This is a genomic window from Mesorhizobium sp. AR02, from assembly GCF_024746835.1.
GTDB lineage: Bacteria > Pseudomonadota > Alphaproteobacteria > Rhizobiales > Rhizobiaceae > Mesorhizobium.
Map to the genome: position 1 here is coordinate 4,187,953 of NZ_CP080531.1, position 56,552 is coordinate 4,244,504.

Sequence of the window (56,552 nt, forward strand, 5' to 3'; positions counted from 1 at the left end):
AAGCCGGCTTCGGCGCTTCTCCATCTGCCGGCCGAGCCATCTCGCCGCCGCGATGCATTGGGCGTGCAAGAATTGCAGGATGGCCGTGGTGCGGGCTGGCGGCGCCGGGACCTGGCCGGCCAGGCGTTGTGCCGCTGCGTGATCGGGGCGCATGGCTCAATCCTCGCTCACGCCGGCCGCCGAGGCGCCGGCCTCGTTCAGCGCCTGGGCGCATTCCTCGCAGCAGACCTCAACGGTCTTGCCGCCGACCTTGACGCGGATCGGGTTGGCATCGAGCTGGCAATCGCAGGCGGCGCAGGTTTTCTCGGTCATGATCTCATCTCCATGGCGTTCAATTCGACGCATGCAGATGAGCATTCCGGGACGGGCGCGGGCTGTCAGAATCTTTAGCAGTTTGCGTGCCGCGGGGCGCGGTCGGTCGATCATCCTGACAACGGTGTGTCAGCTATGCCGGCCCGGTGGAAGAGCTGCGCTACCAGTCAGGCCGTCGGGTCGTCGGAGCCGGGAATGAAGGCGTCGAAGGCGGCGAGGAATTGTTCGCGGTAGAGGTCGACTTCCTGCAGGATTTCGTGCTTGGAGCCGTCGATCATCAGCAGCGAACCGAGCCTCAGACTTCTGGCGTAGGCCTCGACCGCCCTGGTCGAGACGACCTGGTCGGCGCCGGCGGCGATGATCAGCAGAGGCACCTGAATCCGCGCCATGAAGTCCGGATCGCTGATCGCTTCCGACGCCTTCGCCGCTGCCTGCAGCCAGCGGATCGTCGGCCCGCCAAGCGCCAGTTGCGGATACTCTTCATAGATGCGGGTGTTGCGGCGGTAGCGCAGTGGATCCGACGTCACCTTGTTGGCTAGGAAAGGCAGCGTGTGTCTCGGCCGTGGCCCCCAGGCGGCATAGAGCCGGCCAAGGCCCAAAACACAGAAAAACGAACAGACGCGGCGGACCGTTCGGATCGAGACCGGCAGGTCGGGCAGCGTCAGGAACGGCGCGATCAGCACCATGCGCCGCACGCGGTTGACCATGGACGGCGCGGCAAGCAGCGCAATCACCGCCCCGGCGGAATGGGCGAGGATATAGTACGGTCCGCGGCAGTCGGGCAGCACGATCTCCTCGAAGAACTGCTCCAGATCAGCCGTGTAGTCGCGGAAGGACCTGACATAGCCGCGCTGGCGATCGCGGATCAGCCGGTCGGAATCGCCCTGGCCGCGCCAGTCAAGCGTGGCGACGCCAAAGCCCCGGGCGGCAAGGTCGCGGATGGTTTCGAAATATTTCTCGATGCACTCGTTGCGGCCGGACAGCAGCACCACGGTGCCTTTCATCGGACGCGCCACCGCAGCGAACAGGCCGTAGCGGATCTTCTTGCGATCGCGTGTGACGAAGAAGCCGCCGGTGGCGTTTTCCGGCCGCGGATTGCCCTGAGTTTCGTGAAAAAGGGGCGTGTCGTGGAAAGTATCCGTCATTCGGCGCTTCGTGCTCGGCGTCTTCACGTGCCTGCCTGATATGGCTGGCCCCGCCAAAGGTGATAGACGCCAATACGCCAAAAGCAAAGGAATTCCGGGTTATGGGACTCCAATGAGGGAAGGCCGGAAGCCGCTCGAGAGCGTGCTTCCGGCCTCTGTCGATCCGGGAGGAAGGGACGTTAACACCCGGTTCGGCCTCGTTGCGGCACCTCTGCAAAATCCGGTGCTGCCAATCCTTGATCTTGGGGACACTTTAGCCGTGCCTGTCTGAACGCGCGCCGAAGCGCCGGTTCATCTGCCGTTCATCAAGGGCAGGGCGCTTCGTTTTTTTGCCATCCGGAGAAATCTTGAAATGCATTCGCGTGCTCCCCAGATGTGGGTTGCGGTCGCCAATGTCGGGGCCGCTGGTCCTCCCGAAACGCCGCTCACGGGTTTCGCACCGGCCATACGCAAACCATGTTGCTCGACAGGAGAACACCTCATGCGTCACGTTGATTTTTCCCCGCTTTACCGTTCGACCGTCGGCTTCGACCGTCTTTTCACCATGCTCGATTCGCTTGCGCAGCCCGATGGCGCGCAGACCTATCCGCCCTACAACATCGAGCGCACCGGCGAGGATTCCTACCGGATTTCGATGGCGGTCGCCGGCTTCTCGGACGAGGAAATCTCGATCGAAGCCCACCGCAACGTGCTGACCGTGAAGGGTGAGCGCAAGGACGAGGGCACCGGCGAAGGCTCCGAGCTGCTCTATCGCGGCATCGCCTCCAGGGCGTTCGAGCGCCGCTTCCAGCTTGCCGATCACGTTGAAGTCGTCGGTGCCGCGCTGAAGAACGGCCTGCTCTTCGTCGACCTCAAGCGCAACATTCCCGAGGAACTGAAGCCGCGCAAGATCGCGATCACCTCGGCTCCGGCCAAGGCTAAGCAGATCGAAGCCAAGACCGCTGCGTAATATCTAAAGTCTCCTCCCGAGACGGAAGCGGCGCCGAAAGGCGCCGCTTTTTTGTTGTCCGGGAGATGGATTTCTATCCGGCGATCAACTGGCCAAAGCGGTCGACTTCCTCGGTGGTGGTCGCAAAGCTGGTGACGAAGCGGTAGAGCAGCTCGTCCTCGCCGATATGGCCGTCGAAGCCGTGCGGCTTGTGCCAGTCGTAGAAGGCCGCGCCGGCCGCCTGCAGCCTGTCGGCCTCGGTCTTCTTGATCACCGCGAACACCTCGTTGGCCTGCGGCAGCCAGGCCAGCTTGGCGTGGGCCGAATCCTCGATCGCAGCCGCGAGGCGGGCGGCCATGGCGTTGGCGTGGCGCGCGGTGTCGAGCCATTGGCCGTCCTTGAAATAGGCTTCGAACTGCGCCGCGACGAAACGCGACTTCGAAAACAGCTGGGCGGCACGCTTGCGCAGGAAGGCCAATTCCTTGGCGCGGTCGAGGTCGAACAGCACGATCGCCTCGGCGCACCAGCAGCCATTCTTGGTGCCGCCGAAGGACAGGATGTCGACACCGCGTTTCCAGGTCATTTCGGCCGGCGTCGTGTCGAGCGCGACCAGCGCATTGGCAAAGCGGGCGCCATCCATGTGCAGCGGCACGGAATGCTGTTTGGCGATGGCCGAAATCGTCTCGATCTCATTCAGACCGTAAATGGTGCCAACCTCGGTCGACTGGGTGATCGAAACCGCCATTGGCCGTCCCCAGTGGACGATTTCGGGCGCGAAACGGCCAATGGTCCGCTCCAGATTGTGCGGGTCGATCTTGCCCAGTGCGCCGTCGACGGCATGCAGCCGTGAGCCGCCGGAAAAATACTCCGGCGCGCCGCATTCGTCTTCGATGACATGCGATTCGCGATGGGCAAAGGAAATACCGCCGGGCTTGTTGAAGGTGGTCAACGACAGCGAATTGGCGGCGGTGCCGGTCGCCACGAAGAACACCGCGACCTCGCGTTCGAAAATCTCGCTGAAGCGCTGGTAGACCGCCTGGTCGAGTGCGCTGTCGCCATAGGCGGTGGCAAAGCCGCCGGCCGCGGCCGACAGGCCGACAACAATATTGGGATGGGCGCCTGCCCAATTGTCGGAAGCGAAGAACATGCATCTGCCTGTGTTTGGGGGAAATCGGGGTTTGGGGGAAATCGGTGGGGAGTTGACCGGTTTCGCAAGCCGATCGCAAGGGCCACACGCCGGAAAACCGTTAAAGCCAGCCAAGCCGACAGGGCCGGGATCGGCGACTGAAGCTTACGTTTTCCCTCAACTTCACGTAATTTTATGTCGCGGGAAGCTCAAGTTTTTTGTGAATCGGTCTTGTGTGCGTCCGGGAATTCTGCCATAAAAATTTAGGACAGTAGTGCTGTCTTATTTTGTCGCACAAAACAGGCTGGATTGGCGTAACATATTGGCCTCTCCGGCTGTTGCTGCGAGCGACAGGTGGACGGCCAGACGCTGGCCTGTACGATACCAGACGCGAACCATGCGGAAAGCCGCTTGGTTCGGCAAGGATTTCGCAAGACGTGCCGCAAGGATCAGGGTGAGCCAAGCGCTTGCCGAGGCAAACCAGCGCCTGAAGGGCTGGAATGGAGGACAGGACAATGACGGACATGACGCTCTCTGCGACGAACGGCCAGGCCGCGCAGACGAAAGCGGCTGCCGTCAAAAATACGTCCCGAACCGACATTGGCCGAACCGCCATCGGCCGAACAGACATTGGCCAAACCGGTTTTGCCCCTCGGGGCCTCTACGATCCGCGCAACGAGCATGACGCCTGCGGCGTCGGCTTCATCGTCAACATGAAGGGCGTGAAGTCGCATCAGATCGTCAAGGACGGCCTTGCCGTGCTTGAAAACCTGACGCATCGCGGCGCTGTCGGCGCCGACCCGCTGGTCGGCGATGGCGCCGGCGTGCTGGTGCAGCTTCCCGACCAGTTCTTCCGCGAGGAGATGGCAGCCCAGGGCATCGAACTGCCGCCGGCGGGCCAGTACGGTGTCGGACACTGGTTCATGCCGCAGGACGCGGCGCTGCGCGCCCATATCGAGGACATCATCGCCGAATCGGCGCAGTCCGAAGGACTGCCGCTGCTCGGCTTCCGCGATGTGCCCGTCGACAATTCGTCGCTGTCGAAGGCGCCCGACATCGTCGCGTCCGAGCCGTTCCATCGCCAGGTGTTCATCGGCCGCACGGCGGATATTCCCGATGACGAGGAATACGAGGCCCGGCTCTATCTGCTGCGCAAGGTCATCTCCGGCCGCATCTATGCCGAGAACGACAACAAGGACATCGGCGCCTATTGCGTGTCGCTGTCGGCGCGCACCATCGTCTACAAGGGCATGTTCCTGGCCTACCAGGTCGGCGCCTACTACAAGGACCTCAAGGACCCGCGCTTCGAGACCGCGCTGATCCTTGTCCATCAGCGTTTCTCGACCAACACCTTCCCGTCGTGGAAGCTGGCGCATCCCTATCGCATGGTCGCGCACAATGGCGAGATCAACACCGTGCGCGGCAACAACAACTGGATGGCGGCGCGCCAGGCCTCGGTCGATTCCGAGCTGTTCGGCAACAACATCTCGAAGCTGTGGCCGATCTCCTATGACGGCCAGTCGGACACCGCCTGCTTCGACAATGCGCTCGAATTCCTGTTCCAGGGCGGCTACAGCCTCAGCCACGCCATGATGATGCTGATCCCGGAAGCCTGGGCCGGCAACAAGCTCATGGATGCCGATCGCAAGGCTTTCTATGAATATCATGCCGCGTTGATGGAGCCGTGGGACGGGCCGGCGGCGGTCGCCTTCACCGACGGCCGCCAGATCGGCGCCACGCTCGACCGCAACGGCCTGCGCCCGGCACGCTACATCGTCACCGACGATGACCGCGTCATCATGGCTTCCGAGGCCGGCGTGCTGCCGGTGCCGGAAGAGAGGATCGTCAAGAAGTGGCGGCTGCAGCCCGGCCGCATGCTTCTGATCGACCTTGCCAAGGGCCGCATCGTGCCCGACGAGGAGATCAAGTCGGAGATCGCGACCAAGCACCCCTACAAGACCTGGCTCGCCAACACGCAGCTCATCCTGGAGGATCTGAAGCCGGTCGAACCGCGCGCGCTGCGCAAGGATGTCAGCCTGCTCGATCGCCAGCAGGCCTTCGGCTACACCCAGGAAGACACCAAGCTGTTGATGTCGCCGATGGCGACCACCGGCCAGGAAGCGGTGGGCTCGATGGGCACCGACACGCCGATCTCGGCGATGTCGGACAAGTCGAAGCTGCTCTACACCTATTTCAAGCAGAACTTCGCCCAGGTCACCAATCCGCCGATCGACCCGATCCGCGAGGAGCTGGTGATGAGCCTGGTGTCCTTCATCGGGCCGCGGCCGAACATTTTCGACCTGGTCGGCAATTCGCGCCGCAAGCGGCTCGAAGTGCGCCAGCCGATCCTGACCAATGGCGATCTCGAAAAGATCCGTTCCATCGGCCACACCGAGGACCGTTTCGACACCAAGACGATCGACATCACCTATGGCTCGAATGAAGGCGCTGCCGGCATGCAGGGCGCCATCGACCGCTTGTGCGAGCGCGCGGAAGCGGCGGTCGCCGGCGGCTACAACATCATCATCCTGTCCGACCGCCAGCTCGGCCCGGACCGTATCGCCATTCCGGCGCTGCTGGCGACGGCCGCGGTGCATCATCACCTGATCCGCAAGGGGCTGCGTACCTCGGTCGGCCTCGTCGTGGAATCCGGCGAGCCGCGCGAAGTGCATCATTTCTGCTGCCTTGCCGGTTATGGCGCCGAGGCGATCAATCCCTACCTCGCCTTCGATACGCTCACCGACATGCACAAGCGCGGCGAGTTGCCGGAAGAGGTCGACGCCTACGAGGTCGTCTCGCGCTACATCAAGTCGATCGGCAAGGGCATCCTCAAGGTGATGTCGAAGATGGGCATCTCGACCTATCAGTCCTATTGCGGCGCGCAGATCTTCGACGCCATCGGGCTGAAGACCGATTTCGTGCAGCAGTATTTCACCGGCACCGCGACGCTGATCGAAGGCGTCGGGCTGGATGAGGTCGCGGGCGAAACCGTCAGCCGCCACACGGACGGTTTCGGCAGCGATCCGGTGCTGCGCAACAGCCTGGATGTCGGTGGCGAATATTTGTTCCGCATGCGCGGCGAGGCGCATATGTGGTCGCCCGACGCGGTCGCCACCTTGCAGCACGCTGTGCGCCAGGGTTCGTGGGAGACGTTCAAGGAGTATTCGGCGCAGATCGACAGCGAGACCGCGCGCGCGCAGACCATCCGTGGCCTGTTCAAGATCAAGCTGGCAGAGGAGAGCGGGCGCAAGAAGGTCGCGCTCGACGACGTCATGTCGGCAGCCGACATCGTCAAGCGCTTCTCGACCGGGGCAATGTCGTTCGGCTCGATCTCGCGTGAGGCGCACACCACGCTGGCGCGCGCCATGAACGCCATAGGCGGCAAGTCGAACACCGGCGAGGGCGGTGAAGAGGCCGACCGTTACCTGCCGCTGCCCGGCGGCGGCAAGAACCCGGAACGCTCGGCGATCAAGCAGGTCGCCTCGGGTCGCTTCGGCGTGACGGCTGAGTATCTGGTCAATTCCGATGTCATGCAGATCAAGGTCGCGCAGGGCGCCAAGCCCGGCGAGGGCGGCCAATTGCCCGGCCACAAGGTCGACGCGACCATCGCCAAGGTGCGGCATTCGACGCCCGGCGTCGGCCTGATTTCGCCGCCGCCGCATCACGACATCTATTCGATCGAGGATCTGGCGCAGCTGATCTACGATCTGAAGAACGTCAATCCGGCGGCCGACGTTTCGGTCAAGCTGGTGTCGGAAGTCGGTGTCGGCACGGTCGCGGCCGGTGTCGCCAAGGCGCGCGCCGACCACATCACCATTTCGGGCTATGATGGCGGCACGGGTGCCTCGCCGCTGACCTCGCTCAAGCATGCCGGCAGCCCATGGGAAATGGGTCTTGCCGAAACGCACCAGACCTTGGTGCTGAACGGCTTGCGTTCACGCGTGGCGTTGCAGGTCGATGGTGGCCTGCGCACCGGCCGCGACGTCATCATCGGCGCGCTGCTTGGCGCCGACGAGTTCGGCTTCTCGACCGCGCCTTTGATCGCGGCCGGCTGCATCATGATGCGCAAGTGCCACTTGAACACCTGTCCGGTTGGCGTCGCCACCCAGGACCCGGTACTGCGCAAGCGCTTCAAGGGCACGCCCGAGCATGTCATCAACTTCTTCTTCTACGTCGCGGAAGAGGTGAGGGCGCTGCTCGCCGAAATGGGCTTCACCCATATCGACCAGATCATCGGCGACGCCGATCTTCTGGAGAAGCGCGACGTGATCCAGCACTGGAAGGCGCGCGGTCTCGACTTCTCGAAGATGTTCTACAAGCCCGATGCGCCGCACGAAGCGGTGCACTGGACAGAGCGCCAAAAGCATCCGATCGACGATGTGCTCGACCGCAAGCTGATCGAACTGGCCAAGCCCGCGCTGGAGGCCAAGCAGCCGGTCAAGATTGAGGTGGACATCCGCAATGTCGACCGTTCGACGGGCGCCATGCTGTCGGGTGAAGTCGCCAAGCGCTTCAAGCACAAGGGCCTGCGCGAGGACACGATCCAGGTCAAGCTGACCGGCACCGCCGGCCAGTCCTTCGGTGCCTTCCTGGCGCGCGGCGTCTCGTTCGAGCTTGTCGGCGCCGGCAATGACTATGTCGGCAAGGGCCTGTCGGGCGGGCGCATCGTCATCCGGCCGCCGGAAGAGGCCAGGATCGTCGCGGCGGACTCCATCATCGTCGGCAATACGGTGCTTTACGGCGCGACCGAGGGCGAGGCCTATTTCGCCGGCGTTGCCGGCGAGCGTTTCGCGGTGCGCAATTCGGGCGTCGCCGCCGTCGTCGAAGGCGTTGGCGACCATGGCTGCGAATACATGACCGGCGGTGTCGTCGTCGTCATCGGCAAGACCGGACGCAACTTCGCCGCCGGCATGTCGGGCGGCGTCGCCTATGTGCTGGACGAGGCCGGCGATTTCGCCGAGCGCTGCAACATGGCCATGGTCGAGCTGGAGCCGGTGCCGGAAGAAGACGACCTTATGGAAAGGCTGCTGCACCATGGCGGCGACCTCGACCACAAGGGCCGCGTCGACGTGTCGGGCGACATGACCAGCCATGACGAGGAAAGGCTCTATCAGCTGATCTCGAACCACGTGCACTATACGGGTTCGGTGCGCGGCCGCGAGATCCTCGACGACTGGACGATTTTCCGGCCGAAATTCCGCAAGATCATGCCGGTCGAATACCGCCGCGCGCTGATCGAGATGGAACGCATGCGCATGGGCGTCGCGGCCGAATAGACTTATGAGAATTGCCGGGGAGCCCAGGTTTCCCGGCCCACCTTCATCGACAGTTTGACCTCGGGCGCAAGCTTGCCATGGCTGCCTCAAGAGGTTAACGGGTGCGGCGAAAACCGCACCATCTGGACAGCAGGAACTGGACTATGGGCAAGGTAACAGGCTTTCTCGAAATCGACCGGCAGGTGCACAAGTATCAGCCGGCCTCCGACCGCATCCGGCATTTCCGTGAGTTCACGCTGCCGATGTCGGACAAGGAGGTCGAGAAACAGGCCGCGCGCTGCATGGATTGCGGCATTCCGTTCTGTCACGGGCCGACGGGCTGTCCGATCCACAACCAGATCCCCGACTGGAACGACCTCGTCTACAACAGGGACTGGGACAACGCGATCCGCAACCTGCACTCGACCAACAATTTCCCGGAGTTCACCGGCCGCATCTGCCCCGCACCTTGCGAGGAAGCCTGCACGCTGAACCTCGAGGACATTCCGGTCGCCATCAAGACGGTCGAGCAGGCGATCGCCGACAAGGCCTATGAGACCGGCCATATCAGGCCCTATCCGCCGGAGAAGAAGACCGGCAAGCGGGTCGCCATCATCGGCTCCGGCCCGGCCGGCATGGCGGCCGCCCAGCAGCTCGGCCGCGCCGGTCATGACGTCCATGTCTATGAGCGCGAGAGCCGCCCGGGCGGGCTGATGCGCTACGGCATTCCCGACTTCAAGATCGAGAAGCACTATATCGACCGGCGCATCGAGCAGATGCAGGGCGAGGGCGTGACCTTCCATTGCGGCGTCAATGTCGGTGTCGACAAGCCCGTCGCCGAACTGCTCGCGGAGCATGATGCCGTGCTCTATTGCGGCGGGTCGGAAACGCCGCGTGCCGCCGGCATTCCAGGCGACGATCTCGGCGGCGTGCATGACGCGATGCCCTATCTGGTGCAGCAGAACCGCCGCGTCGGCGGCGAGCCGATCCAGTCGGTGGCTTGGCCGTCGCATCCGATCATCGCCGGCGGACAGCATGTCGTCGTCGTCGGCGGCGGCGATACCGCGTCCGACTGCGTCGGCACTGCCTTCCGTCAGGGCGCGGTGCGCGTCACCCAGCTCGATATCCGCCCGCAGCCGCCCGAGAAGGAAGACAAGCTCGCCGTCTGGCCCTACTGGGCAACCAAGATGCGCACCTCGTCCTCGCAGGCCGAGGGCGCCGAGCGCGAATTCCAGGTGGCGACGCTCGAATTCATCGGCGAAGAGGGCCAGCTGACCGGCGTCAAATGCTGCGAGGTCGACGACAAGCGCAAGCCGATCCCTGGCACCGAATTCGTCATCCGTGCCGACCTTGCTTTCATCGCCATTGGCTTTGCCGGACCGGCGGCGGTGGGCGTGGCGAAGGAACTCGAGGGTGACATGAAGATCACCACCGACAACCGCCGCTCCCGGAATGTCGAGGCCAATGACCGCGACTATCGCACCAGCGTCGACCGGCTCTATGCGGCGGGCGACGTGCGCCGTGGCCAGTCGCTGGTCGTGTGGGCGATCCGCGAAGGCCGCCAGGCAGCGCGCTCGATCGATGAGGCGCTGATGGGGTCGACTGTGCTACCGCGTTAAGGAGTAATCGCCGTCGTCGTGTCGGCCGCCGCGGCTGTCGCCGGCGGCTCCGCCTTCGGTGGCCAGGAGAAATCGTCGGCGCGTCCGGGCGACGCCTCCGGCGCCTTGCCTTCGATCACCAGTCTTTCCCCGGGAAGAGCCGGATTGGCTTTTGCCGGCGGGGCGGCGCCGAGCAGTTCGGTGCCACCGTCGAGTGCCGGATCGCTGAGCAGCATCGGTACGGTGCGGTCGATGACAATGGGTGCGGCTGCCGGCGCCGGTGCTTCGACCGGCGCGCCTGCTGGTGCCGTGGCCGGGGCCACGCTTCCAGGCGCGGCCAGGCCCAGTATCTTCATCAGCGGCTTTTCGGTGTAGAAGGCGAGTTTGCGCTTGCCGGCCTTGGAGACGTTGATGCCGTCATCGGCGCGCAGCCGCACCGGCTGGCCGTTCATGTCGGGGCCGGTGGTGATGAAGGCACCATTCTCGTCGACGAAGCCGTCCCAGACATCGACGAATTCGCCGCCATGGCCTTCGGCGGCCTTGTGGTAGATGTCGTTGAAGGCCAGCATGTCGGACGTCATCTTCGGCACCCGGAATGCTGGCATGCCGACCCACAGGAAAGGCACCTTGGCCGTGGCGATGGCCTTGCCGAGTTCGTCGGTGCGGCGCTCATATTCCTTGGTCCAATTCTCCGACCGGGGCTGCTCGCGCACATCGCCCACTTTCATCTGCTGGCGATCGTTGGAGCCCAGCATGACGACCACCGCGGCCGGTTTCTCGGTCTCGATCAGCGATTTGATCTGTTCTGGCCAGTTGTAGAAATCATCGCGCACAAAGCCGGATGAACCATTTGAGCGGACGACGATCCTGATGGCTGGGTTGTCGGCAAAGGCGGTGTCCAGGCCTTCGGCGAGACCGGACGCCATGAAGTCGCCGACCACCAGGACAGTGCGGGCGTCTGGCGCCTTCTCAACTATTGGCACTTGTGGTTCGACCGGCGCACGTGGCACCCGGGGTTTGCGAGGCTTCGGCTTTGCCTTCTGAATGTCGAGCGGCGGCTCGACGCGTTCGCTGCGGCGCGGGAATAGAAGATCGCGCAACGACCAGCCACGATTTTGCTGCGGCTGCTCCTGCGCCATGGCCGGCGCATGGAAGGCACCGGCGGCGCCAATCGCCAGCAGGACGATCGCCAGAAAAAGGATCGGCGTGCGACGAACAAGCAACGCGATACGCGCGGCCGAAACCAATCACTCCTCCATCCCCTTGTGCCTGGTCCCGCAAACCGGAGCCGGTTTTGCGGCCGGGCGCAAGTTCAAAGTGCCATGGCGCCCGCCGAGTGCGCTGGAAACGCGCGTGGCGCCCTGGTCAGCTCTATTTTTGTCTGAGCCATTTGAGCACTTCCATGCTCGGATAGCCGTCCTGGGTCAAGCCGACCTTTGCCTGATAGGTCATGATGGCTGTTTTCGTGCCGTCACCGATCTTGCCGTCGAACTTGCCGTCATAGAGCCCGTGCTGCGAAAGCCGCTTCTGCAACTCCTGCCTTTCCTCGAAGGTGAGCTTGGTGAAGGGCCGTTTCCAATCCTGGACCAGGCCGCTCCCGCCGGCGATCTCATCGGCGAGCAAGCCAACAGCCAGCGCATATTTGTCGGCGTTGTTGTAGGCCTTGATGACCGAGAAATTCCTGACCATCAGGAAGGCCGGTCCGCCACGGCCATCTGGCACCTTCAGCGTCGCCTTGTCGGTGAGGTTCTTGAACGGCTTGCCGCTGGCCCTGACGACGCCAAGCGCCTGCCATTGCGCCAGCGTCTTCGAGCCGCCTGGCAGTTTTCCGGCCGGGATGGCGACTTCGTAGCCCCAGGTCTTGCCGGCCTGCCAGCCATTCTTCTTCAACAGATTGGCTGATGTCGCCAGCGCATCGGGGATGGAATTCCAGATGTCGCGCTTGCCGTTGCCATCCATATCGACGGCATAATGCTGGTAGCTGGTAGGGATGAACTGCGTCTGCCCCATGGCGCCGGCCCAGGAGCCCATCAGGTGGCTTTCATCGATGTCGCCGGTCTGCAGGATCTTCAGCGCCGCGACCAGCTGGGTGCGGGCATATTTCGACCGCTTCGGGTCGCCATAGCCCAAAGTCGCCAGCGAACGCACGACGTTGCGCATGATGTCGTCGCGCTTGAGGATCTCGCCATAGTTCGATTCCATCGACCAGATGGCGAGCAGAATGTAGCGGTCGACGCCGAACCGCGCCTCGATCCTGTCCAACCACGGCTTCCACTTTTTCGCCATCTGCTGGCCAACGGCGACCGACTGGTCATGGACGCGGTTGTCGAAATAGTCCCAGGCGGGCGCGGTGAATTCCGGCTGGGTGCGCGCCTTTTCCAGCACCACCGGATCGGGCTCTTTGATATCCCGGAAAGCCTGGTCGTAGACAGCGCCGGAAACCCCACCCGCCACGGCGGTGGCGCGGAAACCGGCGACCCACTGCCGGAAACCGGCGTCGGCGAAGGCTGGGCCGGCAGGCATCAGCAGAGCGAGCGAGAGGCTGGCGGCCGTCATGACGCTGGTGAAACGTTTTGCGGCATTGCGAACGGACATGTTTTCCTCCTTCTCTGTCTCAGGAAAGACCATTCATCGCCGAACCGGGTTAGGAATTAGTTTACCATAGGTGTCGCCTGGAACGAAAAGACACCCTCGATGCTTTAACCGGTGGAAGTTTCCCTCACCCGCCCCAGTAATCTTCAATTCCGGCGTGAAAATGTCGCGAAACAGGGATTGCGGAGCCGGCCAGCAAACGGATAATTGAAAGCATGAAGAGAGTTCGCAAGGCAGTTTTCCCGGTCGCCGGTCTCGGCACGCGGTTCCTCCCGGCCACCAAGGCTGTTCCCAAAGAGATGCTGACCGTCGTCGATCGGCCGGTCATCCAGTATGTGGTGGATGAGGCGCGCGAAGCCGGCATCGAGCATTTCATCTTCGTGACGGGCCGAAACAAGGCGGTCATCGAAGACCATTTCGATATCCAGTTCGAGCTCTATGACACGCTGGCCCAGCGCGGCAAGGACGAGCAGCTTGCCCGGTTGCAGCGGCTGCAGCCGGCGCCGGGGCAGACCAGCTTCACCCGCCAGCAGGTGCCGATGGGTCTCGGCCATGCCGTCTGGTGCGCGCGCGAGCTGGTCGGTGACGAGCCGTTCGCGCTGTTGTTGCCCGACATGATCATGCAGTCGGAAAAGAGCTGCATGAAGTCGATGGTCGAGCTCTACGAGGAAACCGGCAACAACATCATTGCCGTGCAGGAATGCGACCCGGCAGAGGCGCACAAATATGGCATCGTCGGCCGCGGCGAGGACACGCATCATGGCTTCCGCATCACCGAGATGGTGGAGAAGCCGAAGACCGGCACGGCACCCTCCAATCTCTACATCAACGGCCGCTACATCCTGCAGCCCGAGATCTTCAAGATCCTCGAAGGCCAGGAAAAGGGCGCCGGCAACGAGATCCAGCTCACCGACGCGATGCTGAAGCTGGAAAAGCAGCAGGCCTTCTACGGCTACCACTATCAGGGCCGCACCTTCGATTGCGGTTCGCCGGAAGGCTTCGTCGAGGCCAATGTCGCCTTCGCGCTGTGGCGCAGCGACATGAACGAGAACATGGCCGGGGTGATCCGCACGCTGCTCGACGAGATGAAGCCGTCGGAGCGCCGCGGGGCGGCTTTTTAGGCCCCACACCGTCGTCATCCACGGGCGGAGCAGGAGCGAAGCTCCGTCGCGGAGACCCGAGGATCCATTCTGTTACATGAGACCCAGAGTGTTAGCGGTCCGGAACGATGTCTCCAGGCCCACCACCGCAGAGGCGCTCATAAGTCGCGGCATGGATCCTGGGGTCTGCGCCGCGTCGCTTCGCTCCTTGCTTCGCCCCAGGATTGTTTGAGCAGGATTGGGTAGTGTGGCGGCCGGGACTGCGGCCCATCACAACCGGCAGTCCCGGCGGCAGGCGACCGTCCCTGGGATCGGGCAACACCCGACGTCATCATGGTCCCTGCCGTCTTTGTCCGCCATCGCTTGGAGAGTTGATTGGCCGCTGGCTTGCGCCACGCCCGCAAACAATCCGAAGCCTTAGAAGGATACCACCAGCATGGCCTTCTTGCATCAACAACCGAGCCTGTGCCTCGGCCTCGATATCGCCAAGGACACCATCACCGCCGCCGACGGCACCACCACCCAAGTCATCGACAACCAGCGACGCACGATCCGCGCCTTCCTCAAGAGCCACAAACAGGCCGATCTCGTGGTCTGCGAACCGACCGGTGGCCATGAGAGCCTGCTGCTCGAAGAGTGCCTGCGCGCCGGCATCGCCTGCCATCGCGCCGACACGCTCAAGGTCAAGAGCTTCATCCGCTCCTACGGCACGCACGGTAAGAGCGATGCCATCGATGCCGCCATGTTGAGAGCCTACGGTCGCGAACGCTGGGAAAAGCTGACCCTTTGGCAAGCCCCGGACCCCGACGAGACCCGCTTGCGCGCCCTGGTGCGCCGCCGCCAGGAACTCATCGCCATCAAGATCGCAGAGAAGAACCGCGCCAAGGCACCTGGTGGCCGCGAGCTCGCTGCCTCCTTCGAGGCCGTGATCAAAGTCGTCGAGCGTCAGATCCAAGCCATCGATGCAGCCATGCGCGAGCTGATCGCCGGTAGCAGCGCCCTCAAGCATCGAGCCGCCATCTGCACGGCCATGGACAGTCTCGGCCCGATCGTGACCGCCAAGCTGCTGGCCATCTTGCCCGAGCTCGGCACCATGACACGCCGAAAGGCTGCAGCCCTTGCAGGGCTCGCGCCTCATCCAAACGACAGCGGACAAAAGCAAGGCTACCGCAAAATCCGCGGCGGACGACCGGAAATCAGGAGCATCCTCTACATGCCCGCATTGCACGCCGCTGCCGGAAGGGGCGAGTTCGCCACCTTCTACAAACGCCTCATCACCAACGGCAAAAAGCCAATGGTGGCCATCGCTGCCGTCATGCGAAAAATCGTCGTCACCCTAAACGCCAGGCTCAGAGACGCCACCATTCCTCAGAGTTGATGACGAAGCTCGGACGTTCTCAACGCTGCACTTTCAGGCCGAGATAGATGCTGTTGGCGGTGTAGTCGCGGCCAGGCAGGTTGCTGGTCAGCTTCTCGGTCCTCACCCTTGTGGTGAGGCCGGCATAGCGGTTCAGCCACCAGGTCAGCCCTGTCTCGGCGCTCAGGATCCTGTCATGGCCATCGATGCCGACATAGTGGCGCCAGTCGAGGCCCAGAGCCGCATTTGCGGTAAGATTGGCGCGGATCTGGCGTTCACCGGTCAGGCGGCCGGAGTAAAGGATATCGCCGCTTTCACCTGATGTGGTCGTGGTCTCGACGGTGGTCTTGCCGGTCAAGCCGATCGTGGTGCCGCGCTCCGGCGACCATTTGAGGTCGGCGTTGACGGTGGCGCCCGAAATCGCCTCCAGGCTCTTGTCATCGATCGCTTCCCGCAGCCAGCCGGCCGAGAATTCACCCGACAGTTTCTCGCCCATGTCGAGTTGCAGGCCGGCGCGGGCGCCGAGGCGCGTCGAGGAACGCTCGAAGCCTTCATTGTCGATGCGCTGATCATAGGCCCGGCGGCCGACCTCGATCTCGGTGAACGGGGTGAGGGCAGGGGAGATTTCGTAACCGGTGCGCAAGGTCGCCGTGTAGAGCGTGTTGTCCTGATCCTTCTGCGACAGCGTTGTGCCGTCCGAAAGCTTGGCGTCACCATAGAAGTCGTGCGAGACCGCGCCAGTCAGCGTGTACTGCATCTTGCCGATGTGCTTTTCGACGCCGAGGCTGCCGTCGATCGTCTGCCGCAGCGGCTGGGTGCTGACGCCGGCAATGGCATTCGGTGATGACGCCGTCTCCGGTACCGCTTCATAGCCGAGCTTGGCGATGGCGCGCAGTTCGTTGTCGAGGTCGACATTGAGCTGGCCTTCGATGCGGCCTTGCGCATCGTGAACCCGGTAGCCCGAAACGGTCTCGCGAAACAGGCCATAGCCGTCGATGGTGGCGGCGTTTTCGCGCCAGTCGGAAACGGCGGTAAAGCGCAACGCCGTCTCCGACAGCAGCGCCGAGGTGCCGGCACTGCTCGAATCACCATTCGTGGTGGCGGTCAGCCCTTGTTCGATCGACGGCCGGATGACGAAGGAGCCCCATTTGACGCCGGTGGGCGCGAACGGATCCTCTTCGGCTTTCTTGTTCTGGCCTTCAATGGCGGCGGTGCGCTCGGCGCCGGGGTCGAGCTTCTGCCTGTCGGCGCTGTCGACGGTGAGGGCACGGCGGTTGGCCGTCTCCTCATCGGTGTCGGTCGTACCGGCAGCGTCCGTCGTGGAGGCCGTTGTTGAAGCGGTGGTGTCGGTGGTTGCAGCCGTCGTTTTTTTCTTCTTTTTCGACTTGTCGGCCGTCTTGGTGCCCGCTTTGGTCTTGTCCTGATCCGCCGCGTTCTGCCTGGCAGTCGATGGGCGGCGGCGAGGCTTGGGCGGCGTCGGATTGTCGGTGGACGTGTCGTCGGTCGCCTGCGGTGGATCGAAAACGCTGCCGGTGGCGGCATCGGTGTTCGTGTCGTCGGGGACAGCGCCGACGCTGGCCGGCAGATAGGTGCGCGGCGGCGTATCGTCCTGCGCGGCGTTGGCCGGCGCCTGCTGGCCCTTGGCGGCAAGGGCGAGCTGCCTTGCCTTGCGCTGCTGGTCGGACAGGATCGCCGATTCGGAAACCTCGCCGCGCAGCTCGGTCTCCTGGGCATGAAGCTGCCCTGGGCGCAGCAAGGCAAGCATGCTGGTCGCCAGCAGCAGGGCGCATACCGCCTTGCCCTGTCGTCCTCTTGATTTTTCTGGCTGGGCCCCGGACATCGCCACCACTGCTTGCGCGGCGCTGTGCGCGCCATACTTACCGAACCGTAAATGGGGATGGTTAACGGAGGGTTGAGGTGGCGATCGTTCGTCCGGTTAAAGTGCCGCTGTTTGCGGGATCGAGCACCGCGTCCGAGGTCTCTGCCCCCAAGGCGCCACAGCCATTTCTGTTGGACAGGCGGGCGGCAAAGCGCTAATCGCATCACCCATGCATGCGAAATCCCTGGATAAGAAGCCCCTGGACAGGCAAGCGTCGATTGATTCGGCACTGAGAACGGTGGCAACCGAGCAGGCCGGGATCGCCGCCCTGGCCGAAGCGCTCGAGAACGGACTGGCCGCGCCTTTCGCGCAGGCCGTCGACATGATCTCGAAGATCGAAGGCCGGCTGATCGTCACCGGGGTCGGCAAAAGCGGCCATATTGGCTCGAAGATCGCGGCGACGCTGGCCTCTACAGGCACGCCAGCCTTCTTCGTCCATCCCGTCGAGGCCAATCACGGCGATCTCGGCATGATCGCCAAGGACGATGCTATCATCGCCATGTCGTGGTCGGGCGAAAGCCTCGAGCTCAAGGGCATCATCGCCTATTCCAGGCGCTTCTCCATTCCGCTTATCGCCATAACCGCTGGGGAGACATCGGCGCTGGCGCGTGCGGCCGACGTGGTGCTGCTTTTGCCGCGCACCCCGGAGGCCTGCCCGCACGGCCTGGCGCCGACGACATCGACGCTGCTGCAACTGGTCATCGGCGATGCGCTGGCGATCGCGCTGCTCGAGGCGCGCGGCTTCACGCCGGATCATTTCCGCACCTTCCACCCCGGCGGCCAGCTCGGCGCCAACCTGACCATGGTCTCCGAGATCATGCGGGTCGGCGACCAGATGCCGCTGGCCGTGCTCGGCACCAAGATGCCGGAAGCGGTGATGACGCTGTCGCAGAAGAAGGTCGGCTGCGTCCTGATCGTCGACGCCAATGGCGAATTGGCCGGGATCATCACTGACGGCGATGTCGCGCGCAACCTGCACCGCCACCTGGCCGACGTCATCGTCGACGAGGTGATGACCCGCACGCCCAAGACGGTCGACCCGCAGACGCTTGCCGGCACCGCGATCGCGCTGCTCAACGAGCACAATATCGGCGCGCTGGTGGTGACCAAAAATAATATGCCGCTGGGCGTGGTGCATTTCCATGACCTGCTGCGCATCGGCGCAGCCTGAGGTGCATTGATATTCAGGTGAGGCCGGCCTGCGAACGGCGGCTTTCTGCGCTTCCGGTGCTCACGTACTTAAGTACGCTCCGCTCCGGTTCTCGAAAGCCATCGTTCTCGGCTCGGCCTGACCTGAATCTCAATACACCTCGCCGCCGCGCGGTGTGTGCTGTGAAAATTCAGACGCGTTCCACCGTCAGTTCCAGGTCCGTATCCGCGGCGCTCGTCACGCGCACCTGCGTGCCGGCTGGCAGGTCGGGGCCGGACACACGCCACAGCGTGTCGCCGAGTTTGATGCGGCCGCGGCCGTTGGCGATCGGCTCGGCGAGCGTCGCCATGCGACCGACCATCTGCGCGCCACGCCGGTTGAGCAGTGGCTGGTCGGTCGGGTCATGGCGCCCGCCGACCAGTCTCTTGCCGACATAGGCCGAGACCAGCGACAGCGCCAGGAAAGCGAGAACCTGGACCTGCCAGGTCCAGATCGCCGCATCCCAGATCAGCAGCGACACCGCGCCGATGATGAGCGCGGCGATGCCGATCCACAGCATGAAGATGCCGGGCGCGATGATTTCCATCACCAGCAGGACGAAGCCCAGAACCATCCAGCTCCACGGGCCGAGTTCGGAAATGACACGATCGATCATGGTGTTCTCCTCTGTTGGAGACTTTAATTATCGGTCGGACGCACGACCGGCGGGCGGGCGGACTGGCGCTGTGCGCCGGTCGTGCCTTCGCTGCGGAAGACTTCCTTGGCGATTTCGCCGATGCCGCCGAGCGAGCCGATTAGCGATGACGCCTCGAAGGGCATCAGCACGATCTTGCTGTTGGTGGCGGTGCCGATCCTGCCAAGTGCTTCGGTGTATTTCAGCGCGACGAAGTAATTCAGCGCCTGGACGTCGCCCTTGGAAATCGCTTCCGACACCACCTGGGTGGCGCGGGCTTCGGCCTCGGCCGAGCGCTCGCGCGCCTCGGCGTCACGGAAGGCCGCTTCCTTGCGGCCCTCGGCTTCGAGGATCTGCGACTGCTTGAGGCCTTCGGCGGCGAGGATCTGCGCGCGCTTGTTACGCTCGGCGGTCATCTGGCGGCCCATCGATTCGATGAGGTTGGCCGGCGGGTTGATGTCCTTGATCTCGACGCGGGTGATCTTGATGCCCCACGGATGCGCCGCCTCGTCGACGACGCGCAGCAGGCGCTCGTTGATGGCGTCGCGGTTCGACAGGAGCTCGTCGAGGTCCATCGAGCCCATGACGGTACGGATGTTGGTCATCGTCAGGTTGAGAATGGCATTCTGCAGGCCGGCAACCTGATAGGCAGCCTGGGCCGCATTGAGGATCTGGTAGAAAGCGATGCCGTCGACACCGACGATGGCGTTGTCGCGGGTGATGATCTCCTGGCTCGGAACGTCGAGCACCTGTTCCATCATGTTCATCTTGGCGCCGATGCGGTCGACGAAGGGCGTGATGATGTTGAGGCCGGGGCTCAGTGTCCTGGTGTAACGACCAAAGCGTTCGACGGTATAATTGTAGCCTTGCGGAACTGTCTTGATGCCTTTGAACAGCACCAGCACGACAAGCGCGACAAGAACAATGACCGCAATATCGAAACCACTGAAATCCATTTGGCTCTCCCTCAGAAGCAGGCTGCGAGAGCCATTCCCGCGCAGCCGACTTCACCAAAGACTTAAGTGTGTTTCAGGTGCGTTACAATCAGGTGATGATGGATTGTTTGTCGGTTTGCACTCACTGGTTGAAGGCGAAGAGCTCTGCGTCAGTGTCGGCGAGTCCTTTGATCGAAGCCGAAATAATTTCGGAAGCGATGCGCGAGAAGGTGATGCCATTGCCACCGTAACCCATGACCGCATGGATGCGTGGGTGCCTCGGGATGGCGCCGATATAGGGCAAGCCGGTGGACGTGGTGCCGAAGGAACCGGTCCAGGCGAACTCAGGCTTGACGTCGAGATGGGGGAATAACCGGCCGAGTTTTTCGGCAATACGGGCACTCTTGTCGGCGATCAGTTCATCGCGCCTTGTCTCGTCGACAAAATCCTCGTCCTCGCCGCCGCAGATGACGCGGCCATCCGCCGTCGCGCGCATGTAGAGGTAGGGATCGGACGCTTCCCAGATGAACGCTGCACCCGGCCAGAGCTTTCGCGGTTGCGGGCGCGTCGCGATCGCCCAGGTCGAGATGATCTGGTGGGCCGCGGCAGGCACGATGTCGACCAGTTCGTAGCCGGTGGCCAGGACCACATACCGTGCCGTGATGGTCGGGCCATCCTTTGTTGTCACGACCACCTCGTCGGCATTGTCCTCGATCGCCGTCGCTTCGACGGGCGCATGGAAACGCGCCTTGCGCCCCAGCGCCTTGAGCAGCAGCCCGGCCGTCAGTCTGCGCGGGTCGAGCGCGATGTTGCCGTGGCTGAGGATGGCGCCGCCGCGGTCGATGCCGAATGTCTCCGTCAGCGGCTGCGGCGTCAGATAGGTCGCGGCAATGCCCGCTTGCCGCCGCGCTTCGGCTTCATCCCGCAGTTCCGACGGGCCGAGCACCGTGCCGGCCAGATAAAGCGACTGGGTGCGGCGCAGGCGACAGTCGATTGCGAGATCCTCGATGCGGCCAGCTAGGTTGGAAACGGCGAGCCGCGAGCGTCGCCAGGCCTGCTGTGCGCTGGCCTTGCCGATCATCTTCGAGAGCGTTGAAAGCGGCTGGTCGATTTCGAATTGGACCAGCGCCGTCGTTGCCGCGGTCGAGCCTTTCAACGGCCCGCGCCGGTCGATGCAGATCACCGCATGACCGTCTGCCGTCAGCGCCTCGGCCATCATGGCGCCGCTGATGCCCATGCCGATGATCAGCACGTCGGTCTTGGCGTCGCGGGTCAGCGCCGATGTCGGCACGGCAGGGGCGCGATAGGCCGACCAGACGGGCCGGCCAGTTCTGAGGTCGAGTTTGCGGGGCATCGAGTTCTCCGGAAGGTGCGCCTCAACGCTCCGGAGTGGCCGTTGTTCCGGGTGCTAGATCCAGCCGGAAAGTTCGCGCCGCACCATCGCCTCGATCACCGCCATGCCCTCGGCGCTGTCGTTGAGGCAAGGGATATGGGCGAAATTCTTGCCGCCGGCGTGATGAAAAGTCTCGGCCGCCTCGCGGCCGATCTCGTCCAGCGTCTCGATGCAGTCGACCGAAAAGCCGGGATTGACGATGGCGATCGACTTCACGCCGTCCTTGCCCAGCTTTTCAACCGTCTTGTCGGTGTAGGGTTGCAGCCATTCCTGCGCGCCGAAGCGCGACTGGAAGGTGGTGATCAGCCTCTTCTCGTCCCAGCCGAGCCTGTCGCGCAACAGCCGCGTCGTCTTCTGGCAGTGGCAATGATAGGGATCACCCTTCTCGAAATAGGGTTTTGGGATGCCATGATAGGAGGCGAGGACCACTTCTGGCTCGAAATCCAGCGTTGCGAGGTTCTGCTCGATCGAACGCGCCAGCGCCTCGATGTAGACAGGCTCGTCATAGTAGGGCGGCACACTGCGGATGGCGGGGGCTGCGCGCATCTTCATCAGCGCGCGAAACAGCTGGTCGTTGGCGGTCGCCGTCGTGGTCGCCGAATACTGGGGATAGAGCGGGAACGAAACGATACGGTCGCAGCCTTGCGCGACCAGCCTTTCGGCGACGCTTACCGTTGAAGGGTTGCCGTAGCGCATCGCCCAGTCGACGACGACGTCGGGCAGGTCGCGCAACGCTTCGGCCAGCTTTTCGCTCTGCGCGCGCGTGTAGGTGCGCAGCGGCGACTCGTTCCTCTCCCGGTTCCAGATCCGGGCGTAATTGGCGCCCGACTTCTTCGGTCGCGTGGTGAGCACCAGGCCGTAGAGGATCGGATACCAGATCGCCCTGTTGAGCTCGATGACACGCGGATCGGACAGGAATTCCCGGAGATACCGCCACATCGGCTTGAAGTCGGTGCCATCAGGCGTGCCGAGGTTGACCAGCATGACGCCGACCTTGCCGGTCTTGACCGGCGGATGCCCGGCCGGCCGTGGGGCGAGGGCCTTCGCGGCTTTGGGATCGACAGGGGTGGAAAGCGTCATAAGGGTTCTCCGGACACGGCGTGAAACTAGCGATGGTGCGCCGGTTTTCAATGCAGCGTCTGGCCGCACCTTAGCCTGAAAACGCAAAACCCGCCCGGTTTCCCGGACGGGCTTGTCATTGCAGAACCCGAAGCGGCGTTACTTCGCCGGGATGGTCAGCGTCGCGCTAGGCATAAGCCGATGCGGCCGTTGACCCTTGTTGGCTTCATAGATCAGCTTCCACTTGGTCGCGTCGCCATAGGCCTTCTTGGCCAGATCCCAATAGGTATCGCCGGCGACGATGACATGGCTGCCTGTTGCTGGCGCTGCCTCAGCGGGTTTTGCCGGTTCTGCTGGCGTTGGTGCCGCCGGTGCAGGGGCAGCTTCGGCCGGTTTTGCCGGTTCGGTTGGTGCAGGTGCTGGAGCAGCGGGAGCCGGCGGGGCCGGTGGCGGAGGCGCTGCATCCGTCGATATGGCCGGTGGTGTGTTGGCGATATCGCCTGAATTGGCGGGCAATTCGGGCATTGCCGGTGCCGTATCCGCGGGCTTTGCGGCCTCAGCGGGTTTGGCAGGCTCTGCTGGCGCGGGGGCAGGGGTTGCCTCGGCAGGCTTTGCCGGTTCGGCAGCCTTGGCCGGTTCCGCTGCCGGTGCCGCCGCGACAGTCGCGGCGATCTCGGTGATGCGGCCGTCGAGTTTGGGTGTGTAAGGCCGGTGGGCGCCGAGATAGTCGGCCACGACCTGCTCGAGGCCCGGACCGTAATCATAGGCGTTCTTGGCTTTTTCGGCGAAGACCTTGTAGCCGTCGCCGCCCTGGCGGACATAGTTGTTGGTGGCGACGAGATAATCCTTGTCGGGGTTGATCGGCGTCCAGGCGCCGTTCTCCATCACCTCCACCGACTTGACGCGGCCGGCATTGGGCGCGACCGACTTGTCGAAGGAATATTTGAGACCCGCGACCTGCGGGAAGCGGCCGGCGCCGTCCTCGATCTGGCTGAGGCCGCCTTCGAGACCGGCCACCAGGTCCTTGCCGGAAATCTGGAAGGTCGCCAGCGTGTTCTGGAACGGCAGCACGGTCAGCACCTCGCCCATGGTGACGGTGCCCTTGTCGATCGAAGCACGCAGGCCGCCGCCATTGGAAATGACGATCTCGACGCCCTGTCCCTTGACGCGGTCGAGGATCGCGTCGGAGACGAGGTTGCCCATCGCGCATTCCCTAGCGCGGCAATTCTCGCGGCTGCCGTCGATGACGTCGGTGGTCTCCGCCACTTCCTTGTTCTTCAGGGCCTCGATCGGCGCGCCAAGCTCCTTGATGCGGGCGAGCACGGCGGGATCGGGCGTGATCGACTTGTCGAGATAGATAGGATCGCCGCTGGCGGATTTGACGACGCCATTGTCGTCGAAGACGATCTTGAACTCGCCGAGATATTTTGAGTAGGAAGCCGCCTGCACCACCGGCACCTTGTAGCCGCCGGGATTGTCGACCATCGTCGGATAGGGGCCTGCCGCCTTCGGATCGGTGTTCGACAAAAGCGTATGGCTGTGGCCGCCGACGACGACGTCGATGCCGGGGATCTTGGCGATGACATCGCGCTCCCTGTTATAGCCGATATGGGTCACGGCGATGATCTTGTTGACACCTTGTGCCTTCAGCTTCTCGACCTCCGCCGTGATCGACTTGACGTCGTCCGCGATGGTGATGTTGGGGCCGGGGGAAGCGAGTTCGGGCGTGTCGTTGGTGACGGCGCCGACAATGCCGATCTTCTGCCCGCCGACTTCGACGACGATCGACGGCTTGATCTTGCCGGCTGCGCCGGACTTGTCGTTGGGCACGACATTGGCACTGACGATCGGGAACTTCGCCTTGTCGAGGTAAGGCACCAGCGCGCTCTCGCCGTCGTCGAACTCGTGGTTGCCGAGCGTCACCGCGTCGGGTTTTATCTGATTGAGGAATTCCTCTTCCACGGCGCCCTTGTAGGTGGTGTAGAACAGCGATCCCTGGAAGCTGTCACCTGCATTGAGCAGCAGCACGTTCTGGCCTTCGAGCTTCTTGCGTTCCTGGGCGATCGCCGTGATCAACCGGCCCGCGCCGCCGATGCATTCGCCCTTGGTCTCCTCGTCGGCCGAACAGGTCGATTCGTATTTGTTGTTGCCTTCGATGCGGCTGTGCCAATCATTGAAATGCAAAATGTTCAATGTGTAGTCGGCAAAGGATGCGCCGGCCGACAGGCCAAGCGTCGACACGGACAGGGCGGCAATGGCGGCAAGCTTCTTCATCTTCGTCTCCCGGTAGGCTGATCAGAGGCGTTTAGCGCCCTTGCTTGACTGGGGTATAACAGCCAGCGTTTTGACCATGTTCCCATCGCGTTCCGGCTGACGCAAGCGGAAATGCCGAGGTTGTTTGCAGCCGCAAAACCCGGGGTATTTTCTGGCGAAAAACCCGGGGTATTTTCTGGCGAAAAACCCGGGGTATTTTCTGGCGAAAAACCCGGGGTATTTGCAAATGCAAAAAAGGACGGCGGCCACAGGGCCGCCGTCCTTTTAGCTCGGTCAGTGTTGGTTCAAGTACGACGCGTAAACACGAAGTTCTTGCCAGCCGAGTCTGTGCAGTTGAGCTGGTTGATGGAGACCATCAGGCAGTTGGTGTTGATCTGCGTGTGGCGGATCAGCGAGGTGCCGGTGATCTCGAGGGACGTGGCGCCGGTCATGGTGTAGGAACCCTCGGCGAATGGCTCTCCAGTCTCGGCGGAAACAGTCTTGTATTTTCCGCCGTTGAATGTCGAAAGTGCCTTGCCCGTGCCGTCGATCCACGAACCTTCGACGCCTTTCGGTGCTGCCGCCATTGGCGGCTGGTCAGGACCGGTGGTGGTGCAGGCAGCGAGCATCAGGGCAACCGAACCCGCCACGCCCATCGAAAGAACTTTGCGCGCAATAGTCATCTGAAATCCTCTCCAAACGCATCGGCCCAAGAATCGGTTTTCGATTTTGGCAGGCGCGATGCGAACGTCCAAAGTACTGAAGCGGCGTGCGTCCGACGGGACGCGCGCTGCTCCAGGCCGCATCTCTTCAATCGCCCGATTTCCGGGCGATTGCAAGGCAATGGCGCATGGTGCGCGCGACGCTATCGGACGAGGATGTTGCGGAATTGCCACGGATCGCTGCGGTCGAGGTCCTCCGGGAACAGCCCCGGGCGTCTGTCGAGCGGCGTCCAGTCGGTATAATGGCCTTCGACCGGTCCGAGATAGGGCGACTGCACTTCCAGGCAGCGCTTGTAGTCCATCTCGTCGGCCTCGACGATGCCGGCATCCGGGTTTTCCAGCGCCCAGACCATGCCGGCCAGAACCGCAGAGGTGACCTGCATGCCGGTGGCGTTCTGATAGGGCGCCAGCTTGCGCGCCTCGGCGAGCGAGAGGTGCGAGCCATACCAGTAGGCATTCTTGTCGTGGCCGTAGAGCAGGACGCCGAGCTCGTCGACACCGTCGACCAGCTCGTTCTCGTCAAGCACGTGGTGCACCGGCTGAGGCTTGCCGGCGGCGCCGAACATCTCGTCCAGCGACAGCATCGCATCGTTGCAGGGATGGTAGGCGTAATGGCAGGTCGGCCGGTATTGGACCTTGCCTTTCTTGGAGCGCACGGTGAAGAAATCGGCGATCGAGATCGCCTCGTTGTGCGTCACAAGCAGGCCGTATTGCGGGCCTGGCGTCGGGCACCAGGAGCGCACGCGCGTGTTGGCGCCGGGCTGCTCCAGATAGATCGCGGCCTTGGAGCCGTGCTTGTGCTTCTTGCCGTTCTTCGGCATCCATTTCTCATGCGTGCCCCAGCCGAGTTCGGCCGGCTGCAGGCCCTCGGAGATGAAGCCCTCGACCGACCAGGTGTTCCAGAACACATCCATCGGCTTCGGCTTCTTGGCGCGCTGGGTGTCGCGCTCGGCGATATGGATGCCCTTCACGCCGGCCTTCTTCATCAGCTTGGCCCAGCCCTCGCGGTCTTCCTGCGCGGGCTCCGAGAACTCCAGGCCAAGATCGGTGGCGAGGTTGACCAGCGCCTGCTTGACGAACCACGAAACCATGCCGGGGTTGGCACCGCAGGTCGACACGGCGGTGGCGCCGCCCGGTCTGTCGTGCTTTTCCTTGATCAGCGCTTCGCGCAGCGCATAGTTGGTGCGGCTGGCATTGTCGGCCTTGGCGTCGAAATAGAAGCCGGGCCACGGCTCGACGACGGTGTCGATGTAGAGCACGCCGAGCTTGCGGCAGAGCCGCATCAGGTCTACCGAGCCGGTATCGACCGACAAATTGACGCAAAAGCCCTGGCCGCCGCCATTAGTCAGCAGCGGCGTCAGAAGCTTCTTGTAGTTCTTCTCGGTCACCGCTTCCTGGACGAAGGCGATGCCGCGCTCGTCGAGCAGCTTGCGGTCGGTATCGCGTGGGTCGAGGACCGTCATGCGCGACTTGTCGAACTTGAAATGGCGTTCGATGAGCGGCAGCGTTCCCCGTCCGATCGAGCCGAAGCCGATCATCACCACGGGGCCGGTGATCTCACCGTAAACGGGCCAGTTTTCATTCGCCATTTTATCGAGCACTCCTTCGGACACGTGCAAAAACCCGGGCATTTTCGCCCAACGGTCATGCGCTACATCACAGATCATTGTCATAAACCAGCGAAAAGCGCCAACCTGAGGCTAGCCGTCCCTGGCCATGTGGTTAAGGACCGACATCAGCCGGGCGCGGTCTGATGTCAGGCCCTTATAGTCGAGCTGGTCGAGATCGAGCGCTTCCAATTGAGCGGCAAAAGACACTGCGAGCGTTGCCCGGTCGGGATGCCGCGCCAGTACGGCGAGCGGGTCGAGATGGATGCGGATGGTGAACAGGATGTCGCGTGAGGACGGCAGCTTGCGCAGCGTCTGACGCTCGACGCGGATGAAGGCGTGCGCCTTGACGTCACCGTCAGGGAAGCGTGTCGGCCGGTTGGTGGCGCGGTCGATGCGCTCGACATTCGATAGCGGATGGTAGAGCGCATTGTCGGCCTGGATCGACCAGTTGAAGCGCTCGACCGCCTGGCCCTGCAGACCGTCGAACATGCGGTTGATCAATGCGGCGGGGCGCGTGCCCGGGCCGAAGCCCGGCACAGGCTCATGGATCTGCTGCAGCGGCTTGCCGAACTTTTCGAGCAGCGACCAGGACGAGGGAAAGCACAGCGAACCCGCCGCGAGCCGCCAGCCGCTGTCGTCGCGGCGCATCAGGATCAGGTCTTCCTGGACCAGCAGCGAGGCTGCGACCAGCGGCGCGCCGGCAAGACCCGAAGGCAGGGCAGGGTGGTTCGCGGCGTCGACCACCTCGACGCCCGCATCGGTGCGGCGATGGGTGTTTGGAAATCTCTCCGGCAGGTACGCGCCGAGCAAGTCGAGCACTTCGCCCTGGGCGTCCCGTGTACCGTCCTCCTCGACGAAAACCCGTTCGGGGATTTCAGCATAAAGCCGGCGCTTCTCGGCGAGATAGGGCAGGAGATGGCTGTCGACCTCGATCCAGCTTGCGGGGTCGAGCGGCTTCAGGCCGATGTTGAACAGCTTCGACGAGCCATCATAAGGGGTGTGGGTAGGCAGGGCCTCGACCAAGCTCATGCTTCCTTGAAAGCGTCGAGACCGCCGGCGGTCATCCTGGCCAGGAATTCGGTGACGTCGTAGTCCGCGGCACCCGCCTTGGCGAAGGGGTCGGCAGCCAGCCTGGCGTCGAGGATTTCGCGCGGGCCTTGCGCGATGATCATGCCTCCGGTCCGCGGTTTCTTCGGCCCGGAGGCGATGAAGATGCCCTCCGCATAGCAGGCCCTCAGCCATTCGATATGCGCCGCCTGCAAGCGGTCGATCTCGGTCAACGGCACCTTGTAGTTCAGCGAAACGACGAACATGGCATTCTCCTGGTCACACCAGCTTTGCGGGAATCAGGCCGCGCAGCGAATTGCCGACAAAGAGAGCCTTGGCCGACTTCAGATCATCGTAGGTGTAGATCGCTTCCGCCGCCCGGCCTTCATCCAGAAGCTCGGCGCGCAATACGCCAGGCAGCAGGCCGCAATCGAGCCGGGGCGTTGCCAGCACGCCGTCGCCGAAATCGGCGAAGACATTGGTGATGGTGCCTTCGCAGATTTCGCCGCGCTCATTGGCCAGGATCACCTCGTCGGCCTGGGTGACGAGATATTCGGAACGGGCATGGGTGTAGAGTTGCCGCCGGCTGGTCTTGTGGCGCAGCAGCGTGTTGCTTGAATCGAGCCGCGTCCGCGCCAGCCGCAGCACCCAGACCTTGTCGGCGGCCAGCGGTTCGTAGGGTTGCGCCGAGGCGGTGGCTTCGCCGTTGCGCGCCAAAGCGAGCCGCGTGCGCATGGCGGTCTGGGAGCCGTCGATCGCGTTGCCTAGCACGGCGCCTATTCCCTGCGGATCGCAGGCAAAGCCGAGCTCCGCCGCCGAGCCATAGAGGCGTGCAAGGTGGCGATCGAAGCGCAGGAAGCCCGTCCCGGTCTGCCAGCGCATGGTCTCGATCAGCTCGAAATCGGCGGTGTCCCCGTCGCGAAGCGGGCTTTGAGCAGACACTCCTGATACTCCTCCTCAGGCGTCGAATCGAAGACAATGCCGCCGCCGACATTGTAGACGGCCTCGCCACTGGCAAAGAGCGAGATGGTGCGGATCGCCACGGAAAAGCGCATCGTGCCGCCGGGCGCGATCCAGCCGATGGCGCCGCAGTAGACGTCGCGCGGCGTGCCCTCCAGATCGTGCAGGATCTCCATGGCACGGATTTTGGGCGCGCCGGTGATCGAGCCACAGGGAAAGAGTGCTGCGAAGATCTGGCGGATCGAGAGCCCCGGCAGCAGCTTCGCCCTGACGTCGCTCACCATCTGGTGGACGGTCGGGTAGCTCTCGATGCGGAACAGTTCCGGCACCTCCAAGGTGCCGACCTCGCTGATCAGCGAGATGTCGTTGCGCAGGAGGTCGACGATCATCCGGTTCTCGGCCTGGTTCTTTTCGTCATTGCGCAGGAAGGTCTTCTGCCGCTCGTCTTCGGCCTTGGTCGCGCCACGCGGGGCCGTGCCTTTCATCGGATGCGTCTCGATCATCCCGGCGGCATTGATCTCGAAGAACAGTTCAGGCGAGCGCGACAGCACGATCGGGTCACCCAGCGCCACCAGCGCGCCATACTTCACCGGCTGGCGCTCGGTCAGGGCGTTGAAGGCGGCAAGCGGGTCGCCAGACCATTGCGCCTGCACCGGAAAGGTCAGATTGCCCTGGTAGCAATCGCCTTGCCTGATGTGTTGATGCAGCCGCGAGAAGCGTTTCTCATAATCCTCGAACGACCAGGCCGCCCTTGCATCGAAGATCGGGCCGTTGGTCGCTGCTGCGTTGCGCGGCGGCACCGCTTCTTCGGCCGGAGTGTCGAAGACGCCGAGGCAGACCAACGGTGCGCGACGTCCCTTCGGCAGCAAGGGAACGAGTTTCGGTTCGAGCAGGTAGCCAGCCTCATAGGAGAAATAGCCGGCCAGCCATTTGCCGGCATCGTGCGCGGCCTGTGCTGCTTGCAACGCCGCCGGGAAGTCCTTTGCCTCATGCGCCACGATGATGTCAGCAGGCCGGTCGAAGACGAGCTGACGCGCGCTTTCGTCGTTGCGGAAAATGGCGGCGGGCAGGGACATGGGACTCGGGTGCTGCGGTCAATGAAGCCGTTGACCGCTCTATATGGGGGGCCGCCTGCGCGCAATCGAGGGAACGTCACCTTGCCCCTTAAAGCCGACCTGCTGGATCGGGTCGGCAAAAACAAACCGGCGGCGCCCGTGGCGCCGCCGGCTGTGATCCTTGCTTCGGCCGCTCAGGTGTTGCTGGCGGTTCCCGCCGAAGGAAATTGCTTGGCGAATTCCGCCTCGTTGCCGGCCGCCAGCAACTTGGCCTGTTCGACCCAGCGCTCGCGCTCGACACGGCCACCGAATTGCAGGGCGTGCTCGATCCGCTCGATGTCGGCGGCCGTCCAGGCGGCGATCTGGGCGAAGCTGGTCACGCCTTGTCCCTTGAGCAGCTTCTCGTTGACAGGGCCGATGCCGATCAGCCTGCGCAGGTTGTCTGGCTTGGCCGTGGCTGGCCTGGCTGGCGCCGGTGCGGCTGTCTTGGCAGCTGCTGCCTTGGGAGCGGCCGCGCTCTTGGTTGCAGAGCCGGCGGCTGCGGGTTTGCTCGCCGCGGGTTTGGCTGGAGCCGCGGCCTTGGCCGCGGCGGGTTTCGCCGCTGCCGGCTTTGCCGCGGCTGGTTTGGCCGGTGCAGCCTTGGCCGCCGGAGTGGATTTGGCCGTGGCCGGCGTCGACATCAGGGTGGCTGATGGTTGACTGGCGGCCTTTGCTCCGCCAGCACCCGTGGATGCCTGCGCCTCGCGCAACTGTCGCTCGAGGTCGGCGCGGGTCTTGCCGCATGCATTGAGTTCGCCGGTCAGGCGGTCGCTGTCGGCGCGCAGCCGGTCGCGCTCGCTGCGGGTGCGGTCGAGGTCGCCGCGCAGGCTGTCGAGTTCACCACGCAGGCGGCCCCAGATAAACCAGCCAACCAACACGCCTACCAGGAACGCCAGGACCACGTAGAAAAAAGTGCCCATTGTCTCTCTCCAGTCAGATCCGTCTGCCGTGGGTCATGACCTTCGGCGATGGACTACTCGATGATGGTTCCGCGGGTTCGCAGAACAGCCGGCTTCGGTTCGAGCTGTTGGCGATCGGCTTTGCTTGCCCATGGCCAACGGCCGTTGTCGCGTTCGCCTGAGCGTCACGGCCGGCTGAGATTTTCCCTCGCCGATCCGCATGTGCTCCGGCTGAGCTTGCAGCGAAGGCTATCATAGAGCTTGCGGAAAGCTACGGGAAAACGTCCGTCGAGAGTTCTTCAAGAACAAATATTTAGCGCAAGAATAGTGCGATCCCAACATGCATTCCGGCTAAACTGTTCTTGGCAGGATGGAGAAGTCTCAACCGTCGAGCGTTTCCAGTTCGTCGATCAGGCCGCTGATGACACCGAGCCCGATCTGCCAGAAGGCGGGGTCGGTGGCGTCGAGGCCGAAGGGCGCCAGAAGCTGCGAGTGATGCTTGGTGCCGCCGGCGCGCAGCATCTCGAAATACTTGTCCTGGAAGCCGCGCTCGGCGTTCTGGTAGACGGCGTAGAGCGAGTTCACCAGGCAGTCGCCGAAAGCATAGGCATAGACGTAGAAGGGCGAATGGATGAAGTGCGGGATGTAGGTCCAGAACACCTCGTAGCCGTCGCGCAGTTTGATCGCGGGACCGAGGCTTTCGGCCTGCACTTCCAGCCAGAACTGGCCGAGCCTGTCGGACGTCAGTTCGCCGTTGCGGCGCTCGGCATGCACCTTGCGCTCGAATTCGTAGAAGGCGATCTGGCGGACCACCGTGTTGATCATGTCCTCGACCTTCTGGGCGAGCATGGCCTTGCGCTCACGCCTGTCGGTGGTCTGCTCCAGCAGCGAGCGGAAGGTCAGCATCTCGCCGAAGACGGAAGCCGTCTCGGCCAGCGTCAGCGGCGTCGAGGCCATCAGCGCGCCCTGGCCGGCGGCCAGCACCTGGTGCACGCCGTGGCCGAGCTCATGCGCCAGCGTCATCACGTCGCGCGGCTTGCCCATGTAGTTGAGCAGCACGTAGGGGTGCGCCGACGGCACGGTCGGATGCGCAAAGGCGCCTGGCGACTTGCCCGGGCGCACCGGCGCGTCGATCCAGTTGCGGTCGAAGAAGGTGCGCGCGATCTCGGCCATCTCGGGGGAGAAGCGCTGATAGGCCGACAGCACGGTGTTCCTGGCTTCGTCCCAGCCGATCACCGCCTGCGGTGTCTCCGGCAGCGGCGCGTTGCGGTCCCAGTGGTTCATCACCTCCATGCCGAGCCAGCGCGCCTTCATCGCGTAGTAGCGGTGCGACAGGCGCGGATAGGCCTCGCGCACGGCGGTGGCGAGCGCATCGACCACGCCACGCTCGACACGGTTGGCGAGATGGCGTGAATCGGCGATGTCCTCGAAGCCGCGCCAGCGGTCGGATATTTCCTTGTCCTTGGCCAGCGTGTTGGTGATCAGCGTGAAGGTGCGCAAATTCTTGCGGAAGGTCGCGGCCAAGGCCTCGGAGGCGCGGCGGCGCACCTCGCCGTCGGCATCCTGCAGGCGGTTGAGCGCCGGCTCCAGCGTCAGCTCCTCGCCATCGACGTCGAAGCGGAGGTCGGTCATCGTCTCATCGAACAGGCGGTTCCAGGCGCCGCGTCCGGTAATCGACTTCTCGTGGAAAAGCTGCTCGACGCGATCCTCGAGCTGGTAGGGTTTGTCCATTCTAAGGTCGAGCACCCAGGGCCGGTAGTGGCCGAAAGCGGAATCGGTCGCCAGCGCGCTCTCGATCGCGGCGTCCTCGATCAGGTTCAGTTCGAGCGCGAAGAACAGAAGATGCGCGCTGGCGTCGGTCATCTTCTCCTGGATGTCGCCATAGAGCTTGGCGCGCTGCGGATCGGCGGTGTTGCCGGCATAGACCAGGCCGGCATAGGAGACGATGCGGCCGATCAGTTCCTCCAGCGCCTCGTAGGCGACCAGCGCCTCGCCCAGCCTGCCGGCGCTGCCGCGCCCGGCCTCGGCGGCGAGCGTGCCCTTCCAGCGGCTCTCGAAAGCGATCGCGTCGGCGGCGGCCCTGGCGATGTCACGCTTCAGTTCCGGGGCTTCCATGCCGGCATAGAGGTCGGCAAGGTTCCATTCCGGCAGATCGCCAAGCTCGGCCGCGCCCTGACCGGACGCCGGTGCCGCAAGCCGCCGACCAAACATCATGCGCATCGACAATACCTTCTGTGAATCAAGGAGCCAGAATCAGGGGGCCAAAATCAAGGTGAATGAGCAAGCCGGTCAAATCCTAAGGAATTCGTTCACCGGGTTTTTTGAAACCTTATTTAGAACCCTGTGCCAAGATGATCCATGGGGATTTCGAGCGCGGGCAGTTCAAGACAGTCATGACAGGTTCCATACTCATAGTCGATGACGATCCCGTGCAGCGCCGGCTGCTCGAGGCGGCGGTGACGCGCTTCGGCCACACGGCAATCGTCGTCGACGGCGGTGCCGCCGGCCTCGACGTGCTCGACGGGCCTGGCGCCCGCGACGTCTCTGTGGTGATCCTCGACCTGGTCATGCCCGGTGTCGACGGCATTGGCGTGCTGAAGGCGATGCGCGAACGCGACATCACCGTCCCGGTCATCGTGCAGACCGCCCAGGGCGGCATCGAAACCGTGGTGTCGGCGATGCGCCACGGCGCCTTCGATTTCGTCGTCAAGCCGGCTTCGCCCGACAGGCTGCAGGCGTCGATCGCCAATGCGCTGAAGGTCGAGGCGGTCGAGGGCGAGGTCAAGCGCACATCGCGCAAGCGCGGCGGGCTTTTGACCTTCAGGGACATGATCACCCACAGCCCGGCCATGGACAGGGTGATACGTCTCGGACAGAAAGCGGCTGCCTCCAACATCCCGATCCTGATCGAAGGCGAATCCGGCGTCGGCAAGGAACTGGTGGCGCGCGCCATCCAGGGCACCGGTGACCGGCGCTCGAAACCGTTCGTCACCGTCAATTGCGGCGCCATTCCCGACAATCTGGTCGAATCGATCCTGTTCGGCCACGAGAAGGGCTCGTTCACCGGCGCTACCGACAAGCACACTGGCAAGTTCGTCGAGGCGCATTCGGGCACGTTGTTCCTCGACGAGATCGGTGACCTGCCGCTCGACGTCCAGGTCAAGCTGCTGCGCGCCGTGCAGGACGGCGAGGTCGATCCGGTCGGCGGCCGCGCCACCGTCAGGGTCGACATCAGGCTGATTTCGGCGACGCACCGCAACCTCCTGCAGCAGGTCAAGGACGGCAAGTTCCGCGAGGACCTGTTCTACCGGCTGAATGTCTATCCCATCTTCGTGCCGCCGCTGCGCGACCGCCGGGACGACATTCCGCATCTGGTCACGCATTTCATGGAAAAGGTGGCGCCCGCCGACCCGCGCCGCCGCCTGCAAGGCATTTCGGCGGCAGCACTTGCGGTGCTGCAGGCCTATGACTGGCCCGGCAACATCAGGCAGCTCGAAAACGCCGTGTTCCGCGCCTCGGTGCTGTGTGACGGCGACGTGCTCGATGTCGATGATTTCCCGCAGATCCGGGCGCAGGTGGAAGGCACCGTCAATCTCGAAACTGACGATACGGCACCGCACTTTTCATCGCCACCAGGACCGCGCGATGAGGAGGTCCCGGACGGCGATTCCACCCCGATGGCTGAGCCGGATCGGCCGGCCGTGCTTCAGCCCAGGTTCGGCACGCTGCGGGCGCTCGACGAACGCGGCAATGTGCGGGCGCTGGCCGATGTCGAACTCGAGATGATCAAGCTCGCCATCGATCATTACAACGGCCAGATGAGCGAAGTCGCGCGCCGCCTCGGCATCGGCCGTTCGACGCTTTACCGCAAGCTCAAGGAATACGGCATCGATCCGGAAACTGGCCGCGTCGAGCGGCTCGCGTCCTAAGGCGCGCCGCGTCGAAACGGATTCACGCGACGCGCTTTAGGACTTTGGCTCTTATACAGTCGTTCGCCCAGGACCGAGGTCACTTTCGGGCGACAAGCATTCGACGCAAGGTCGGGACCAGCTTGCAGTGCCATAGTGGGCCCTGTAACGGTGTTTCGGCTGGAATATGGCAAGCCTGTGGACAGCTCTGTTCACGCATTAAGGCTAACGGTAACAGATCGTGTTCGGCCAAAGCCGGAATCCTGATCTAAACCAGCGGTTTACCAAGAAACCTTGTGAACAATTTTTGACGGGATATCGCCATGGTGTTACCGCATTTCGGCTTCAATAAGCGATGATTAACCATTAGGATCGATATTCGGATGTGAAAACGACACATCCGTTTGGGCAAATCCGGGGACAAACGGCAGCCTGCAAGGCCTTTTGATTTGAACAGAATCGAACGACTCACAAACGGGCGTCATCATCATTTGAGCGTCTGGCCGAGATGGCTGGCAGCTTTGATTGTCGCTTTTGGTTTTGTTGCCGCGGCCGCCACCGGCGCCCAGGCCGAAGTTCGTTCGCTGAAGCTCTACCACCTCCACACGCACGAAAAGGCCGAGATCGTCTACAAGCGCAACGGCCGCTACGTTCCCGAGGGCTTGCGCAAGATCAACATCATCCTGCGCGACTGGCGCCGCAACGAGCCGACCAAGATGGATCCGCGCCTGCTGGACCTGGTCTGGGAGGCCTATCGGGAAAGCGGCGCCACCGACTATATCCAGGTCGTCTGCGGCTACCGTTCGCCGGCGACCAACTCGATGCTGCGCAGCCGCAGCCGGGGTGTCGCCGAGAAGAGCCAGCATATGCTCGGCAAGGCGATGGATTTCTACATTCCCGGCGTGCCGCTGAAGAAGCTGCGCAATATCGGCCTCAAGATGCAGGGCGGTGGCGTCGGCTACTATCCGACCTCCGGTTCGCCGTTCGTCCATATGGATGTCGGCAATGTGCGCCACTGGCCCGGCATCAGCCGCCAGGAACTGGTCAGCCTGTTCCCCAACGGCAAGACGCTGCATGTGCCAAGCGACGGCCGGCCGCTGCCGGGCTATGAGCAGGCAATGGCCGCCTACAAGGCACGCAAGGGTTCGGGTACGCCCAATGTCGAGATGGCCAGTGTCGGCGGCGGTAAGAAGTCGGGTGGGTTCCTGTCTGCTCTCTTCGGTGGCGGCGGCTCCGATGAAGCCGACGACAGCGCCGATGTCGAAACCGCTTCGGCCGAGCCGGCGCCCAAGGCTAGAAGCCTGAAGCCGGCCGCGACCGCCAAGAGCAGCAACCTGCCAGGCATCGCCATCGTCGCGCCCGAGAAAGCGCAGCGCGCCAACATTCCGCAGATTGCCGAAGAGCAGGCTCCGGAACCGGAAAAGGATACGCCGGAAACGATCATTGCCGCGCTGCCGGCCAAGGAAATTCCGGTGCCCGATTTCGCGCCGCGGCCGAAGGCCGATGTCGGCGCGGAGCCTGAGAATGTTCCGTTCGCCATGGCGGACGCGACGGCGACCACCGAACAGGCCGTGGCGACCGCGCAGGCGCCGGCGAATATGCCTTTCAGCAAGGCTGACCCTGCCGCGGCATCGGCGGCTGCAGCCGCCGATCCGGCGCAGGTTGCCGTCAACAACATCCCCTTGCCGACATGGCGTCCCGAACGCACGCTGCCCGCGGAACTCGCACCGCCGCCCAGCAAGGATGTGCTGATGGCGCTGGCGGATACGGCTGAACAAGGCAGCACCGCGACCGATGCGTTCTCGGTGCTGCCGACGGCGCGGCCCGAGCCGGCCAAGCCGGACGCCGTCAAGGCCGTGCTCGACGAGGCCAATGCCCAGGTCGGCAATGCCGACGAATATCAGGTTGCGTCGCTGTCCGAAGAACCCCGCTCGGCCTTCAACGATCCGTCTGATATCAATGCCGCATCGCCGCGCCAGGCAGTTGCTGCCCGTCCGGCCGGTTCCGATCCGGCCGCCGCGATCGGCGCCGGCGTGAAGACGACCCGCAAGGAAGCCAGGGCCACCGCCCGCGACCAGAAGCCCGGCCCCAGGGCCATGGTGGTTGCCGCGGCACCCCAGGCCGCCCGCTGGGCGCTGACCAGCGGCGATAACGTCGCCAGCGTTTCGAGCGCGACGACGGCGCCTGGCTACGCCTACAATATCGTGCATACGCCGCCGAGCGAGGTCTACACGGCCGGCTTCCAGCCGAGCAACGAGGTGGCTGACGTCAATCGCTTCACCGGCAATGCCGTCAAGTTCATGTCGGTCGCCCGCTTCCAGACGAAGTAACCGCCTGGCCAGATGTGATAGAAGCCGCGCTGGGCAATCGGCGCGGCTTTTTGCCGACCAAAGGCGCGATGCATGCGACGCCTCGATCCCTGCAAGATCACGCGCGGCTGAACTTCTCGTGAAGCCGGAACGGCAGACCTATTTCCGGGTTAGTAAGGGTGCGTTCCAACCCGGGGATATTCATGAAGAAGATACTACTGGCATCAGTTCTGGCATTGGTTGCAGCCTCGGCCGCGATCGCTCCATCGCAAGCCGAAACCGTGATCATCAAGAGCGGCAAGCATCACTGCAGGACCAAGCTGGTCACGCATTGGGTTCACCATCACAGGGTGACCGAGCAGGTCAAGGTCTGCCACTGATCGGGAACCGATAGGGTCTGGAGAATTGGCCCGGTCGGCAAGAGCCGGCCGGGCTTTTCATTGTCGCCCATAGTCACTTTTGGGCGGCGGGCGTCAGTCGATTTCCAGTGTGGCGGCCTCGCCCCTGGCGAGAAGCCGCGCGGCGTCACGCGCCGGCGGCAGTCCGAAATGGCGCGCATATTCCCGGCTGAACTGGGATGCGCTTTCATAGCCGACGACAAAGGCGACGCGCGCGGCGCTGCCTGGCTCTGCGATCAGCAGATGACGCGCCTCCAGCAGACGGACCTGCTTCTGATACTGGATCGGGCTCATGGCGGTCGCCGCCTTGAAGTGGCGGTGAAACGAAGCGTTGCTCATATGCGCGAGCTCGGCCAGACCAGTCACATCGATAGGCTCGTTGTAGTGCGATCGTATCCAGGCGGTGGCGCGGCGGATCTGTGACAGGCGGCCGTCAGCGCGCGCGAGCTGGCGCAGCTTCGCGCCTTGCGGGCCCTGCAACAGGCGGAATGCGATCTCGCGTTCGAGCATGGGCGCGAGCACGGGAATTTCGGCTGGCCGGTCGAGCAGCCGCAGCATGCGGCGCCATGCATCGAGCAATTCGTCATCGGCCCGGTTGGTCACGAAGCTGTCGCCCTCGACCGCCGGCTTGTGGTCGATGATCAGGGCGGCGATCAGCTCGATATCGAGGGCGAAGGCGATGGCCATGTAAGGACGGGCGCTGCTCGCCTCGATCAACTGGCTGGTGGCGGGCGTCTCCACCGCATAGACGAAATAGCTGCCGGCGCCATAGCGAAGCGTACGGTCGCCGATCAGCACCGTTTTGGTCCCCTGCAGCACGAACAGCGCCGTCGGCTGACAAAGCTCGGGCAGCGGCGGGCTCGGAACCTCGCTGCGGCCGATGGTGACACGCGGGATGGCTGTTTTGGTGCGCCGCCCATGCGCATGGCGGCCGGCGATCGCGATCAATTCCTGCAAGGCTTCTTCCATGTCTTCAACATTGCCGATCTAGGCACCCCGCGCAACCGGTTGAGAGGATTAGGCAAGAGGACGCGAGTATCCGGCGCGCGAAACGGATCGATGCACGTCATATCCAGGTCACCAAGAAGGAGACATGGACATGACGACGAACATGAATGCGCTGGTCACCGGCGCCAACAAAGGCATCGGCCTCGAGACCGCTCGCCGGCTGGCGGCCATGGGGTTCAAGGCCTGGCTCGGCGCCCGCGATGCGGAGCGCGGGGAGGCTGCGGCAAAGGCGTTGCGCAATGAAGGGCTCGACGTCGAATGGCTCGAGCTCGACGTCACCAGCGACGACAGCGTGGCGGCCGCGGCCAGAACCTTGACGGCGCAGGTATCCAGCCTAGACGTGCTGGTCAACAATGCCGGCATTGCCCCCGGCTATGTTGACGCGCTCGGACCTGACGGCCGCTACGAACGGCCGCCGAGCCTGGAGAATGTCACCGATATGAAGGCCACCTATGACGTCAACGTCTTCGGCCCGCTTCGCGTTACCCAGGCCTTCCTGCCGCTGCTCCTGGCATCGCCCGCCGCCCGCATCGTCATGGTCAGCAGCAATCTCGGCTCGATCGCGCGCGCCGCGGGCAACGGCCAGTCGCCCAATGTCATGGGCTATGGCAGCTCGAAGACAGCGCTCAATGCCATCACCGTGGCCTTCGCCCGGGAGCTTTCGCCGCGCGGCATCATGGTCAACGCCGCCGCTCCCGGCTACACCGCGACGGACCTCAATGCGCATAGAGGCGGCCGTACGGTGCAGCAGGCTGCCGGGATCATCGTGCAGTTGGCGACGCTGAAGGCCGGCGGACCTACCGGCGGCTATTTCGATGAGAACGGTCCGTTGCCCTGGTGAGCGAAGGACCTGCTATTTCCTGAGCTGGCTGGCAGCGCGTGCGAGCGCTTCGATTTCGTCCCACTTGCCGGCCTTCACCATGTCGTCGGGCGCGACCCAGGAACCGCCGACGCAGACGACGTTGGGCAGGCTGAGGTAGTCGGCGGCGTTCTTGCCGGTGATGCCGCCGGTCGGGCAGAATTTGACATCGGCCAGCGGCGAGGCGAAGGCCTTCAGCGAGGCGATGCCGCCGGACTGCTCAGCCGGGAAGAATTTCAGGAAACGCAGGCCGGCCTCGCGCGCGGCCATGATCTCGCCGGGCGTGATGGCACCGGGCAGCAGCGGAACCTCGCTGTCGGCGGCGGCTGCCAGAAGCTCGCGGGTGATGCCGGGGCTGACGATGAAGCGCGAGCCCGCTGCGGCCGCCTCGTCGAACTGCTTGCTGTCGAGAATGGTGCCGGCGCCGACGATGGCTTCCTCGACTTCGGCCGCCATGCGCCGGATTGCTTCCAGCGCGTCAGTGGTCCGCAGCGTGATCTCGATCGCCGGCAGGCCGCCACGTGCCAGGGCGCGGGCCAGCGGTACGGCGTTGGCGACATCGGTGATCTTCAGCACCGGGATAACCGGCTGGCCGTTGAGGAGCGACAGGAGTTTTTCGGTCTTGCTGGGCATCTGTCTCTCCATACCGATGGGAATTTCAACCGATTAGCAGACGGGTGTTTGCCTGTCCACGAAACCAAGCGTGTCGCGATGTCACGCGTTGCGGGGTTACCATATCAGCCATTACCATCAAACAGGGTGACGGGCTGATGAAACCCGCTTCGCCTTGAATCGGCGGCCATGAGCGGCTAGTTGCTCTGGCAATGACACCGTCCACTCCATCCCAGCCTGTCCGCGTCGCCGCGCTCTACCGGTTTGCCCGGCTCGACGCCTTCGAGACGCTGCGCGCGCCGCTCGCTGCCTTCTGTTGCGGACGCGGCATCAAGGGCACGCTGCTTCTGGCGCATGAAGGCATCAACGGCACCGTCGCGGGCAGCGAAGCAGTGATCGCCGAGCTCATCGAATACATCGAAGCCATCGACGGCCTGGCGGGCCTCGAGGTCAAGTACAGCGCAGCCGCGGAAATGCCGTTCCACCGCATGAAGGTGCGGCTGAAGCGCGAGATCGTAACCATGGGTGTCGAGGACATCGACCCGGCGACGAGCGCCGGCACCTATGTCGTGCCCGCCGATTGGAACGCGCTGATTTCCGAGCCCGACACGATCGTCATCGACACGCGCAATGCCTACGAGGTCTCGATCGGCACCTTCAAGGGTGCGGTCGATCCGGCGACGGCGAGCTTTCGCGAATTCCCGGCCTGGGTGGAAGCGCACCGGGCCGAGCTCGAAGGCCGCAAGGTGGCGATGTTCTGCACCGGCGGCATTCGCTGCGAAAAGGCGACCGCCTATGTCAAGTCGCTCGGCTTCGAGGATGTGTTCCACCTCAAGGGCGGCATCCTTAGATATCTCGAGGAGGTTCCGGCCGAACAGAGCCTGTGGGAAGGCGAGTGCTTCGTCTTCGACGAGCGGGTTTCGGTGTCGCACGGCCTCGCCGAGGGCGATGCGGAACTGTGCCGCGCCTGCCGCCATCCGCTGACGCCGAGCGAGCTGGCGTCGCCGAAATATGCCGCCGGCGTCTCGTGCCCGCATTGCTTCGATGCCCGTACCGACGAGGACCGTCAGCGCTACGCCGAGCGCCAGCGGCAGGTCGAGCTGGCGCAAGCGCGGGGCAAGGGGCCGCATATCGGGTCCTGATCCGGGCATCGGAGCCGCGGCAAAGCGGTGGCCTGTCATTGCAATGTCAGGTTTCGGGACCTACGTCTTCGGCGTTCGAAACCTGCCCGTTCGGCCGGGCATCTGCTGGAGGCAATGAATGTTCGATCCCAAGAAGCTTCTCGACGATCTGCTCGGCTCGCAAATTCCCGGCACCAGCGGCACGGTCCGCGACAAGGCTGGACAAGCGGTGCAGATGGCCAAGGACAACCCGCTGGCCGCCGGTGCGCTTGCGGCGGTGCTGCTTGGAACAGGTGCCGGCCGCGAAGTGACGGGTGCCGCGGTGAAGCTCGGTGGCCTCGCCGCGATCGGCGGTCTCGCCTACAAGGCCTACCAGAACTACAAGGCCGGCAACGCCCCTGAGCAGGCGCCCGCCGCCGGCGAACCGGAACTGCTGCCGCCGCCCAAGGACACGGCTTTCCATCCGTCGCAGGCGCCGCAGGGCGAGGATGAGTTCACGCTGACGCTGGTTCGCGCGATGATCTCGGCGGCCAAGGCCGACGGCCATGTCGATGACGAGGAGCGCAAGAAGATCGCCGGCAAGCTCAGCCTTTCGGGGATCGGTACCGACGCCGAGAAATTCCTGATGGCGGAACTGGAAAGCCCGCTCGATCTCGACACGCTGGTGGCGGGCGCCCACACCGACGCGCAGAAGCTCGAGCTCTATACCGCGTCGCGCCTCACCATCGATCCCGACACGCGCGCCGAGCGCGGCTATCTCGACCTGCTCGCCGGCCGGCTTGGCCTGCCGGATGCGCTGGTGGACCATGTCGAGGCGACGGTTTCGGCGGCCAAAGTGCCGGTTGCCAAGGCAGGTACCTCGCCCAATCCGCGCTGGTAAGCCAAAACGGCACAGGGAGCCTGTTCCCGCGTTAACCTTTCGTTAACTCAGGAAGGGCATGATTCTACACAGTCGGATCGGCTTTTCCTCCTCCCAAGCCCGGTTCAGATCAGGGCGGTCGCCAATGACCGCCCTTTTTGTCGGCCCTTGCTGGCGCGTTCTCCGAAAACCGGATTCCACTTTTCGAGGGCATGCTCTCTCGGCTGCGCTTGCCATCGCAGCCGTCATTTGCGATGCCTTCTGCCGAGCCAAATCCTGAAAATCAGTCGGGGATATCTGCCATGACCGAGCAAAAAACCGCCATCGTCACCGGCGCCGGCACGGGCATCGGCAAGAGCGTCGCCACGGCGCTGCTCAAGGCCGGCTGGAACACGGTGTTCTGCGGCCGCCGCAAATCCGTGCTGGATGCCGCGATCGCCGAGGCTGGCCCGACCGAGGCCCGGGCATTGGCGGTTGCCTGCGACATCAGCAAGGCCGGCGAGGTCGACGATCTGTTCGAGACGGTGGCGGAAGCCTTTGGCCGCGTCGACCTGCTCTTCAACAATGCCGGCATGGGCTACAAGTCGACGCCCATCGACGAGATCCCCGTCGGGGTCTGGAACGACATCGTCGGCGTCAATCTCACCGGTTCGTTCCTGTGTGCCCGCGCTGCCTTCGGCGCCATGCGCAAGCAGCGGCCGATGGGCGGCCGCATCATCAACAACGGCTCGGTATCGGCCTATGCGCCGCGCCCGGGCTCGGTGCCCTATACGGCGACCAAGCATGCCATTACGGGCCTGACCAAGACGCTGGCGCTCGACGGCCGTCCCTATGACATCGCCTGCGGCCAGATCGACATCGGCAATGCGCTGACCGACATGGCGCAGCCGATGACCGTCGGCGTGCCGCAAGCCAATGGCTCGATCGCCGCCGAAGCGGTGATGGATGTCCAGCGCGTTGCAGACGCCGTCGTCCACATGGCCAGCCTGCCGCTCGACGCCAATGTGCTGTTCATGACCGTGATGGCGACCAAGATGCCGTTCGTCGGGCGTGGGTGAGCAGTGGGCTTTCGCCGCCGGCTCATTTGCCAGCCAGCGGCGCGCCGGGCTTGAACAGTAGAATGGGCCTGATCTCGTAGACGGCGGTCGGATTGACGCGGCGAAGGCCGCGGGCGATGGCGATGGCCTCGTCCCGCGTGGCGCAGTCGACGACATAGAAGCCGAGTAACTGTTCCTTGGTCTCGGCGAAAGGACCGTCGATGATCACGCCGTCGCCAGGGCCGCGCAAGGTGAAGGCATTCTGCGTCGCTCCCAGACGCGCGGACGGTCCAAGCGTGCCTTCCTCACGAAGCTGGGTGGTGATCCCGAGCAACTCGGCCATCAGTGCCGCATCTTCCTGCGGCGTCAGTGCCTTGATCGCATCTTCCACGTGATAGGCAAGGATTGCATAGAACATCTAGGGCACCCCGGTTCGATCCCAATCTCCGGATCGTAACCGGTCCCGACATGGAGGCACAGTCTTGCCCGCGAGCCTCCCGACGGATCATGACACCGACATGGCGGCTGGCCGTTAATTATCCGGAAAGGCTCCGGCCTGCTTTGATGTCTATTTGGCCAGGAACGCGCCGATCCTGTCCAGCGCGCGCAAAATGTTTTCCTCGGAGTTGGCGTAGGAAAGCCTGACATAACCTTCGCCGAGAATGCCGAAATCAGGGCCGCCGATCAGCGCCACGCCAGCGTCGTCGAGCAAAGCGGAGGCGAGCTTCTTTGCCTTCCAGCCGGTCTTCGAGACATTGGGGAAGGCGTAGAACGCGCCCTTGGGCGTGATGCAGGAAATGTTGGGCAGAGCGTTCAACCCTTCGACGACGACCTTCCGGCGGCGGTCGAAAGCGCGCATCATGGTGTCGACGTCGTCCTGCGGGCCGTCGATGGCCGCGATGCCGGCGAACTGGCTCGGTGCGTTGACGCAGGACCAGCAATTGACCGCCAGCTTGCGCACCTTGTCGTAGAGATGGGCGCCCTTGTCGCCGTTTGGCCAGATCGACCAGCCCATGCGCCAGCCGGTCATCGCCCAGGTCTTGGACCAGCCATTGAGCACGATCAGCCGGTCGCGGATCTCGGGAAAGCCGAGCAGCGAGCAGTGCGTCTCGCCGTCATAGGTCATGACGTCGTAGATCTCGTCGGAGAGGATTGCGACATCAGGGTGCTTCTCCAGTCCTTTGACCAGCTTTTCGATCTCGGCGCGGGGCGTGACGCCGCCGGTCGGGTTGGCCGGCGAGTTGAGGATCAAGAGCCTGGTCTTCGACGTGATCAGCGCCAGCGTTTCCTCGGCCGAGAAGGCAAAGCCGTTCTCCTCGCGCATCGGCACGGGAATGGGGGCCGCTCCGGTGAACTCGATCATCGAACGGTAGATGGGAAAGCCGGGATCGGGATAGAGGATCTCGGCGCCGGGTTCGCCGAACATCAGGATCGCGGCGAACATGGTCGGCTTGCCGCCGGGCAGGATCATCACCGTTTCGGGCGAGACCTCGACGCCGGTGGTGGCCAGCGTGCGGCGCACCACCGCCTCGCGCGTCGCCAGAAGCCCGTTGGCCGGCGTGTAGCCGTGGTGGCCGTCACGCAGGGCCTTGATCGCCGCCTCGACGATGTGCTGCGGCGTCTTGAAGTCGGGCTGGCCGATGCCGAGATTGACGATGTCGCGGCCCTGTTGGGCCAGCGCCGTCGCCCTCGCCAGCACCGCGAAAGCATTTTCCTCGCCGAGACGGTCGAAGGCCGAAATCGTGTGGAGCATTTTTCCCGTCCGTGTGGTTCTTACTGTGGGGTTGCGTTTTTGTGAGCCTCACCAGGCAAAAGTCAAACGGATTGGAGTTTTGGGTGTCGGAAAATCTCAAAGATTGGCAACCGCGTCCACGGCCGGAGCGAAAGGCGATCGACGGCCGATATGTCCGGCTCGAACCGCTGAGCGCCGCAAAGCACGGCGATGGGCTCTATGAAGCGTCTTCCGTGTCCGATGTCGACGGCCGCTTCGCCTGGCTGCCCGACTATCCGCCGGAAACCCGCGCCGCCTTCCAGCCCTGGCTGGACAAGGTCGAGGCCAGCGAGGATCCGCTGTTCTTTGCCATCATCGACAAGGCGAGCGGCAAGGTCGCCGGACGCCAGACGCTGATGCGCATCGATCCCGCCTATGGCGTGATCGAGATCGGCAACATCTATTGGGGGCCGCTGATCTCGCGCAAACCGGCGGCGACGGAAGCGCAGTTCCTGTTCATGAAATACATTTTCGACGCGCTCGGCTATCGCCGCTACGAATGGAAATGCAACAACCGCAACGAGCCGTCGAAGCGGGCCGCGGAGCGGTTCGGCTTCAAGTTCGAGGGCATTTTCCGCCAGCACCTCATCGTCAAGGGTGAAAACCGCGACACCGCATGGTATTCGATCATCGACAAGGAATGGCCGGGCTTGCGCAAGTCCTATGAGGCTTGGCTCGACCCGGCCAATTTCGACGGCGCCGGCCAGCAGAAGCGACGGCTCGAGGATTTTCGCGCGGAATTTGGCGCCTAGCAGGAGTCTTGTGGATGGCGCATTCCCACGACCATGGCGCGCAAGGTCATGATCACGGCGGCGCCGGCCATGTGCATGGCTCGACCGACAAGAAGCGGGTGCTGATCGCCGCCTGCCTGACGGCGGGCTTCATGGTGGCGGAAGCGCTTGGCGGCCTGTTCACCGGGTCGCTGGCGCTGCTGGCCGATGCCGGTCACATGCTGGCCGACGCCATCGCGCTCGGCCTTGCCTGGTATGCCTTCCATCTTGCGGGGCGGCCGGCGACCGGCGAGCTCACCTACGGTTTCGGCCGGGTCAAGACGCTGGTGGCCTATACCAACGGCATCGCCATCTTCGTCATCGCGCTGTGGATCGTCTACGAGGCCTGGGAGCGCCTGCAAACGCCGGCGCCGGTGCTGGGCGGACCGATGCTGGTGGTGGCGATCCTCGGCCTGCTGGTCAATATCGGCTCCTTCCTGGTGCTGCATGGCGGCGACCGCGAGAGCCTCAACATGCGCGGCGCCATCCTGCATGTGCTTGGCGACCTGCTCGGCTCGGCGGCGGCGATCGTGGCGGCACTGGTCATCCTGGCGACCGGCTGGACGCCGATCGACCCGATCCTGTCGGTTCTGGTCTCGCTGCTGATCCTGTCGACGGCCTGGTCGCTGATGCGTGCCGCGGCCCATGTGCTGCTCGAGGGCGTGCCGCCAAGCCTCGACCGGGACCTGGTAGCCAGGGATATCGAAGCGACGGTCGTGGGCGTGCGCGAAGTGCACCACATGCATATCTGGTCGCTCGATGGGACAAGCAACATGGCGACGCTGCACGCCTGCCTCGAGGAGCGCGTCGATGCCTATCAGGTGGTCAGCGCCGTCAAGAAGCGGCTTGCCAGCGAGCACGGTATCAGCCATGCCACCGTGGAATCGGAATTCGGCCAATGTGCCGATGACGGCGACGATCACGAGCATGAGCACGATGCGATTGCGCATCACGGCCACCATCACTAGGCCCGATTGATGACCATTGATCGGCCCTGCCTCAGGAGTTCTCCAGCTTTGAAACCCAGCCCGATGAACGACCGCCGCTCCGGTGCGGCATGATGGACCGTGATACGCGCAATGCGGCCATCGCGGCGGTCTGGATCATGCTTCTGTTCGGCATTGCCGCCTTCTACCTGCCGACGGTGATGCTGGCACTCGGCAGTTTTTCGACGGTGCTCGCCGGTATCTTCGGCATTGTCTTCGTGCTGGCGTTTTTCCTCGTGTTCTGGCTGCGCGCGCGCAGCCAGCGCAAAAATCAGGGCAAGTAAGGGAATTTTGACATGCGCATTCTGATCACTGGCGCCGCAGGCATGGTCGGCCGCAAGCTCATCGCCCGGCTGGCCAAGGACGGCACGTTGCGCGGCAAAAGGATCACCGCGCTCGATCTGCACGACATCGTGCCGCCGCAGGCGTCGGCCATGGATGGCGTCAGCATCAGCACCCATACTGGCGACCTTGCCGAGGCTGGTGCCGCCGAAAGCCTGGTCGCGTCGCGGCCCGACGTCGTCTTCCATCTCGCGGGCATCGTGTCGGGCGAGGCCGAAGCCAATTTCGATCTCGGCTACCGCGTCAATCTCGATGGTACCCGCGCCCTGTTCGATGCCATCCGCCTGGCGGGTTTTGCGCCACGCGTCGTCTTCACTTCGTCGATCGCAGTGTTCGGTGCGCCATTCCCGGATGTCATTCCTGATGACTTTCATCCGACGCCGCTGACCTCCTACGGCACGCAGAAGCAGATGAGCGAGGCGCTGCTCGCCGACTATTCCAGGCGAGGCTTCTTCGACGGCATCGGCATCCGGCTGCCGACGATCTGCGTGCGCCCCGGCAAGCCGAACAAGGCGGCCTCCGGCTTCTTCTCCGGCATCATCCGCGAGCCCTTGAGCGGGCATGAGGCGATCCTGCCGGTGCCGCGCTCCGTCGTGCACACCCATGCCAGCCCGCGCTCGGCGGTGAATTTCCTGATCCATGCCGCGGAGATCGACGGCGCTGCCGTCGGGCCGCGACGCAATCTGACGATGCCCGGCGTCGCCGTCACCGTCGGCGAGCAGATCGAGGCGCTGGAGCGCATCGCCGGATCGAAGACTGTGAGCCTGATCCGCGAGGTGCCGGACGAGACGATCTGGGCGATCGTCAAGGGCTGGCCGACCAGGTTCGAGGCGAGGCGGTCACGGGAACTCGGCTTCAGCGCCGAGAAGAGTTTTGACGAGATCATCCAAGCCCATATCGAGGATGAACTGGGCGGCAAGTGAGCGGATGCGTTTTCACAACAGAAGCTATTGTTTCGGATGAGAACCCGATTCATCGCCCCATCGGGCAAAGAATTTTGTTTTTATGCCAATGTAAGCCAGGGCGATAAGTAGCCCTGCGCCGACAATCACGCTCTTGGTCAGAACTATCGCGATAAGAGATAAAGCAAAGCCGCTTCCAACAATGAACCCGAAACGAAAGGAATGTTGTTGGCCTTTTCCGGCCCATCCCACTCCAATCGACATCGCAGCCCAGGCCAGGAAAATAAAGGTCGTTATTCCCCATTCCGAATCCCAGAATGGACGAAACGCAATTCCTGCAATGGTAGCGAGGATGCCGATTAAAAGACGTAATAGTAACGTCCTGATGCCCTGATTCATTACGAAATCCCACCTGCTGGTAGGAATCCATGAGAGAGGGCAAGTCGTTAAGATTTCTCTTCACGCCATGCCGTCGAATGGCGCTCAACATTACGCTGAATGAAGATCGGCTGCTTTATCCACCGCTCGCCAGGCTGGCCGAAAGCAGCAGCAGCCCGAACAGGAAGACGAAAGCGGCGCCGCCGATCTCGACGATCGAATGGATGCGGTTGCCCATGCGGCCGTCGCCGGCGAAATACACCGCCCAGTTCTTGGCGGTCACCGCAAGCGTTGCCAGCGCCGAGACGGTGATCGCGGTTCCCAGCGACATCGCCAGCACCGACAGCAGGCCGCCGAGCCAGAGCCCGTTGAGCAGCGCGAAGCTCAGCACGATCAGCGCGCCGGAGCAGGGGCGGATGCCGACGGCGGCCACCGCTGACCAGGCGGTGCGCCAGTCGAAGCGGTCGCCCGACAGCAGCGCCGGATCGGGCGCATGCGAGTGGCCGCAGGTTTCGCAGACCTCGCCCGCCGCGTGATCGTGATGCGCATGATCGTGCGCGCCATGGTCGTGATGGTGGTCATGCGCGGCGGGGTCATGGTGGTCGTGCGAATGGTCATGAACATGGTCGTGATCGTCATGTACCTGCAGCGCGTGCGAATGGGCATGCGCCGAATGGCTGTGGGCCGCATGCGAATGGCCGGCATGGGAATGACCAGCGTGGCCGGCATGGGAGTGGCCACCGTGCGAATGGCCGGCATGAGCCGCCGACAGACTGTAGGCCGGCGCCCTGCCGAACAGGCGCAGGATGGAAGGGCCGAGCTTGCGCCACAGCAGCCAGGCGCCGAACAGGGTGACGAGGGCAAAGCTCATGATCTCCATGAACCAGGCCGCGTCGGTCATCGAGATGGTGGTGCCGCGCAGGACGAAATAGGCGAGCAGCATGACCACGATCGCCGTCAGGCCCTGCAGCAGCGCCGAGACGAAGGACAACAGGACGCCGCGCCGCAGCGCCACTTCATTGGCGACCATGTAGGACGAGATCACCGCCTTGCCGTGACCGGGACCGGCGGCGTGGAAAATGCCATAGGCGAAGGACAGGCCGATGAGCACCCAGAGCTTGCTGTTGTCCTGGCGCATCGCCTTCATGGCCGTCGCCAGCGCGCGATAGAATTCCTGCTGCCGCAGGTTGATCCACATCAGGATGTGGGCGAACGGGCCGGTGGTCGGCGCCATGCCGTCATTGACGCCGATGCCGAGCGAACTCTGGGCGTGCGCGACATCAGCGAAATGCATCGACACAAAGGCGAGGGCCAACAGGCCGAATGCCAAACGCAGGGACGGTTTCGTCACCGGCTTCATCCTTCTGGCTGACAGGTCAGTTCGAGCTTGGTGGCAAAGATCTTGCTCATGTCGGTGCCTGTCGGGTCGTTGAAGAAGGCATCCGTCAAGGTCTTCTGGTTTTCCTTGATGGCTTCATCGGGGTCCGGCCGGATCACCTTGCTGGTGCAATTCGACGGCAGGCCTGCAACGGTGATGTTGGAATCCTCGGTGAAGTCGATCGCCGTGTAGAAAGTCGGGTCGTAGACGCCGATGTCGATGGTGCCGGTCAGCTTGATCGGCGCCTTGGGCTCGGACTCGAACAGGATGATCAGCTGGTCGTTGTCGAAATTGGCCATCAGATGTGGGGGCGGCACCATCGTCACGTCCTTGCCGTTCTGCGTGACGAGCTGGAAATAGTTGAATTCGGCCAGCGAGGCATGAACGGTGTCGGCGACCTCCTTCAGCTCCTTGTCGTCAAGCTTCAGGTCGGAGTTCTTGTCGAACTCCATCATCACCGTACTCGAAAACAGGTCGTCGAAGCGCCAGAGATGACGCAGCGCTTTCACACTTTGGTGATCCGGCGACAGGATCACGTCGAGGCGGGCCTCGGCGAAGACGTGCGGATGCACGTAAGCCGGTCCCGTGGCGGCAAAGGTCGCCGCCAAGGCCGAAGCCAGCATGATTGCGTGCCGTTTGAGGTGCATTCCCGGTCGCGATTCCCTTGGCTTTGGAGAGAAACTGAAGGTTACCAGAAAGGGGGCGAAATTGGGACCGCCAGTGCGTGTCACCCAAAAGTGCGCAGCGGTTTTGGGGTAACGGCACGCACGCAACAAGAGCCCGAGGCAGGTCAAGCGACCTCACGCGTTCTGAACCACTGCACCAGGAAGTCGACAAAAACGCGGACCTTGGCCGGCAGATAACGGCGGTGCGGGTAGACGGCGAAGATGCCGCCGCCGGACAGGATGCGGTCGTCGAGCGCCGTCACCAGCTGGCCGCTCTTGAGATCGGGCGAGGCGATGAAATCCGGCAGGATGCAAAATCCGAGCCCCGATACGGCGGCGGCTCGCGCCGCCATCGGGCTGTTGACCTCGATCGGGCCCGACACGGCGACGCTCAGCTGATCGTTGTTGTCGCCCTTGAACGCCCAGTTGTTCAGACCGCGGCCATTGGTGTCGACGATGCAGGGCATGTGGCCGAGATCCTGCGGCCGCGTCGGCATGCCATGCTTGGCGATCAGTTCAGGCGAGGCGCAGAGTTTTATCGAAAACGGCGCCAGCCGCCTGGCGATCAGCGACGAATTCTCCAGGCGTGAGATGCGCACCGCGAGATCGAAGCCTTCCTCGACCAGGTCGACGAAGCGGTCGTCGAGCTGGATGTCGAGCACGATGTCGGGGTGCTGCTTGGCGAAGTCGATCAGCGACTGGCCGATCGGCGCGTCGGCGAAGGTGCGTGGCGCCGACAGCTTAATCCTGCCGCGCACGTCGCCGGAGGATTCGCGCACGGCGTCCGCCAGGCTGTCGACCTCGCGCACGATCTCCGAGGCGCGCCGGTAGTAGGTGTGGCCCGCCTCGGTCATCGAGAACTGGCGCGTGGTGCGGTTGAGGAGCAGCGCGCCGAGCTCGTCCTCCAGCTCGCGCACATACTTTGACAGCAGCGCCTTGGAGCGGCCGATCTTGCGCGCCGCCGCCGAAAAGCCCTCGGCCTCGACGACGTCGATGAAGGCGCGCATGCGGGTCAGTGTATCCATGGTTCAGGCCCTTTGTGCTGCGTCGAGAAGTTTTCGGCCGAGCCGTATCAGGGCAATGTCGCTACCGGAAGGGCCTAGCAGCGACAGGCCGAACGGAGCGCCGGCGACCGAACCGATGGGCAAGGTGATCTGTGGAAAGCCGGAGAGCCCGGCCAGGCACAGAAGATGCAGCGCCCGCTCGCGATAGGCCTGGAACTGCTCCGGCGTGCTATCGACATAGGGCGCCGGGCCTGGCACCGTCGGCAGGACAAGGAAGCCGTCCTTGCCAAGCAGCGCGCTCAGTTCGCCGCGAAAGGTCAGGCGGCGCACTTTCTCGGACTGCGCCGTGCGGTCATCGACGGCGCGGCCAAAGCCGAAACGCTCCTCGACGCCGGGGCCAAGGTCGCGCTCGCCGCTGGTGATCCAGTCGCCGTGCACGCTCCACGCCTCCCTGGCCTGCAGCCGGCGAAAGCACCAGTAAAGTTCATCGGGGGGCGAGGTGAAGCGCATCGTTGGCGTTACCGGCGCGCCGAAAACCGCGCTCGCCAGCCCCTTCATCCCCGCATATTCGGCAAGGGCGGGGCGAGCGACCATCTCATCCAGCCAGGTGAGCGATATCGGGCGGTCCAGGGAATGCTGGTGCGGGTCGCGGCCAAGCAGCAGCTTGCCGACGGTCTCGTAGGTCTCGATGTCGTCGGCGAACCAGCCGAACGTGTCGAAGCTCGGCGCCAGTTTCATGGTGCCATCGAGTGGAATGCGGCCATGCGTGGTGCGCAGCCCGATCAGTCCGCAAAAACTCGCCGGCGCGCGGATAGAGCCGCCAGTGTCGGAGCCGGTAGCGATGTCGGCCAGCCTGCCCGCCACCGCCGACGCCGACCCCGACGAGGAGCCGCCGGTGACACGGTCGGGGGCTGCCGGGTTCACCGGAAACGGAAAATGCGCGTTCTGGCCGAACAGCGCGAAGGCCAGTTCGTCGGTCTGCGTCTTGCCGACGAAGCGCGCGCCGGCATCGAGAATCGTCCGCACGGCTGGTGCCGTGCGCGAGGCGGCATGGCTGTCTGTGAATTTCCTGGGATTGCCGCAGCCGGTGCGGTAGCCGGCAACGTCGTAGATGTCCTTGACGGCCAGCCGCAGGCCGGCGAGCGGGCCGAGCTCGGCATGGGCCACCGGCATCTGGCGAAGATCGAGAAAGGCGTTGTAAGGGCCGTGCGTGCCTGGCATCGTTCGATATCCGGATACGGTTGCCCCAACATTGTTCGATGCCAGAAATTTTACAACCTTGGATACGATTTTTATTGATTGTGACGGCAACCAGCCATATATCGCGCTTGCCCAAAGTCGCACGTGCCTGTGGGTGTCCGCCGATCCTCGAATGGTGAGGGAAATCGGTAAGGTAACTGGAGCCAACCCCTCCAGTCGGTCTAGCGGCCAACCGCCAGCCCGAGGACACCTTGAAGCAACGACGGTGCGGGCCTTTCTGGTTCTCTGCCGGTTGTCCAAAGACCGGGGTTACTGAAGAGGCACACCTTCATTGCCGGCAGTGCGGAACGGGGTTCTCCCAATCCAAGCCAAGGCAGACAAAGCGGACCGAAGCCGGGCAAGGCTGAGGTTCATCGCCGCGAGACGGCGTTTCATGGTTCCGGGGTCTCCACCGGCTGGTTCCATGGATTTCCGTCCCGCCTTTGTCCACCGCGTGTTCGCGAGGCCGATAGCCCGCGACCGCACCCTTGTGCGCGCCGAAAGGCGTGTTTGGAGATACCCGATGGCTACCCAGCGCATCCTCGACTTCCTCGCCACCCGACGTCCGTCCGGCCCTTGCCTCGTCGTCGACCTCGACGTCGTGCGCGACAATTTCCGCGCCTTCGAGAAGGCGCTGCCCGATTCCAAGATCTACTATGCGGTGAAAGCAAACCCGGCGCCGGAAATCCTGCGCCTCCTTGCTGCGATGGGCTCGTCCTTCGACACCGCTTCCGTTGCCGAAGTCGAGATGGCGATGGACGCGGGTGCGCCCGCGGACCGCATCTCCTTCGGCAACACCATCAAGAAGGAGCGTGACATCGCACGCGCCTACCAGCTCGGCATCCGGCTGTTCGCCGTCGATTGCGTCGAGGAGGTCGAAAAGATCGCCCGCGTCGCTCCCGGCGCCCGCGTGTTCTGCCGTGTGCTGACCGATGGCGAAGGCGCCGAATGGCCGCTGTCGCGCAAGTTCGGCTGCGTGCCTGCCATGGCTGTCGACGTGCTGCGTCATGCCAAGGGCCTCGGCCTCGACGCCTACGGCGTGTCGTTCCATGTCGGCTCGCAGCAGACCGACCTGACCGCCTGGGACCGTGCGCTGGCCGACGCCAAGAAGGTGTTCGCGACGCTCGCCGAGGAAGGCATTGTCTTGAAGATGGTCAATATGGGTGGCGGTTTCCCGACGCGCTATTTGCGTGATGTGCCGGCGGCGCAGGCCTATGGCCAGGCGATCTTCTCGGCGCTGCGCAAGCATTTCGGCAATGCCATTCCGGAAACCATCATCGAGCCGGGCCGTGGCATGGTCGGCAATGCCGGCGTCATCAAGTCGGAAGTCGTGCTGATCTCGAAGAAGGCCGACAACGACAATGTGCGCTGGGTGTTCCTCGACATCGGCAAGTTCGGCGGTCTGGCCGAGACGATGGACGAGGCGATCCGCTATCCCCTCGTCACCCGCCATGACGGCACCGAGACCGCGCCTTGCGTGCTTGCCGGCCCGACCTGCGATTCGGCTGATGTGATGTACGAGAAGACGCCGTATCCGCTGCCTCTCTCGCTGACGATCGGCGACGAGGTGCTGATCGAAGGCACCGGCGCCTACACGACCACCTACTCGGCGGTCGCGTTCAACGGCTTCGAGCCTCTCCGATCCTACGTGATCTGACGGTTCGAAAGAAACCGGTCAGATCATCCCAGGTGGGCGCTTGTCGCCCGCCCGGGCTCGCTTGTGGAACAGATCTCCGCTTGCCAGGGATTGCGGAAATGGAAATGTCAGTTGAAATCGTAGCTCATGCGCCGGCCTTCTCCATGGTCGCCGAAACCGTCGCCGACGTCGCGGCACGCGAAGCCTTGCTCGATCGCGCCATGGGGCCGATGCGGCGGAAAAAATCGTCGGAGAAGCTGCGGCGCAGCCGCCGGCCCTCGGAAGGCCTGGCCTTCGTCGCGCGCGATGCATCAGGCGGCGTCGCCGGCACGGTGCGGCTGTGGGATGTCCGGCTGGGCGAGGGCGGTCCGGCAGCGCTGCTGCTCGGCCCGCTCGCCGTCGATCCGTCGCTCAAGAATGCCGGCATCGGCTCGGCGCTGATGCGCCACGCCATCGCCGAAGCGGCTCGCCTCGGCCACGCGGCGATCCTGCTGGTCGGCGATGCGCCCTATTACGGACGCTTCGGCTTCTCGGCCGCCAGGACCGGCTCGCTCGCCATGCCGGGGCCTTATGAGCGGCATCGGCTGCTGGCGCTGGAGCTGGTGGACGGCGCGCTTGATGGCGTGCACGGCACGCTGAAGGCTTGCGGCCGCAAGCTGTCAGTTCCAGCCGAAGTGCTGCGCGCTGGCTGAGACCAGCGCGGCATACTCGGTCGCGACGGCATCCAGGCCGGTCACCGTCGGGGAACCGGCACCTCCGAGGCGGCTCACATAGCCCTCGCCTTTGGGGGCCTTGTCCCAGTCGTTGCCGATGAAGCGGGCCGCTGCCGTGCCGGAGTCCGATACTTGCGGCGCCGGCGGCCCGAACGCGGCTGCGGTGCGCTTCAGCCCATCCAGAAATGCTGCATTGTCGAGGCCGCTATAGGGCTTGCCGTTGCCGTCCACGACATTGAGAAATATCTGCTCGTCGCCAAAGGCGGTGTAACCGCCGCCCAGGCCCTTTTCCACGGCATCGGCTTTTTCGAAGAAACGCTGTGCCACAGCGGCATCGAGCGTGTCCTTGGGAAAACGGACGGTGACGAAGCCCGTGCTGCCGCTGCTGTCGTCCAATCGAGAAACGAGCACACTGTGCTGGTGGAAAATGTAGCCGAAGGCGGCGGCCAGACGATCGGCGGTCGCGTCGTCGAGCGTGGCCTCGGTCTGCAGCGAGGCGTTGGTCTTGAGGAGGTAGCCGCCCGGTGTGACTTCCGTCTCGAGCGCCGCCGGATCGACGCCTATGCTGGCGACGATTTTTGGCACGATTTTCTCAAGCACCTGCGCCGAAAAGGCAGCCCGTTCGGCGTAGCCGGCCGTCTTCAGCTTTGGCAGGTCGAAGCCCACGGAGGGTGTGGCCTCGTAGGAAATCAGGACACGCTCGTCGGCGGCCGCCGCCGCAGTCACCGAAACCACGGCAGCGATCAGCACCGCGCGCGCCACTGCTCGAACACTATGGATATTCATTACCGACCTCGCTGCTTTGCCGCCCCTATGGAGCCGAGGTCAGACTAAATGGATGATTTCACAATCAAAGGTATGAGCAGCTTGCGGTTCTCTGCCGCGTGAAGGTTTCGTGCCAAGATTGCCGAAGCCTGTGGAACGAATGTGCCGTCTTGAAGACGGTGTCCCGACAAGGCCCGAAGCACGTCCAGATGGATCATGAGGCGCGCTTCAGCCCTGTCTTATGCATGTCCATCCAAGCCATCGTATGGCTTGCGAGATCCATGCCGTCAGCCGATCAACTGGCTGAGCGCCATGGCCACCGTCATGTCGCCTTCGACTTTGATCTTGCCGGTCATGAACGCCATGGTCGGGTTCAGGTCGCCAGCGATCAGCGAGTCGAGATCGTCGAGCGAGAGCTTGATGGTGCAGTCGGTGGGGGCATCTGATGTCGAGACGGTTGCGCCGTCGATGACGATGACGCCATCGCCGCCGGTGTCGAACTTCACGGAACGATCGAACCCGCTGCTGGCCACGCGCGACTTGATCTTCTCGGCAATCTCCTGAACGCTCACGCTGTTCTCCTGTCTGGTTGCATCTGTCGCGCAGGGCATTTCGGTCCGGCCGAAGCCCATGCAGCATTTGCGATCTTGGTCGCTGCCGCATATAGCTTTGGGTTGACGTTTACGTCAACGCGAATCCTGGAGGCTGGTTCCTATCGCCGCACCGGACGAGCTGGTGGGGCACCAGTGGTCAGTGGGCCGGCGGCGCATCCGCTTCGACCGGTTTGGCCGTCTCGGGCGCCGTG

General features: G+C 63.8%; 51 protein-coding genes (2 of these 51 only partly in view). 19 read left to right on the top strand and 32 right to left on the bottom strand.

Annotated elements, in window-relative coordinates; all coding sequences use genetic code 11:
- From DBIPINDM_RS24465 to DBIPINDM_RS24475, 3 genes are all read right to left on the bottom strand, one after another.
- A protein-coding gene (locus tag DBIPINDM_RS24465) for a DUF1127 domain-containing protein (protein WP_258581622.1) crosses the window boundary here: on the bottom strand, positions 1-153 show its 5' portion. Its footprint begins 84 nt before the window's first position; 153 of the gene's 237 nt are visible here — the first part of the coding sequence; its start codon is at positions 151-153; its stop codon lies off the left edge, out of view.
- 3 nt (positions 154-156) lie between these two features.
- Complete coding sequence (locus DBIPINDM_RS24470; protein WP_197033264.1) at positions 157-312, bottom strand: hypothetical protein; 156 nt, start codon at positions 310-312, stop codon at positions 157-159.
- A 167-nt stretch (positions 313-479) separates the two neighbouring features.
- Positions 480-1,457, bottom strand: a complete 978-nt coding sequence (locus tag DBIPINDM_RS24475) for an alpha/beta fold hydrolase (RefSeq protein ID WP_258581623.1) — start codon at positions 1,455-1,457, stop codon at positions 480-482.
- 481 nt (positions 1,458-1,938) lie between these two features.
- Between DBIPINDM_RS24475 and DBIPINDM_RS24480 the strand changes: the two genes are divergently transcribed.
- Positions 1,939-2,406, top strand: a complete 468-nt coding sequence (locus tag DBIPINDM_RS24480) for an Hsp20 family protein (RefSeq protein WP_013893124.1) — start codon at positions 1,939-1,941, stop codon at positions 2,404-2,406.
- Positions 2,407-2,479: 73 nt separating this feature from the next.
- Here the strand turns inward: DBIPINDM_RS24480 and DBIPINDM_RS24485 are convergent, their stop codons facing one another.
- On the bottom strand, positions 2,480-3,532 hold the full coding sequence (locus tag DBIPINDM_RS24485; RefSeq protein WP_258581624.1) for a threonine aldolase family protein: 1,053 nt from the start codon (positions 3,530-3,532) through the stop codon (positions 2,480-2,482).
- 494 nt (positions 3,533-4,026) lie between these two features.
- On the opposite strand from DBIPINDM_RS24485, the gene gltB reads away from it, so the two are divergent.
- Together gltB and DBIPINDM_RS24495 are read left to right on the top strand one after the other, a co-directional pair.
- Positions 4,027-8,787 carry a glutamate synthase large subunit gene (gene gltB / locus DBIPINDM_RS24490; RefSeq protein WP_258581625.1) on the top strand — a complete coding sequence of 1,587 codons (4,761 nt, stop codon included), beginning with the start codon at positions 4,027-4,029 and terminating at the stop codon, positions 8,785-8,787.
- Between the two features lie 143 nt (positions 8,788-8,930).
- On the top strand, positions 8,931-10,385 hold the full coding sequence (locus DBIPINDM_RS24495) for a glutamate synthase subunit beta (protein WP_258581626.1): 1,455 nt from the start codon (positions 8,931-8,933) through the stop codon (positions 10,383-10,385).
- Here the strand turns inward: DBIPINDM_RS24495 and DBIPINDM_RS24500 are convergent.
- Positions 10,382-11,611: a DUF459 domain-containing protein gene (locus DBIPINDM_RS24500; RefSeq protein WP_258581627.1), complete on the bottom strand. Its 1,230-nt coding sequence runs from the start codon at positions 11,609-11,611 to the stop codon at positions 10,382-10,384. The genes DBIPINDM_RS24495 and DBIPINDM_RS24500 overlap by 4 nt on opposite strands.
- A gap of 124 nt (positions 11,612-11,735) precedes the next feature.
- Positions 11,736-12,959, bottom strand: coding sequence for a lytic murein transglycosylase (locus DBIPINDM_RS24505; protein WP_258581628.1), 1,224 nt, complete (start codon positions 12,957-12,959; stop codon positions 11,736-11,738).
- A 212-nt stretch (positions 12,960-13,171) separates the two neighbouring features.
- Between DBIPINDM_RS24505 and galU the strand changes: the two genes are divergently transcribed.
- Complete coding sequence (gene galU / locus DBIPINDM_RS24510; protein WP_027030893.1) at positions 13,172-14,077, top strand: UTP--glucose-1-phosphate uridylyltransferase GalU; 906 nt, start codon at positions 13,172-13,174, stop codon at positions 14,075-14,077.
- Between the two features lie 415 nt (positions 14,078-14,492).
- On the top strand, positions 14,493-15,434 hold the full coding sequence (locus tag DBIPINDM_RS24515) for an IS110 family transposase (protein WP_258581564.1): 942 nt from the start codon (positions 14,493-14,495) through the stop codon (positions 15,432-15,434).
- 19 nt (positions 15,435-15,453) lie between these two features.
- Here the strand turns inward: DBIPINDM_RS24515 and DBIPINDM_RS24520 are convergent, their stop codons facing one another.
- A complete protein-coding gene (locus DBIPINDM_RS24520; protein WP_258581629.1) occupies positions 15,454-17,253 on the bottom strand; it encodes an outer membrane beta-barrel protein in 1,800 nt (599 codons plus the stop codon).
- 208 nt (positions 17,254-17,461) lie between these two features.
- On the opposite strand from DBIPINDM_RS24520, the gene DBIPINDM_RS24525 reads away from it, so the two are divergent.
- Positions 17,462-18,463, top strand: a complete 1,002-nt coding sequence (locus tag DBIPINDM_RS24525) for a KpsF/GutQ family sugar-phosphate isomerase (protein WP_258581630.1) — start codon at positions 17,462-17,464, stop codon at positions 18,461-18,463.
- Positions 18,464-18,632: 169 nt separating this feature from the next.
- On the opposite strand, the gene DBIPINDM_RS24530 is transcribed toward DBIPINDM_RS24525, so the two are convergent.
- From DBIPINDM_RS24530 to DBIPINDM_RS24590, 13 genes are all read right to left on the bottom strand, one after another.
- Positions 18,633-19,097 carry an NfeD family protein gene (locus tag DBIPINDM_RS24530; protein ID WP_258581631.1) on the bottom strand — a complete coding sequence of 155 codons (465 nt, stop codon included), beginning with the start codon at positions 19,095-19,097 and terminating at the stop codon, positions 18,633-18,635.
- Positions 19,098-19,120: 23 nt separating this feature from the next.
- Positions 19,121-20,071, bottom strand: coding sequence for an SPFH domain-containing protein (locus tag DBIPINDM_RS24535; protein WP_258581632.1), 951 nt, complete (start codon positions 20,069-20,071; stop codon positions 19,121-19,123).
- Between the two features lie 121 nt (positions 20,072-20,192).
- Complete coding sequence (locus DBIPINDM_RS24540; RefSeq protein ID WP_258581633.1) at positions 20,193-21,404, bottom strand: NAD(P)/FAD-dependent oxidoreductase; 1,212 nt, start codon at positions 21,402-21,404, stop codon at positions 20,193-20,195.
- 54 nt (positions 21,405-21,458) lie between these two features.
- Positions 21,459-22,523 (bottom strand): ferrochelatase, encoded by a 1,065-nt coding sequence (gene hemH / locus DBIPINDM_RS24545; RefSeq protein WP_258581634.1) that lies wholly within the window; start codon positions 22,521-22,523, stop codon positions 21,459-21,461.
- 138 nt (positions 22,524-22,661) lie between these two features.
- A complete protein-coding gene (locus DBIPINDM_RS24550; RefSeq protein WP_258581635.1) occupies positions 22,662-24,776 on the bottom strand; it encodes a 5'-nucleotidase C-terminal domain-containing protein in 2,115 nt (704 codons plus the stop codon).
- A 284-nt stretch (positions 24,777-25,060) separates the two neighbouring features.
- The gene (locus tag DBIPINDM_RS24555; protein WP_258581636.1) at positions 25,061-25,438 is read right to left on the bottom strand and encodes a hypothetical protein; all 378 of its coding nucleotides are present in this window, start codon (positions 25,436-25,438) and stop codon (positions 25,061-25,063) included.
- Between the two features lie 182 nt (positions 25,439-25,620).
- Positions 25,621-27,066: a homospermidine synthase gene (locus DBIPINDM_RS24560; RefSeq protein ID WP_258581637.1), complete on the bottom strand. Its 1,446-nt coding sequence runs from the start codon at positions 27,064-27,066 to the stop codon at positions 25,621-25,623.
- A 111-nt stretch (positions 27,067-27,177) separates the two neighbouring features.
- Positions 27,178-28,116 (bottom strand): heme-dependent oxidative N-demethylase family protein, encoded by a 939-nt coding sequence (locus tag DBIPINDM_RS24565; protein WP_258581638.1) that lies wholly within the window; start codon positions 28,114-28,116, stop codon positions 27,178-27,180.
- Entirely contained in the window at positions 28,113-28,400 is a 288-nt protein-coding gene (locus tag DBIPINDM_RS24570) for a YciI family protein (RefSeq protein ID WP_258581639.1), read from the bottom strand. Before DBIPINDM_RS24570 ends, DBIPINDM_RS24565 begins: the two co-directional genes overlap by 4 nt.
- A 13-nt stretch (positions 28,401-28,413) precedes the next feature.
- On the bottom strand, positions 28,414-29,076 hold the full coding sequence (locus DBIPINDM_RS24575; protein WP_258581640.1) for an aminotransferase class IV family protein: 663 nt from the start codon (positions 29,074-29,076) through the stop codon (positions 28,414-28,416).
- A complete protein-coding gene (locus DBIPINDM_RS24580; RefSeq protein ID WP_258581641.1) occupies positions 29,025-30,170 on the bottom strand; it encodes an aminodeoxychorismate synthase component I in 1,146 nt (381 codons plus the stop codon). The genes DBIPINDM_RS24575 and DBIPINDM_RS24580 overlap by 52 nt, the downstream gene beginning before the upstream one ends.
- A gap of 173 nt (positions 30,171-30,343) precedes the next feature.
- Positions 30,344-31,108 carry a proton-conducting membrane transporter gene (locus tag DBIPINDM_RS24585; RefSeq protein ID WP_258581642.1) on the bottom strand — a complete coding sequence of 255 codons (765 nt, stop codon included), beginning with the start codon at positions 31,106-31,108 and terminating at the stop codon, positions 30,344-30,346.
- Between the two features lie 360 nt (positions 31,109-31,468).
- A complete protein-coding gene (locus tag DBIPINDM_RS24590; protein WP_258581643.1) occupies positions 31,469-33,307 on the bottom strand; it encodes a M3 family oligoendopeptidase in 1,839 nt (612 codons plus the stop codon).
- 173 nt (positions 33,308-33,480) lie between these two features.
- Between DBIPINDM_RS24590 and DBIPINDM_RS24595 the strand changes: the two genes are divergently transcribed.
- The 3 genes from DBIPINDM_RS24595 to DBIPINDM_RS24605 all read left to right on the top strand — a co-directional run bounded on the left by DBIPINDM_RS24595 (position 33,481) and on the right by DBIPINDM_RS24605 (position 37,684).
- Positions 33,481-35,016, top strand: coding sequence for a sigma-54-dependent transcriptional regulator (locus DBIPINDM_RS24595; protein ID WP_258581644.1), 1,536 nt, complete (start codon positions 33,481-33,483; stop codon positions 35,014-35,016).
- Positions 35,017-35,486: 470 nt separating this feature from the next.
- Positions 35,487-37,325, top strand: coding sequence for a DUF882 domain-containing protein (locus tag DBIPINDM_RS24600; protein ID WP_416361705.1), 1,839 nt, complete (start codon positions 35,487-35,489; stop codon positions 37,323-37,325).
- A 182-nt stretch (positions 37,326-37,507) separates the two neighbouring features.
- Positions 37,508-37,684, top strand: coding sequence for a hypothetical protein (locus DBIPINDM_RS24605; protein ID WP_181823646.1), 177 nt, complete (start codon positions 37,508-37,510; stop codon positions 37,682-37,684).
- A 93-nt stretch (positions 37,685-37,777) separates the two neighbouring features.
- Here the strand turns inward: DBIPINDM_RS24605 and DBIPINDM_RS24610 are convergent, their stop codons facing one another.
- Positions 37,778-38,671 carry an AraC family transcriptional regulator gene (locus DBIPINDM_RS24610; protein ID WP_258581646.1) on the bottom strand — a complete coding sequence of 298 codons (894 nt, stop codon included), beginning with the start codon at positions 38,669-38,671 and terminating at the stop codon, positions 37,778-37,780.
- 130 nt (positions 38,672-38,801) lie between these two features.
- Between DBIPINDM_RS24610 and DBIPINDM_RS24615 the strand changes: the two genes are divergently transcribed.
- Positions 38,802-39,551: an SDR family oxidoreductase gene (locus DBIPINDM_RS24615; protein WP_258581647.1), complete on the top strand. Its 750-nt coding sequence runs from the start codon at positions 38,802-38,804 to the stop codon at positions 39,549-39,551.
- A 12-nt stretch (positions 39,552-39,563) separates the two neighbouring features.
- Here DBIPINDM_RS24615 and DBIPINDM_RS24620 read toward each other — a convergent pair whose 3' ends face one another.
- Positions 39,564-40,202: a 2-dehydro-3-deoxy-phosphogluconate aldolase gene (locus tag DBIPINDM_RS24620; RefSeq protein ID WP_258581648.1), complete on the bottom strand. Its 639-nt coding sequence runs from the start codon at positions 40,200-40,202 to the stop codon at positions 39,564-39,566.
- A gap of 191 nt (positions 40,203-40,393) precedes the next feature.
- On the opposite strand from DBIPINDM_RS24620, the gene DBIPINDM_RS24625 reads away from it, so the two are divergent.
- The 3 genes from DBIPINDM_RS24625 (at position 40,394) to DBIPINDM_RS24635 (ending at position 43,219) form a co-directional block, all read left to right on the top strand.
- Entirely contained in the window at positions 40,394-41,323 is a 930-nt protein-coding gene (locus tag DBIPINDM_RS24625; RefSeq protein ID WP_258581649.1) for a rhodanese-related sulfurtransferase, read from the top strand.
- Between the two features lie 118 nt (positions 41,324-41,441).
- The gene (locus tag DBIPINDM_RS24630) at positions 41,442-42,182 is read left to right on the top strand and encodes a tellurite resistance TerB family protein (protein WP_258581650.1); all 741 of its coding nucleotides are present in this window, start codon (positions 41,442-41,444) and stop codon (positions 42,180-42,182) included.
- Positions 42,183-42,463: 281 nt separating this feature from the next.
- On the top strand, positions 42,464-43,219 hold the full coding sequence (locus DBIPINDM_RS24635) for an SDR family oxidoreductase (RefSeq protein WP_258581651.1): 756 nt from the start codon (positions 42,464-42,466) through the stop codon (positions 43,217-43,219).
- Between the two features lie 22 nt (positions 43,220-43,241).
- Here DBIPINDM_RS24635 and DBIPINDM_RS24640 read toward each other — a convergent pair whose 3' ends face one another.
- The gene (locus tag DBIPINDM_RS24640; RefSeq protein ID WP_258581652.1) at positions 43,242-43,616 is read right to left on the bottom strand and encodes a YciI family protein; all 375 of its coding nucleotides are present in this window, start codon (positions 43,614-43,616) and stop codon (positions 43,242-43,244) included.
- Between the two features lie 150 nt (positions 43,617-43,766).
- Positions 43,767-44,951 (bottom strand): pyridoxal phosphate-dependent aminotransferase, encoded by a 1,185-nt coding sequence (locus tag DBIPINDM_RS24645; RefSeq protein ID WP_258581653.1) that lies wholly within the window; start codon positions 44,949-44,951, stop codon positions 43,767-43,769.
- An 83-nt stretch (positions 44,952-45,034) separates the two neighbouring features.
- Between DBIPINDM_RS24645 and DBIPINDM_RS24650 the strand changes: the two genes are divergently transcribed.
- The 4 genes from DBIPINDM_RS24650 (at position 45,035) to denD (ending at position 47,990) form a co-directional block, all read left to right on the top strand.
- Complete coding sequence (locus DBIPINDM_RS24650) at positions 45,035-45,721, top strand: GNAT family N-acetyltransferase (protein WP_258581654.1); 687 nt, start codon at positions 45,035-45,037, stop codon at positions 45,719-45,721.
- 14 nt (positions 45,722-45,735) lie between these two features.
- Positions 45,736-46,707, top strand: a complete 972-nt coding sequence (locus DBIPINDM_RS24655) for a cation diffusion facilitator family transporter (protein ID WP_258581655.1) — start codon at positions 45,736-45,738, stop codon at positions 46,705-46,707.
- Positions 46,708-46,796: 89 nt separating this feature from the next.
- Positions 46,797-47,009, top strand: a complete 213-nt coding sequence (locus DBIPINDM_RS24660; protein WP_096449891.1) for a hypothetical protein — start codon at positions 46,797-46,799, stop codon at positions 47,007-47,009.
- Positions 47,010-47,021: 12 nt separating this feature from the next.
- Complete coding sequence (gene denD, locus DBIPINDM_RS24665) at positions 47,022-47,990, top strand: D-erythronate dehydrogenase (RefSeq protein WP_258581656.1); 969 nt, start codon at positions 47,022-47,024, stop codon at positions 47,988-47,990.
- Between the two features lie 24 nt (positions 47,991-48,014).
- Here the strand turns inward: denD and DBIPINDM_RS24670 are convergent, their stop codons facing one another.
- From DBIPINDM_RS24670 to DBIPINDM_RS24690, 5 genes are all read right to left on the bottom strand, one after another.
- Complete coding sequence (locus DBIPINDM_RS24670) at positions 48,015-48,368, bottom strand: hypothetical protein (protein WP_258581657.1); 354 nt, start codon at positions 48,366-48,368, stop codon at positions 48,015-48,017.
- Between the two features lie 115 nt (positions 48,369-48,483).
- On the bottom strand, positions 48,484-49,707 hold the full coding sequence (locus DBIPINDM_RS24675; protein ID WP_258581658.1) for a nickel/cobalt transporter: 1,224 nt from the start codon (positions 49,705-49,707) through the stop codon (positions 48,484-48,486).
- The gene (locus DBIPINDM_RS24680) at positions 49,704-50,372 is read right to left on the bottom strand and encodes a DUF1007 family protein (protein ID WP_258581659.1); all 669 of its coding nucleotides are present in this window, start codon (positions 50,370-50,372) and stop codon (positions 49,704-49,706) included. Before DBIPINDM_RS24680 ends, DBIPINDM_RS24675 begins: the two co-directional genes overlap by 4 nt.
- A gap of 143 nt (positions 50,373-50,515) precedes the next feature.
- Entirely contained in the window at positions 50,516-51,415 is a 900-nt protein-coding gene (locus tag DBIPINDM_RS24685; protein ID WP_258581660.1) for a LysR family transcriptional regulator, read from the bottom strand.
- A gap of 3 nt (positions 51,416-51,418) precedes the next feature.
- On the bottom strand, positions 51,419-52,615 hold the full coding sequence (locus tag DBIPINDM_RS24690; protein WP_258581661.1) for an amidase: 1,197 nt from the start codon (positions 52,613-52,615) through the stop codon (positions 51,419-51,421).
- Between the two features lie 541 nt (positions 52,616-53,156).
- Here DBIPINDM_RS24690 and odc2 point away from each other — a divergent pair.
- Together odc2 and DBIPINDM_RS24700 are read left to right on the top strand one after the other, a co-directional pair.
- Positions 53,157-54,290, top strand: a complete 1,134-nt coding sequence (gene odc2, locus DBIPINDM_RS24695) for an ornithine/lysine decarboxylase (protein WP_258581662.1) — start codon at positions 53,157-53,159, stop codon at positions 54,288-54,290.
- A gap of 98 nt (positions 54,291-54,388) precedes the next feature.
- Positions 54,389-54,961, top strand: coding sequence for a GNAT family N-acetyltransferase (locus DBIPINDM_RS24700; protein WP_258581663.1), 573 nt, complete (start codon positions 54,389-54,391; stop codon positions 54,959-54,961).
- Here the strand turns inward: DBIPINDM_RS24700 and DBIPINDM_RS24705 are convergent.
- The 3 genes from DBIPINDM_RS24705 to DBIPINDM_RS24715 form a co-directional block, all read right to left on the bottom strand.
- The gene (locus DBIPINDM_RS24705) at positions 54,929-55,732 is read right to left on the bottom strand and encodes a hypothetical protein (protein WP_258581664.1); all 804 of its coding nucleotides are present in this window, start codon (positions 55,730-55,732) and stop codon (positions 54,929-54,931) included. The two genes, DBIPINDM_RS24700 and DBIPINDM_RS24705, sit on opposite strands and share 33 nt — an antisense overlap.
- 302 nt (positions 55,733-56,034) lie before the next feature.
- Positions 56,035-56,319 (bottom strand): SCP2 sterol-binding domain-containing protein, encoded by a 285-nt coding sequence (locus DBIPINDM_RS24710; RefSeq protein WP_027043088.1) that lies wholly within the window; start codon positions 56,317-56,319, stop codon positions 56,035-56,037.
- A gap of 178 nt (positions 56,320-56,497) precedes the next feature.
- Positions 56,498-56,552 carry the 3' end of a hypothetical protein gene (locus DBIPINDM_RS24715; RefSeq protein ID WP_258581665.1) on the bottom strand. 482 nt of this gene lie beyond the right edge of the window, so only the last 55 of its 537 coding nucleotides appear in the window; the start codon falls outside the window, past its right edge; the stop codon is at positions 56,498-56,500.

Bases quoted from the DNA above. Each gene is read 5' to 3' on its own strand.
- DBIPINDM_RS24495 (WP_258581626.1), top strand. From the start codon at position 8,931: ATGGGCAAGGTAACAGGCTTTCTCGAAATCGACCGGCAGGTGCACAAG.
- DBIPINDM_RS24525 (WP_258581630.1), top strand. From the start codon at position 17,462: ATGCATGCGAAATCCCTGGATAAGAAGCCCCTGGACAGGCAAGCGTCG.
- DBIPINDM_RS24540 (WP_258581633.1), bottom strand. From the start codon at position 21,404: ATGCCCCGCAAACTCGACCTCAGAACTGGCCGGCCCGTCTGGTCGGCC.
- DBIPINDM_RS24660 (WP_096449891.1), top strand. From the start codon at position 46,797: ATGATGGACCGTGATACGCGCAATGCGGCCATCGCGGCGGTCTGGATC.
- DBIPINDM_RS24585 (WP_258581642.1), bottom strand. From the start codon at position 31,108: ATGGGCACTTTTTTCTACGTGGTCCTGGCGTTCCTGGTAGGCGTGTTG.
- odc2 (WP_258581662.1), top strand. From the start codon at position 53,157: ATGGCTACCCAGCGCATCCTCGACTTCCTCGCCACCCGACGTCCGTCC.
- DBIPINDM_RS24685 (WP_258581660.1), bottom strand. From the start codon at position 51,415: ATGGATACACTGACCCGCATGCGCGCCTTCATCGACGTCGTCGAGGCC.
- DBIPINDM_RS24675 (WP_258581658.1), bottom strand. From the start codon at position 49,707: ATGAAGCCGGTGACGAAACCGTCCCTGCGTTTGGCATTCGGCCTGTTG.
- DBIPINDM_RS24505 (WP_258581628.1), bottom strand. From the start codon at position 12,959: ATGTCCGTTCGCAATGCCGCAAAACGTTTCACCAGCGTCATGACGGCC.
- DBIPINDM_RS24520 (WP_258581629.1), bottom strand. From the start codon at position 17,253: ATGTCCGGGGCCCAGCCAGAAAAATCAAGAGGACGACAGGGCAAGGCG.
- DBIPINDM_RS24555 (WP_258581636.1), bottom strand. From the start codon at position 25,438: ATGACTATTGCGCGCAAAGTTCTTTCGATGGGCGTGGCGGGTTCGGTT.
- hemH (WP_258581634.1), bottom strand. From the start codon at position 22,523: ATGACGCTTTCCACCCCTGTCGATCCCAAAGCCGCGAAGGCCCTCGCC.
- DBIPINDM_RS24655 (WP_258581655.1), top strand. From the start codon at position 45,736: ATGGCGCATTCCCACGACCATGGCGCGCAAGGTCATGATCACGGCGGC.
- DBIPINDM_RS24620 (WP_258581648.1), bottom strand. From the start codon at position 40,202: ATGCCCAGCAAGACCGAAAAACTCCTGTCGCTCCTCAACGGCCAGCCG.
- DBIPINDM_RS24470 (WP_197033264.1), bottom strand. From the start codon at position 312: ATGACCGAGAAAACCTGCGCCGCCTGCGATTGCCAGCTCGATGCCAAC.
- DBIPINDM_RS24560 (WP_258581637.1), bottom strand. From the start codon at position 27,066: ATGGCGAATGAAAACTGGCCCGTTTACGGTGAGATCACCGGCCCCGTG.
- DBIPINDM_RS24480 (WP_013893124.1), top strand. From the start codon at position 1,939: ATGCGTCACGTTGATTTTTCCCCGCTTTACCGTTCGACCGTCGGCTTC.
- DBIPINDM_RS24670 (WP_258581657.1), bottom strand. From the start codon at position 48,368: ATGAATCAGGGCATCAGGACGTTACTATTACGTCTTTTAATCGGCATC.
- DBIPINDM_RS24595 (WP_258581644.1), top strand. From the start codon at position 33,481: ATGACAGGTTCCATACTCATAGTCGATGACGATCCCGTGCAGCGCCGG.
- DBIPINDM_RS24700 (WP_258581663.1), top strand. From the start codon at position 54,389: ATGGAAATGTCAGTTGAAATCGTAGCTCATGCGCCGGCCTTCTCCATG.
- DBIPINDM_RS24630 (WP_258581650.1), top strand. From the start codon at position 41,442: ATGTTCGATCCCAAGAAGCTTCTCGACGATCTGCTCGGCTCGCAAATT.
- gltB (WP_258581625.1), top strand. From the start codon at position 4,027: ATGACGGACATGACGCTCTCTGCGACGAACGGCCAGGCCGCGCAGACG.
- DBIPINDM_RS24615 (WP_258581647.1), top strand. From the start codon at position 38,802: ATGACGACGAACATGAATGCGCTGGTCACCGGCGCCAACAAAGGCATC.
- DBIPINDM_RS24610 (WP_258581646.1), bottom strand. From the start codon at position 38,671: ATGGAAGAAGCCTTGCAGGAATTGATCGCGATCGCCGGCCGCCATGCG.
- denD (WP_258581656.1), top strand. From the start codon at position 47,022: ATGCGCATTCTGATCACTGGCGCCGCAGGCATGGTCGGCCGCAAGCTC.
- galU (WP_027030893.1), top strand. From the start codon at position 13,172: ATGAAGAGAGTTCGCAAGGCAGTTTTCCCGGTCGCCGGTCTCGGCACG.
- DBIPINDM_RS24605 (WP_181823646.1), top strand. From the start codon at position 37,508: ATGAAGAAGATACTACTGGCATCAGTTCTGGCATTGGTTGCAGCCTCG.
- DBIPINDM_RS24635 (WP_258581651.1), top strand. From the start codon at position 42,464: ATGACCGAGCAAAAAACCGCCATCGTCACCGGCGCCGGCACGGGCATC.
- DBIPINDM_RS24485 (WP_258581624.1), bottom strand. From the start codon at position 3,532: ATGTTCTTCGCTTCCGACAATTGGGCAGGCGCCCATCCCAATATTGTT.
- DBIPINDM_RS24475 (WP_258581623.1), bottom strand. From the start codon at position 1,457: ATGACGGATACTTTCCACGACACGCCCCTTTTTCACGAAACTCAGGGC.
- DBIPINDM_RS24515 (WP_258581564.1), top strand. From the start codon at position 14,493: ATGGCCTTCTTGCATCAACAACCGAGCCTGTGCCTCGGCCTCGATATC.
- DBIPINDM_RS24690 (WP_258581661.1), bottom strand. From the start codon at position 52,615: ATGCCAGGCACGCACGGCCCTTACAACGCCTTTCTCGATCTTCGCCAG.
- DBIPINDM_RS24640 (WP_258581652.1), bottom strand. From the start codon at position 43,616: ATGTTCTATGCAATCCTTGCCTATCACGTGGAAGATGCGATCAAGGCA.
- DBIPINDM_RS24535 (WP_258581632.1), bottom strand. From the start codon at position 20,071: ATGGATTTCAGTGGTTTCGATATTGCGGTCATTGTTCTTGTCGCGCTT.
- DBIPINDM_RS24565 (WP_258581638.1), bottom strand. From the start codon at position 28,116: ATGAGCTTGGTCGAGGCCCTGCCTACCCACACCCCTTATGATGGCTCG.
- DBIPINDM_RS24625 (WP_258581649.1), top strand. From the start codon at position 40,394: ATGACACCGTCCACTCCATCCCAGCCTGTCCGCGTCGCCGCGCTCTAC.
- DBIPINDM_RS24580 (WP_258581641.1), bottom strand. From the start codon at position 30,170: ATGTCCCTGCCCGCCGCCATTTTCCGCAACGACGAAAGCGCGCGTCAG.
- DBIPINDM_RS24570 (WP_258581639.1), bottom strand. From the start codon at position 28,400: ATGTTCGTCGTTTCGCTGAACTACAAGGTGCCGTTGACCGAGATCGAC.
- DBIPINDM_RS24645 (WP_258581653.1), bottom strand. From the start codon at position 44,951: ATGCTCCACACGATTTCGGCCTTCGACCGTCTCGGCGAGGAAAATGCT.
- DBIPINDM_RS24550 (WP_258581635.1), bottom strand. From the start codon at position 24,776: ATGAAGAAGCTTGCCGCCATTGCCGCCCTGTCCGTGTCGACGCTTGGC.
- DBIPINDM_RS24530 (WP_258581631.1), bottom strand. From the start codon at position 19,097: ATGATCGATCGTGTCATTTCCGAACTCGGCCCGTGGAGCTGGATGGTT.
- DBIPINDM_RS24680 (WP_258581659.1), bottom strand. From the start codon at position 50,372: ATGCACCTCAAACGGCACGCAATCATGCTGGCTTCGGCCTTGGCGGCG.
- DBIPINDM_RS24590 (WP_258581643.1), bottom strand. From the start codon at position 33,307: ATGCGCATGATGTTTGGTCGGCGGCTTGCGGCACCGGCGTCCGGTCAG.